The organism is Lelliottia sp. (genome assembly GCF_045627565.1).
Lineage (GTDB): Bacteria > Pseudomonadota > Gammaproteobacteria > Enterobacterales > Enterobacteriaceae > Enterobacter.
Genome location: NZ_JAZQNX010000035.1, coordinates 1 through 55484, shown reverse-complemented (window position 1 = coordinate 55484; position 55484 = coordinate 1). Strand labels below are relative to the sequence as shown.

The window sequence follows — 55484 nt, the reverse complement described above, 5'->3', positions numbered from 1 at the left end:
ACGCCGTAGTGGATCATGTCCGCCGGAATATTGCAGGCCGATTCAGAAGAGATAAACACCACGCGACCCCAGCCTTTTTGAACCATGCCAGGCAGCAACGCCCGCGATAGCCGCACGCCGGACATCACGTTGGTTTGCCAGTAGTTATTCCAGGTGTCGTCGTCGGTAGCGTAAAAATCCTGTGGGCCGTAAATCCCGGCGTTGTTCACCAGAATATCGACATTAGACGCTACTTTTAGCAGCGATTCGACGCCGTCAGGCGAGCTGAGATCGGCAATCGCCGCGCGAACCTGAACGCTAGGCACAACCTGCTGAAGCTGCTGAATGCCTTTATTGACGGACTCTACGCTGCGGCCATTGATTATCACTTCAGCCCCGCTTTCTGCCAGGCCGCGTGCGATGGCAAATCCGATGCCGCCGGTAGAAGCGGTGACGAGTGCGACTTTCCCCGTAAGATCGATTTTCATGGTCTGTTCCTTTTGATGATAAAAGTGCAGACCATAAAGCGTAGCAGAGGGGAACGTCTGCGCAGGAATCAGAGGAACGTGACGGCGTTGTCGTCCAGCGTAAAGGGGGTAGGGGTGCAGACCGCCAGACTCAGCGCGCCAAACTGACAGTGGCTGATGCTCAGGGCGGATTTGAAGGTGCTGTCGATACTGACAATTTGCCAGGCGCTGCCGCCGCGCTGTTTCACTATCGCCTCTTTGCGCGTCCAGATGCGCCAGAACGCCGACAGTTTTTCTTCTGGCATTTCGCGCTCCAGCTCGTCATGTTCCGCCACGCTAAACACGGCATTGGCGAGGGCTTGCCAGTTATCGCGCGGTCGAATCACTTCGATATCGCAGCCCACTTCGCCTTCGTCGCTCATCAGCAGGGCGATGTCATCGCCGCTATGGCTCAGGTTGAACCAGAATGGCTTTGCATCGACAAACGCGGGTTTCCCCTGATCGCCAAAGACGATTTCCGGCAACGAGGCAGGAGACAACGCACGCGCAAGCAGCGTACGACCCGCCAGCCAGCGGGCGCGACGGGCACCCTGTGGTGCCCTGTCTGCAAGCGCTGATACCAAAGGGTCAGCGGTAAGAGTCGAAATTTTTCCCAGTACCAACTGGTACATAGTTACGCCCAACGTTTAATGATGATGGAGGTGTTAATGCCGCCAAAGGCGAAATTATTGCTTTGCAGATATTCACAGTCAATCTGACGTGCTTCCCCCATAATATAATCTAAAGCGCCGCATTGCTCATCAGGTTGTCTTAAATTGAGCGTTGGGGCGAACCAGCCTTCACGCATCATTTGCAGACTCATCCACGCTTCTAGCGCTCCGCAGGCTCCTAACGTATGACCAAAATAACTCTTCAATGATGAGATGGGCACGCTCTCACCGTAGATAGCTGCCGTTGCCTGGCTTTCGGCCAAATCACCGCGATCGGTCGCTGTACCGTGGGCCGATATGTAGCCCATATCCCTTGCGCTTAATCCGGCCATTTTCAGCGATTTTTCCATGCAAATCTGCATGGTTTCACGCTGCGGCTGAGTGATATGTGCAGCGTCACAGTTGGTAGCAAAACCGACAATTTCACCGTAGATCGTGGCTCCGCGCGCTTTGGCATGCTCCAGCTCTTCGAGAATGAGCGTGCCCGCGCCTTCGCCAATCACCAGACCGTCACGCTGCGTATCAAAAGGTGAAGGCGTGGTTTTAGGGGCATCATTACGCTGGCTAGTGGCAAACAGCGTATCGAACACCGCCGCTTCAGACGGACAAAGTTCCTCCGCTCCGCCTGCGACCATCACTGTCTGATAGCCGTGGCGGATGGCTTCCCATGCATAACCGATCGCCTGGCTACCAGATGTACAGGCGCTGGACGTCGGGATCACGCGCCCACGCAGGCCAAAGAACAGACCTGTGTTGACCGCCGTGGTGTGCGGCATCATCTGCACGTAAGTGGTACCAGTAATGTTATTGGTATGCTTTTCGGTGAGCATGGTGGCAAATTCACTCACTGGACCCGTACTCCCGGTCGACGAGCCGTATGCGATACCCGTTTCGCCGTTGGTCAGCACGGCTTCGCCAATAAGTCCTGCCTGCTCCAGTGCCTTTTCGGTCGCACGCGTCGACATCAGCGATACGCGGCCCATCGCACGGATGCGCTTGCGGGTGTAATGCTCCGGCAGGGTGAAATCATCAATCGGCGCACCCAGCAGGGTATGCAAGCCATCGTAGACCTGCCACTCTGGCATTTTGCGGACCGCATTTTCATAGGCCAGAAGTCTCGCGGAAACCGACTGCCAGTCCTCACCAAAGGCGGTCACGCCGCCCATGCCCGTAATGACCACGCGACGTGTCATAGCATTCCTCCATTAATGGAAATGACCTGGCGGGTCACGTAGCCCGCAATGTCTGACATCAAATAGCTTGCCAGGCCGGCCACTTCTTCTGCCTGACCCATACGTTTCATTGGGATAATGGACATTGCCTCTTTCAGCGCTGCCTCTTCCATTTCGATCATCCCGGTATCAATTAACCCCGGCGCAATGCAGTTAACGGTGATTTTGCGTTTTGCGAGTTCAATCGCCAGCGCTTTGGTCGCGCCGATAATCCCGGCTTTTGCCGCGCTGTAGTTCACCTGACCCCGGTTGCCCATCACGCCAGAAACAGACGACAGCGTAATAATGCGCCCGCCTTTGCGCGTGCCAATCATCGGCATAATGCACGGGTGAATCACATTGTAAAAACTGTCCAGATTGGTGTGGATCACGCTGTCCCAGTCGTCTTCGCTGAGCGCAGGAAACGCGCCGTCACGGGTAATGCCCGCATTGCTGACCACGCCATACCACGCCCCGTGCGCTTCAATATCTTGCTCCAGCACATCACGGCACTGCTCGCGGTTTGCCACGTCAAAAGAGAGCAAACGGCCGCTGCCGCCCGCTTGCACAATTGCATCCAGCGTCGCCTGCGCACCTGCTTCGTCGCGGTGATAATGCACGCCCACGATAAACCCATCAGCAGCGAGCTGTCGGGCGATGGCGCGTCCGATACCTTTGCTGGCCCCGGTGACCAGAACGGAACGATTCATGTGGAGGATCCCTGATTAAAAAGTGAAGACAGCTCTTCCGCGCTTGGCTGGAAGGTATTCACGCGGCCTGTCGCCAGCGTGCAATCATTGGCGGTTATCGTGCACTCAAAGCTGCCAAAACGTTCATCCTGCATCAGCAGCTTGACGGTGATGGTTAGCGTAATGCCTGCTGCAAAATGCCCGTCAGCGCACACCAGTTCACGCGCGCCCAACACCATTCCCAATGAAATGCTGCTCTGTCCCTGCTGATGGCGATGCCAACCGGACCAGACGCCCACGGTTTGCGCCATCAGTTCAAGCGCGTACCAGCCGGGCAGTTCACCGTCGCTATTCAGAAACGGCGCGAGAACGCCTTTTGAGCTAACGGCAACGCGGCACACGGCACTTTCATCAGTGACGCTTTCAACGGATTCGAGCAGCAGCATCGGCGCATCGTGGGGCAAGTACTCCACGGGCAGTAAATAACTCATGACACTCTCCCCAGCAGGATGCTGGCATTATTGCCGCCAAACGCGAACGAGTTAGACAAAATCACCGGCTTTTCCAGTAAGGCTGGCTGATGCAGCACGCCGCACAGCGGTAGGGTATCGTCAGGCGTGTAGCGGCTAAAATCCTGTGGCGGTAGTGGCAAATTGCGGGTCAGGATCAGCCAGCTCAGAGCCGCTTCGGTGATTCCCGCTGCACCCAGCGTGTGGCCGGTCAGATGTTTGGTTGAACTGCACGGAACGGTTTCCCCAAACAGGTCATGCACCACCTGCGATTCAATCTGATCGTTAAGCGGCGTCGCGGTACCGTGCAGGTTGATATAGCCCACATCTTCAGGTTTCATTTTTGCTTCGTTCAGCGCCTGGGTAATCGCGCGGATCGCTCCTTCACCCTGCGGATGCGGAGCAGAAATGTGGTATGCATCGCTTGATTCCCCAGTGCCCAGCAGCGCCACGGGCTGCGGTTCGCGGGTCAGCACCATCAGCGCCGCACCCTCCCCAATGGTGATGCCGCGACGGTGACGTCCAAACGGCTCACACAGCGTGGTGGACAGTGATTCCAGACTATCAAAACCGTTGATCGGCATCCGGCTCAGCGTATCAGCACCGCCGACAAGGGCGACATCCACCAGACCGGCGTCGATCAAACGACGCCCGCTGATCATTGCTCTGGCGCTGGAGGAACAGGCGGTGGACAGGGTAAATGCCGGACCTTCAAGGTTCAGCCAGTTCGCCAGGAAACGCGACGGATCGCCCAACTCCTGCTGCGGATACGCCCAGTGGGAATCAGATTCACCCTGAGTCGTCAGGCGCACATGCTCATCGCCTTCATCCAGCCCGGACGTGCTGGTACCCATAATCACCGCCACGCGATCGCGACCAAAACGAGCGATTACATCGTCCACGGTGGGTTGAATTTGCGCCAGTGCAGCCAGCAACAATTGATTGTTACGCGAACGATGGACGGAAAAATGGTCTGGAATCGGCGGAAGTTCGCCCTCGACGCCGCCCAGCACCGTCTCCTGCTGCCCTTGCAGCCAGCCCGCGCGGCTGCGCATACCCGGTGCGACACCGCGCGTCAGGTTGGCGGCAATCTCATCGGCGGAGTTGCCCAGTGCGTTCACCATTCCAACGGCAGAAATGTAGATCATCTTAGTCACCCAGATATTGAATGGTGATGTGATAGTTAAAAACGTGCTGTTCGATGCTGATCGGCTCGCGCTTGCCTTTGCGTTGCAGATAGACGATTTCTGTCACCAGTTTACCGTTGGCATTGCGTAGCTCACGGCGATCGCCGATGTCTTTGAGCGTCCAGCCCTTCGGCAATTGCGGCTGCCAGGCGCTAATTGGCCAATGGCTCAGCATCACGTCGGCCAGCACCTGGCTGGCGGGCGGCAACTGCGGCACGATAATCGACTGCTCAGTACGAATGCCGTTTTCGTCATAGGTGGCGAGGAACAGGCGGATCCCGACGGATGATAATCCGGCTAGCGTGATTTTATGCGCGTCGGCGTTGAGCATCACCAGCAGCGACTGGGTCTGGCCGTTAAAACGCCCCGTCAGCAGTTGCTGAGAATTCACCGCAGGGGTAATTCCAGGCGCAGGCAGCGTGACTTGGGTACCAGGCTGCAGCCAGGCCTGCGGACGCTTACCGTCGGTGTTTTGCGTGGAGTGGCTACAGCCAGCCAGCAGCAGCGCCGCAATCAGCGCGGCGGCACGGCAAAAATGGGTCATCATCGTTTTCTCTCTTTTTTAGCCGGCATCGCCAGCGGTGCCAGCAGGAAGGCGGTGAAAATGCCGCTCACCAGCACAATACCAAAGCTGCTGATCGCCTGGGTGGCACTGAACACCAGCATGCCAAGGGTCAACAGCGTGGTCATCATTGCCAACGTAATCGCCAGCATTGACGTTAGCGGCGTACCGCGTGGATTGCTGAAGAACAGGGTGTAGTTGATGCCAATCCCCAACACCAGCACGAGAGCCAGCAGCGAGAACAAATTAACCGGATGACCACTTGCGGCCAGTGCAGCAAGGCCGCAGCCGAGCGACAGTACGGAAGGCACCAGGCTTACCAGCCCTTTGCGCCAGCCGAGGCGCAGCATGGCACCGCAGGCGATCACCACCAGTGCAACCAGCAGCAGGCCGGTCAGTACCGTGCGATAGAGCGAGAACAGGCTATCAAAACTGGCTTTACGATCGACCCATACCACGCCCGGGTTTTTGGCTGCCAGCTTGCTTAACGCCGCGCTGTTTTTTGCGCCGTCCACCGGAACCAGCACGCCACTTTCACCATTGGGCAGCGTTAGCCACAGCAGACGCCAGCCTTCGCTGGCCGGGCTGGCGAGCCAGTCGTTGACCGTCACCGGCATTGGGTTCAGATCCGGCGATACGCTCGCCACTCCAGCGTTTTTCAGCACGTTTGTCACCGCTGGCGTGGCGTTTTGCAGCAGCGCCAGATCGCTTTTTTGTTGCGACAGTGAGTTAAGCGGTAGGGTGCGGTAAGTTTTGATGTCGCCGCTTTTTTGCAATTGCGCCAGTGCAGGTATAAAGGCTTCGAGCCGTTCCAGCGTCTGCTGCGCCGACGCGCCATGCACCACAAACCATTTCTGATCGACGCTTTGTCCCGTCAGGGCCGTAATGGTTTTTTCCTGCGCCAGAATATCTTTCGGTAACGCCTGCAACTGAGCGATATCGTCATCCACGCGCAGATTTGCTAAGCCGATAACGGACACCAGCGCCAGCAGTACCGGCAGGCCAACAGACACTTTTTTATTGCGCCGCCATGCCGCCAGCCAGCGCAGCATCAGCACCATTGCGGGAACCGGACGCACCGGCAAGCCACGACACAGCCACGGATGCCAGAAAATCACCGTCAGACATGAAGCGCTCAGCCCCACGGCGGCAAACACCGCCATCTGGCGAATGCCCGGGAAGGGTGCCAGCATCATAATCAGATACGCCGCCACGGTGGTTAACAGCGCCAGCAGCAGGGCATTGCGCACTTTTGCCAGACTTTGCCAGGGCGAATCCTGCGCGCCGTGAACCATCCGTTCGGTTAGATAATAGAGCGTGTAATCGGCGGAAATACCGATAATGCTCATGCTCATTACCAGCGTCATCAGGTGCAGCTCACCGAAAATCATCAGCGTGGCGACGGTCCCCGCCAGCGCGCCGATGCCGATGGAAATCAGGCACAACAGCAGGGGGCGCAGAGAGCGAAACACCAGCACGATGAGTAAAATCACGCCCAAAATGGTGGCCACACCGAGCGTGGAAATATCCTGTTTGGCCTGCTGACTGGCGTAATCGCTGTAAAAAACGGTACCGCGCGACAGCAATTGTGCCTGTGGATAGTCCGTTTTCAACCGATCCTGAAGACCGTGAAGCGTTGTCACGAGTCGATGAGTTTGCTGCATATCGAACGACTCGCCGACCAACTCCCCGTGCAGCAGATACCAGTAGTTTCCGGTATCGTCTTTGGTCACGAGCCAGCCATCCATCAGACGTAATTTTTGGCTGTTTTGCGCAAGTGCGAGCTGCGAGCCGCGCATCAGCATCAGCGGATCGTTTTGCAACTCTTTCCCGCTCACGCCAGAAAACGCCGAATAGAGCTGCGACAAAATCCACTGGGCTTGTGCCTCGCCGCCGTTTTGCAGACGTGCACGGGTGGCGGTGTCGATCAGCCCGTTTCGGTGCTGCCAGAAAAATTCGCCCCAGGCTTTTTGCCCGGCGGCGTCCATCGGGCCTTTGACTTCCTTCAGCGAAGCCGATTTTTGCAGCAGCGTCAGCCACTGCTGCGCCACACGCGGATCCGGCTCTTTCCCGGGGCTGACTAGCCAGACCAACTGGCGGTCGAGACGCTGCATAAAGCCGTCGTTGAGCGCCGGAGGGATCGCCCCGAGCGTCTGTTTTGGCAGCATCGCCAGCACGCTGCTGTTAAGGCGCGCGCCAGGCAGCAGCGACAGCAACACGCCCAGCATCACCAGGCACAGCACGCCCCACAGTAGCGCCGGGCGCAACGATTTACGGTGCGGCAAAGCGTTGGCGTTCGTCATGAGTCAGGCTGGCGGGCGTCAGTTGATGTTGGGAAAGTGCGATATCCGTGCGATCGCCCTGCTTGTCGTTGAGCTGGATTGATTCCAGATAGGTCGCACCGCCCAGATTCAGGGTGGCGAAAATTTTGTCCAGTGGCGTGGTCGTCGGTGTTAACACCAGCGACCAGCGTCCAGCGCCGAGATCCTTAAAATCGATGCGGAAATTCTCTTCCAGCACTTTGCGATCCGCCTGGAACAGGGCGCGCAGCAGATGGTTAAACTGGAACATCTGCGGATTATTTTCGGCAGTAATCGTTTGTGGCGGCTGGCCGTTGATCACCTGCACCATCCGTTTGTCATCCAGCAGCAGCGTCATTGGAAAGGGCGCTTTCTGATCCCACAGTAAACCACTGTCGCGGGCGATCAGCATGTCGCCCTGCGAGCGTAGCGGCTGCGGCAGATCTTTAATGGTGCGCGTCTGTTCAAAGTGCGCACGCACCACGGGCTGTTCAGTGAAGCGCTGCTGAAGTTCATCCAGCGTCACGGCGCTAACCAGCGGACTGACCAGCAGGGCAAGCAATGGCAACCATTTCATGGCGTCACTCCCATACGTTCAAACAAAATCGCCGGACTGACAAAGCACAGTTCGCGGCTTGCTTCTTCAACCGCTACCTGAATGGTGTAGCCGGTGGTGGTGCGTTTTCCGCTTTCTGCGTCGAATATCTGGTAAGCGATGCGCAGGCGGTTTTCAAACTCTTCGATATGCGCTCGCACGCGGATACGTTGCTCAAAGGTCACCGCGTCGCGATATTTCACGCGCGTGTCGACCACTGGCCAGACGTAGCCAGACTCTTTCATCTGGCGATAGCCGTAATTAAATTGATTCAGCAGCGCCTCGCGGGCAATCTCAAAGTAGCGAAAATAGTTGCCATGCCACACCACGCCCATCATATCGACGTCATGAAACGGTACGGTGAGTTCTACTTCGGTCGTAAAACGGGGATCGGTCAGCACCCTTTACTCCTTCTCTTTGGCATCCGGCAGATGCCAGAAATCGAAAAAATTAAACCAGTCGAGCGGCGACATCAGCGCGTAATGCTCCAGCCGTTCGGCATAGCGATCGACGGTACGCTGCAGCGCTTGCTGGCGTTCACCGCGCGGTAAAATCAGCGGGTCGGCAAACGGCTCACAGTGAATGTGTAGTTTGTCCTGCTGGCGCAGGGCGAAAATCAGCAGCACCGGGCAGCGCAGAATCGACGCGAGAATAAACGGCCCCTGAGGGAACGGTGCGGGCTGGCCCATAAATTCGCTCCAGATGACGCGCCAGTCGCCGCCGCGCTGCGGTTTGACCGCGATGCGATCGCCGACAATCGCTACCCATTCGCCGCGATCGAGTTTTTCTTTCAGGGCGATTGCTGTGTCCGGACCGATATCCGTGACGGGCATCAGGTTAAGGCCTGCGTCAGGCGCCATCTCTTCCATGATTTGCTTAAAACGCGGGGCGTTTTCGCTAAATACCAGCGCGTTAATCACCTTGCCGCCATCCAACTGCGCCATGGCGCGGCAAGCTTCTACATCGCCAAGATGCGAAGCCAGCAGTAATTTTCCTTGTGGCGCATCAGCGTCCAGCGCTTCACGCGCGCCGGGGGCGAACACCACATCCCGATTGAGTTTCAGCTCACCGCGCCAGCTGGCGACTTTATCCAGCATCGAATAGCCAAAACGCATAAAGTGGAAAAAGCTGTTAAGGCGTGGCGGCGCGGGCAATTGGCGCTGTGCCAGCACCCGCTTCACACGCTCAATCCACTGCTGTGACGCATTGCGTGCCGGACGTGCAGTCAGCCAGTAGACGCCGATAACGGGCCATAGCAGGAGACCAAACGCGCGGCGTCCTGGCAGTTGCCAGACGCGCAGCATTAGCCGCATACCCCACAGACCTTTCACTTCTTGCTGCTGCGCCCAGTGCTGCTGGCGCCGACGCATCAGAAGAGCAGGAATGCGCGGCAACATGCCGAAGAACAAGCGGGTGTGCATCAGGGAGATGCGCACGTTATCTTTCAGCGCGTCGAAATGCGATAGGCCGTCGAGGGGATACGTCACGCGCGTCGGCAGAAAATGGCTGGTATTGCCTTGCCAGTAGAGCCGCACCATCACTTCTGTATCAAAATCCATTCGTTTGCCGAGCGTCACGCGCTCAGCCAGTTGCAGCGTAGGGGCGACGGGATAGACGCGGAACCCGCACATGCTGTCTTTTAACTGGAGCGATAATGTTTCGATCCACACCCAGAAATGGGTGACCCAGCGGCCATACAGGCGCGAACGTGGAATGGAATCGTCATAAATCGGCTGGCCGGAAATGAGCGCCTCCGGATGGCGCTCTGCCAGCGCCAGCAACTTCGGGATATCTTCAATCGCGTGTTGGCCGTCGGCATCCACCTGCACCGCATGGGTAAAGCCCGCGTGAGCCGACTCTTCCAGCCCACGGATTACTGCCGTGCCTTTTCCGGCGTTTTCGGCCAGCCGGATAAGCGTGACCTGCGGTTGTTCGGCGGCAAGACGCTCCAGCTCCAGACGTGTTCCTTCATCGCTGCCGTCATCCACAATCAGGCACGGCAGGCCGAAGGGGGCAAGACGCGATAACACATTTGCCATCATCGCCCCGTGGTTGTAGCAGGGGATCACCACGCAGGGGCGGAACGTTAACGACATAAACGGATTTTCCCGCTGCTGGCGGTGTGGCGTTCCAGACCGTCGTGGCGCTGATAGCTAAACGTCAAAATCTGCCGCTCGGCATTCCAGTTCAGCGTGAGCGTCACAATGTTATCGGGCAACAGCGGCGCCTGAAACTTCACATTCTGAATGCTGTGAAAACGGTAATCTGGTGCCAGCAGCGTGGCGGCGTAATGCATGACCCAATCGAGCTGTGCCACACCTGGCAGCAGCGGCTGCACGGCGAAATGACCCTGGAACCAAAACAGCGCCGGATCGAGATGCAGAACAATTTCCAGATTGTGCGGCTGTGCCTGGTGGCGCTCGATTTCATGGATTTTCATGAAATAACTCCTGTAACTGCGCATAGACACGCTTATTCATACTGTTGACCGGCATTTCATCAATGATGCGCCAGTAACGCGGCACGGCGACCGGTTCGAGCCACGGCAGCAGGGCACGACGCCAGGCAAATTCCTGCGCTTTGTTACCCTGTTCGCGTATCCGCTGACGCGCATCGTCACTCAGCACCAGTAATACGCCGATACCCTGACGGCCGCCGCGCGCAACGGGCAGTGCAGCCGCTTCACGTATGCCATCCAGCTCCAGCAGGCGCTGTTCGATTTCCGTTAGCGAAATGCGTTTTTCTTCGATTTTCACCACGCGGCCACGACGACCGGCAATGCTGAACAGGCCGTTGTCATCGAAGTGCAGAATATCGTCGAGCAACAGACCCTCTGCCTGGTGGATCAGCGGTGACGTCACGCGACAGGTTTCGCCTTCGAGGCGGAAAGCTACGCCGGGAAAGGGCAACCAGGGTATCGACTCTTGCTGATGATGCCGCCAGGCAAGAACCCCCGTTTCGGTGCTGCCGTAAATTTCGTCCGGCCAGACGTTCATCCAGCGATGCGTGGCGGTGACTTCATCCCACGGCAGCATGCCGCCAGCGGAAAGCAGCATGGCCACCGGTGGCGGGGAAAGCTGCGTATCGAGGCGCTTCAGAAACGCCGGACTGCTGATAAAAATGTAGCGATGGTCATGCGGTAATGCGGCCAGTTGTTCGGCGTAATAGAGCATCGCGGCGTGTAATGGCAGACCGAGAGACATCGGTAAAAAGATGCGGAACGTCAAACCATACAAGTGCTGTGGCACAACCGAGGCGACAACGCGACAGCCGTTGAGGCGCTCACCAAAACGGGTTGCCAGCATTACGGCTTCGCGATCGAGGCTCGCAATAGGCTTCACAATGCGCCGTGGCGATCCGGTTGAGCCGGAGGTGAACAGCTCGACAAAGCTGGATGTGGCGATAGGGGGCAACGGTACAAACCCTTCAACGCAGCGGCGGGCGGAATTCACCACAAACAGGCGTCCAGGATAATTCAGCGTCTGATCGCTCAAAACCCCACAAAACAGTGCCTGTTGTTCTTCGAGGAGCGATACGCGGCTGTGGCCGGGGATCACCGGCGTTTTGCCCGCGTGCAGCGACGCCAGAAGCGCGACAATAAAGAGATAGCTATTTTCGAAGCACAGCGCCCAGCGCTCGCCGTCCTGCTGACGCAATGTCTGTGTCAGCGCCGAGACGTCATGCCGGAGCTGTCCGAGCGTCCAGATGTGGTCGTCAAGCCAGGCGACAGGCGTATCGTTCGGGCGCGGGGCGTTTAGCCACTCGCTCAGCGGAAGGGGATTATTCATTGTGCTTCACTTTTTTTCATCACCCGTTGGCGGATCAGCCACTCGGTTGCCATCAGCGTACCCATCAGGATGTAAGCAATCATGCCGTTCCATAGCGTCCAGAGCTGCATGTCGCCTTTCACCACGGTAAATAGCGCGATGGAGCCATTAACAATGAAAAAGATGCACCAAACGCGGGTCACGTTGCGCGTATAGCGAACGCCTTCAGGCGGCAAATTCGGCTCACGCAGACGCGCCAGTCGTTCGACCAGCGGCATTGACGTCCATAGCGAACCGCCAAATACGGCCAGCATGACCAGATTCACGACCACGGGATAAAGCAGCAGCCACTGGTGCGCTTTCAGCAGATAGCTTGCCGTGCACAGCGCGATACCCGCCAACGCTACGCTCTGTACCACAAAGCGCATCGGACCGGCATTGTTCCGCGCCTGGCGCAGGCGGCACACCAGCAACAGCGCCATCAGCGGCAGCAACCAGTGCAGGCTGTTATGCGTCAGCCCAAAGCCGATCAGAAACGGCCAGGCGAGCAGCATCAACCCCGTTAGCAGCGGGATCGCCGGAAAAGATCGTCCGCCACGCATGGCGTCTTACTCTTCGCGCAGAAGCTGTTCTACAGCGTCCACTACGTCCTGAACGGTACGCACTGCTTTGAAGGTTTCAGGTTTGATTTTTTTGCCTGTTTTCTTTTGCAGGTGAACAATCATGTCGACGGCGTCGATACTGTCCAGCTCCAGATCTTCATACAGACGTGCTTCGGGGGAGATATCTTCCGGGGCGATTTCAAAAAGTTTGGTCAGCAGCCCGGAGACTTCCTGATAAATGGTTTCTTGTTCTGTCATAGCGTATTCGTTCTCAGGCGCGTTGGGCATGGATAAATGATGCCAGCGTGGCGACGGAATAAAAATGCTGACGCATCTCTTCGCTTTCCGCAGAAAGCACTACGCCATATTGGTTTTTGACTGCCAGACCCAGTTCCAGCGCATCGATAGAATCGAGGCCCAGACCATCGCCAAACAGCGCCGCATCCGCGTCGATATCGTCTGCGGTCAGTTCGTCCAGATTTAGCGTAGAGATAATAAGATTTTTAATTTCAAGATAAAGCGCTTGCATCATTAATTCCTGACAAAGTTTGAAGACCTGATGTTAAGCGATGCTGAAGATGCCGGTTTAGCTGCCTTGCGGCCAGCGCCGGTTCTTGTTCTGTCGCATCGTAAAAATCGTGAATATCGAGTCGCTCACGAACATCCACGGTGAAAAAGGGTTTGCGCGGCGGTATGTCATACCACTGGCTTTGCTTATCGAGCATTTTCTCGGAGCAGTGGATCAGTACCATCCGCAGATCGCTGCCGCAACGCACAGCGATATTCGCCGCGCCGCGCTGAAGCGTGATGGCTTCTCCAACGCGCGTGCGCGTGCCTTCCGGGAAAATCAAAATCGTATCGCCCTGCGCCAGCCGCTGTTTGCAGGCAGTTAATAGTGGTTCAGCCTCGCTGTTGATCAGGTAATCCGCCGCGCGGATCACGCCGCTGACGAACGGATTACGCAACAGGGCGCTTTTCACCATGCAGTCGGTTTCGGGCATTACAGAAGCGAGAATAACGTAATCAATCAACGTGGGATGGTTGGCCACCACCAGGCATCCGCGTTCGCTACGCAGCGCGTCAAGATTATCGATGCGATAATCCAGCACGCCCGTCATGCGAGTGACGGTTAAGAAGAAGCGGAAGCTGAGTGAAATGCTGCGGCGCGCCAGACGGCGGCGTTTTGCACGATCTCGTTGTACCACCAGCAGCAGGTTGAACCAGACCAGTGACAGCAGCAGACCGCCTGCGCCAAAAAGCGCAAAGCACAATCCGGTCATCACCAGACGCCAGGCACGGTTGATCGCGGAAGTTAAACTTTTCATCCGCGGGACCACTGCCATAGTAAACGTTCGCCGGAAACGACAAACGTTGGCTCATCGCGCAGATAGTGTTGCAGGAACATTAGACTTTGCGGCAGCGGTGGCTCTTCGCCATCACTTCCGGTTTGCGTTTCGCAGCGCAGCATGTCGCCCGCCTCAATCACCAGCGCTAGCGCATACGGCCATGTCGGCATATGAGGCGGTAAATAAGGATGATAAAAATCGGGCAGCGCGCCGTCGAAATCGACAAGTAATACGCGGGAATAGCCTGCGTGCAAAAGGCTTAATACTTCGCATAAACCCTGCTGGAAAGTGTCTAGCCCGGCAGAAAGGGAAGAGGAAACGATCGGCTGGCGTGCCGCGATAGTGAGATTCCCGACAGCAGAGTTGTGCACCGACATGGCGAAATCCGTCGGTGATACCGCCTGGTCTGTCGCCAGCGCATGCAGAATGCGGTAGTTGCGTTCCAGCTCGCCGTGGCGGCTGGTATACACAACCGCGTCGATGGTGTGTTTGCGCAGCATCGACAGACCGCAATCGACGGCCAGTTTACTGCCAGAATTTAGGCGACGCGCGGTCATCATCGGCAACGCAGTGAGTTTTGCCTGCGGCGCAGCGGGATCGATGGCCAGCGACTCGCGCGACCATGCCTGCCACTGTGTGGCATCGCTGAGGCCTGGCGCTCGTGCTTGCCAGTCGATAATGTTTAATGCAAATTTCATCTACGCGTGTCCGCGATATATCGTCAGGGTCATTCAGCGATTTAGTGTTCGTTTTTCTGACAAATCAGTAAGGTATGACCTAACCCAAGATTGTCGTGTCGTTGCTCTACCTGGAAACCTGCTGTCTCCAGGTAGTGATAAAATTTTTCTACGCTATAGAAGCGGCTGTTGCCATTCGCCATACAGGTGAAATAGAGCGATGTGGCGTTCAGGCTAAAGGATGCCGCTTCGAATTTCTGTGCATCCCAGAACAGTTCCATAATGCACAGGCGAGCGCCAGGCTTCATTTCCTGAGCAACTTTACGCAGCATGGTAACAATCTGATCGGGTGAGAAACAGTCCAGGAACTGGCTCATCCACCACACATCGGCATCGCCTGGCAGCGCCGCGTGGCTAAGCATATCTACAGCATGGAACCCAATGCGATGAGATAAACCTGCATTTGCGATATTTTCTTGTGCCAGCGCTATTTGCTGCGGGAGGTCAAGGATTGTAATTGCGACATTTTCATCATATCGACAACACTGTAAAGCCCATTTTCCTGTATTTCCGCCGACATCGTACAATTTTGTCGGCGAGCTTGCGAATATATATGGCAGAGCTGCATCAAATGCGGCGTCAGAATAGTAATGATCAAAAGCAAACCAGCTCTCTTTTGCCTGAGCGGGTAATTGCGATAATGCCGGATAAATGGTCGGCCATTCTCCAAATACGGTTAACCCAGTGGGCTTTTCCTCTTTAAGAGAATCAGCAAGGTGGAATAATCCCTGGTAACAAACGTCCTGGGTGAAATCCATATTTACGCGGGTCATGGTGTCGTGCAGGAGAAAATGACCCACTTTGGCCAGGTAATACTGTCCCTCTTTATGGGTAACGATACGTCCGCTTAATCCCATATCCAACAGCACGCTAACGCCGTACTCATTCAGAGTGCTATTTTCGACGATTTCCTCAAGGCTGGCGCCTTGTTTTCCCTTTTTATCCAGCCAGGCGAGAACGCCTGAGTTACGCAGACAAAGCGCGGTTTGAAACAACATTGGAGCAAAAGCGATACGTTGCGCTTCGGTAATGGCATCCAGCGCGCTAAGTGAGTCCGTTTCGTACATTATTGCGTAACCTTTGACTGGTCAGATGAATAGATTATCGGGCCAATGATGGCCCGACTTTAGAGGAATTTACTGCGGGGCGGAAAGGTTGAGCTGGATATCTTTATCGAGGTTATGCACCCAACGATTATAATTTTTGTGGATTTTGCCATCGCTTGCTTTCAGGTTCAGGCTGCTTTCGTAGTTGATTGAGTAGCTGGTCGCAGAGTAAGGAATACGGATGTCCGCTGAGTGATCGCGTGCCTGCAAACGGCCTTTAATGACGCCTGGACCTGCTTCAGACATAATCCACTGACGCTGGTGACCTGCTTTCAAAATCGCTGATTTCACCTGTTCAGCCGTATGACCCGTGCTCACGGTAGAGTGAATCTGGTCGACAGGGGCAGTACGAGCACAGCCAGCCAGTGCGCCCATAATGGCAAAGGCAGTACACCATTTAACAATCTTTTTCATCAACAACTCCGTATCAATAATAATGATTTTTGCCAGGGACATTCACACAATATAATTCTTAAGGTAAATTTAAATTATTATGGTGACGATCGGTGGGTTTAATTTATTTTTGCTATTGTTAATTTGAGTTTAATTAACGTGATGGCAATGTAAACAACTCTCGATATATAGTAATTGCCTGAAGGGTTGTTACGTAGAACCAACAATAGCTTATATCTTTTAAAAGCGGCACATATTCTATAGAGCTGAGAAATAACGTAAACCTACCCCGGTTGGTAGGTTTACGAATGAGTAATTAGCCCGGAAGCCGGCTTTTGGGTCGTCCTGGTCCAAGAAGAATCGCCAGTTTTCCACCGCCTTTGGTGGTTTCCATCCATATTTTACAGACGCTGGTGAGCGGTACGGAAAGCAGCATCCCGACCGGGCCGAGTAGCCATCCCCAGATTAATAATGACAGGAAGACGACCATCGTTGACATGCCCAGGCGGTGGCCCATCATGCGTGGTTCTAAAATATTGCCCAATATCATATGCACCACCAGGAACAGCGCGCCGACCAGCATACATTCGTAAATACCATTGAACAGAAACGCCTGGATCATTGGCGGCACGGCGGAAAGCACCGCGCCGATATTGGGCACGTAGTTCAGCAGAAACGCCAGCACGCCCCACATCAGCGCGAACTGTACGCCCATCAGCGTCAACCCCAGCCACACAATCACGCCGGTCCACAGGCTCAGTAGCGTTTTCAGCGCCAGATATTTGGATACGCCTTTCAGCGCACGGTGCAGGCCCGCAATATGTATTTGCGGATTGTTCAGCGCAAAGCGTAGCTTGTACGGGACATGGCGCACCTCAAACAGCATAAAGACCACCGTCATCACCAGCAGCAAAATGCTGGCCATCGCGCCAGAAAGCCCGGTCATGAGCGTGGTGGCGAAGGTCATGATTTTTTCTGAATCCATACGTTGCAACATACGCTCAGGTGACATGTGAAGATTGAGGAACGGCAACATCTCCTGTAATTCCAGCGCCTTGCGGGTCAGCTCTTTGTTGTATTTGGGGAGCATCGTAGAAAATTCACTGAGCGATGCCGCCAGCACGCCGACCAGCGCAGTCAGCACGATCAGCATGACCAGGACAACGATGGTGATCGCCACCGGCCGTTTGATGCCTCGACGGATAAACCAGGTGACTAAAGGATTGAGAACAATAGCGAAAAAGAGCGCCAGTAAAAGTTGAACAATAATGTCGGCTGCGGCGTGGATCCCTGCGAGGATCACCACCAGACAGGCGAGTTTTAACAGAATATGGAGACCCGTTTTATCGGGCTGAGCGGATGTCATGCTGATTCCTTATGTTGTGTGCCCGTTAAGTGTAGTGCCTGCGATGCGCTTCGCTTGAGGCTGTTAATCTGAAATTCGCGGCTGATTTTCACTGCGTGACGTGGTAATAGTGAAACACTGTTGCAAAAATCCAGGTAGAAAGTCATGCCCGTACCTGCCGCCGAACCGGCACTGAGCGGATTGCGCCTCAATCTGCGCATTGTTTCTGTTGTCATGTTTAATTTCGCCAGCTATCTCACTATCGGTCTGCCGCTGGCGGTTTTGCCCGGCTACGTTCACGACGTGATGGGATACAGCGCCTTCTGGGCGGGGCTGGTGATCAGCCTGCAATATTTCGCCACGCTGTTGAGCCGTCCACAGTCGGGGCGATATGCTGACCTGTTTGGGCCAAAAAGTATTGTCGTTGTCGGGCTATGCGGCTGTTTCCTAAGCGGCCTGAGCTATTTGCTGGCGGCCACCACCAGCGGCTGGCCGATAATGAGTCTGGCACTGCTGTGCCTTGGCCGCGTGATTCTGGGGATAGGTCAAAGCCTGGCGGGAACCGGCTCAACGCTGTGGGGCGTGGGCGTCGTCGGTAACGCGCACATTGGCCGCGTGATTTCGTGGAACGGGATCGTGACTTACGGCGCGATGGCGCTCGGCGCACCGCTTGGCGTGCTGTGCTATGCGTGGGGCGGGCTGCACGGCCTGGCTCTGACCATTATGGCCGTCGCGTTTATTGCTATTTTGCTGGCGATTCCACGACCGAAAGTCAAAGCCACGAAAGGTAAGCCGCTGCCGTTTCGCGCCGTACTCGGGCGCGTCTGGCCGTATGGCATGGCGCTGGCGCTGGCCTCCGCCGGTTTCGGCGTGATCGCCACCTTTATCACGCTGTTCTACGACGCCAAAGGCTGGGACGGTGCGGCGTTCGCGCTGACACTGTTTAGCTGCGCGTTTGTCGGGGCGCGTCTGCTGTTCCCGAACGGCATCAACCGTCTGGGCGGCCTGAACGTGGCGATGATTTGCTTCGCCGTTGAGATTATCGGCCTGCTGCTGACCGGGATCGCCGACGAGCCGTGGGTAGCGAAGATTGGCGTGTTCCTCGCGGGGGCAGGGTTTTCATTGGTCTTTCCGGCGCTGGGCGTGGTGGCGGTTAAAGCGGTGCCGCAGCAAAATCAGGGATCGGCGCTGGCGACCTATACGGTGTTTATGGATATGTCGTTGGGTGTGACCGGGCCGCTGGCAGGGTTGCTCATGGCGTGGGCGGGCGTCCCGGTGATTTATCTGGCGGCGGCGGGGCTGGTGGGTGCGGCATTACTGCTGACGTGGCGCTTAAAAAAACGGCCCCCGACGCAAACGCCGGAGGCCGTTGAATCCTCATCAAACGTTACTTGATGACGATGGTATTGATGATGTTTTCAGCCGTGGTTTGTGCTTTCTGCTGATCGTCTGCTGGCAGCGTGATCTGCAGGGTCAGCAGTTTGCCGTCAACTTTACCGAGCACCACAGAAGAGTAAGCGGTCTGGCCCTTCGCGGAGATGATGCTGTCCAGCTGTTGCAGAGTGTGGCCTTTCAGTTCGATAGACTTGTTGGTCACGACCTGGAGCTGCGGGTCACGGCTACGCTGCTGATCTTCCAGACGCTTCGCCAGCACGGCCAGATCTTCGTTGGAGTCGTCGCCCACAATCACAATCACGGCTTTCTGTCCGGTAGCATCGGAATAGACGTGCATATTGTTCGCCTGCGTTCCCAGCTTACCGCTCTGATCGGTCATATCTGCTGGCAGGGCGAAACTGAGTTTGCCCTCCATCAGCTCGACCGCCTGGCCGGTCGCATTACTTTCTGCGGCCGCGCCCTGAACAGGTGTTTTGGTGTCGCTGTTATCACAGGCCGCAAGACCCACAACCAGCAGGCCAATCCCGACATATTTAACCAGATTGCGCATTAACTTCTTCCTTTCGATAAACGGCCATAACGGCTCATTCATCCATCTTATCACAACTGATAAAGCGAACGTTTAACCAGCCTGCAATGCGGTGATTTCAGATTTATCTGCGAATCTTTTCAGCAGCATATTCAACAGAACGCCGTACATCGGCAGGAAGAATACGATGCTGATAAGCACTTTGAAGCCGTAATCTACCAGCGCGATTTCCATCCAGTGCTGAGCCATAAACGCATCGGGGCTGCGCCAGAAAGCAATAAAGAAGAAGGCCAGCGTGTCGCTCACATTACCGAACAGCGTGGAGGCAGTTGGCGCCATCCACCAGCGATGGTTTTGACGCAGACGGTTAAACACATGGACGTCAAGAATCTGTCCCAGCGCGTAGGCCATAAAGCTCGCGGCGGCGATACGGGCGACGAACAGGTTGAAGTGCAACAGCGCCTCGAAACCTTGCCAGCTTCCCATATAAAAAAGTGATGAAATCCCATACGACACGAACAGCGCAGGCAGCATCACCGCAAAAATAATGCGTCGGGCCAGCGGCGCGCCAAAAATACGCACGGTTAAATCAGTCGCGAGGAAAATAAACGGAAAACTGAACGCGCCCCAGGTGGTATGAAAACCAAAAATGGAGATCGGGAGCTGCACCAGATAGTTGCTGGAGGTAATCACCAGCAGATGAAAAAGCGATAGCCAGAACAACGCTTTTACGCGCTGCGATTGAGAGAACTGCGTCATATTGTGACCTTTTTGATTAATGTTTGGGGTGAGGGAACCCAATTTGAATCTGACACCTTAGGCTTCAACAGCCACGCCTGATGGTCCAGATTCTGAACCGGCCGCATAATACTGCTTTGACAACACATTGCAATGGCTAATTTTCACGCAATCGTTAACCTGGTTTGCTTTGCCAAAAACGCGGCGTAAACTACAGCCGTTTTTAGATGATTGAGGCGATGATGACCGACCTGTTTTCCACTCCAGACCACACCCTTGATGCCCAGGGCCTTCGCTGCCCGGAGCCTGTTATGATGGTGCGTAAAACCGTGCGCACGATGCAAACCGGCGAAACGCTTTTAATCATTGCCGACGATCCGGCGACCACGCGCGATATCCCCGGTTTCTGTACTTTTATGGAACATGAGCTGATCGCACAAGAGACCGAAGCGCTGCCGTATCGCTATCTTTTACGCAAAGGCGCGTGATCGAATCTACGATTTCAAACCATCGTTTCAAAACTTATCGCTTTTGTGAGTTGCTTCACCTCCGCTTTCCAGGACGTAGTCTAATTTTTAAGCGTAAAACTAAAACAACGTTTTAACGCTTATCTCACTACCCTGGAGTTGACCCGATGAAAACGACCCTCAAGCCGTTACTGGCCTCTTTGTGCCTGTCCACCGCGTCACTGCTGTTCGCCACCACGGCGGCAGCGCAAACGATTAAAGCTGCTGATGTTCACCCTGAAGGCTACCCAAACGTGGTGGCCGTGCAAAATATGGGTGAAAAACTCAACCAACAAACCGATGGCAAGCTGGAGATCAAAGTCTTCCCTGGCGGTGTCCTGGGCGATGAAAAGCAAATGATTGAGCAGGCGCAGATGGGCGCTATCGATATCATTCGCGTCTCAATGGCACCTGTTGCGGCGATTTTGCCGGATATCGAAGTGTTCACACTGCCCTACGTGTTCCGCGATGAAGACCATATGCACAAGGTGATCGACGGTGATATCGGCAAAGAGATTGGCGAAAAACTCACGGCTAACCCGAAGTCGCGCCTGGTGTTTCTGGGCTGGATGGACTCCGGCACGCGTAATCTGATCACCAAAGAACCGATCGTCAAACCAGAAGACCTGAAGGGCAAGAAAATCCGCGTGCAGGGCAGCCCGGTCGCACTGGCAACCTTGAAAGCGATGGGGGCCAACTCGGTGGCGATGGGCGTCAGCGAAGTCTATAGCGGGATGCAAACCGGGGTGATCGACGGCGCGGAAAACAATCCGCCAACCTTTGTGGCGCATAACTACATGCCGGTTGCCAAAAACTACACCCTCAGCGGTCACTTCATCACGCCGGAAATGCTCCTGTACTCCAAAGTGAAATGGGACAAACTCAGCGCTGACGAGCAGCAGAAAATCAAAACCCTGGCCCGTGAAGCGCAATTTGAACAGCGCAAACTCTGGGACGCTTACAACCAGCAGGCGCTGGATAAAATGAAAGCGGGCGGCGTGCAATTCCACGATATCGACAAAGCGGTGTTTATCAAAGCGACAGAACCGGTGCGCGCGCAGTACGGCGACAAGCACAAGGAACTGATGCAGGCCATCGCGGACGTCAAGTAAACCCAAACGTGTTCGTGGAGGACGTATGTCCGAACTCTACCTGAAGTGGATGGACCGCCTGTACCTGTTCGCCATGGCCGTCGCGGGCGTGTCGCTGCTGGTCATGACGATTGTTATCCCTATCGGCATTTTCTCGCGCTATGTGCTCAATCGCGGGGAATCCTGGCCGGAACCGATCGCGATTATTTGCATGGTGACTTTCACCTTTATCGGTGCGGCGGTGGGGTACCGCGCCGGGTCGCATATCGCCGTGAATATGCTCACCGATCGCTTGCCCGACATGCTCAAAAACCTGTGCGCCAGGGTAGTGGATCTGCTGATGCTGCTGATTTCCGCACTGATCTTCTGGTACAGCCTGCTGCTGTGTATCGAACTGTGGGAGCAGCCCGTCGCAGAGTTCCCCATCCTCACGTCGGGTGAAAGCTATCTGCCGTTGCCGGTAGGTTCGGCCATTCTGATTCTGTTTGTCATCGAGCGTTTGCTGTTTGGCTCGCAGGAAAACCGTCCGGTCGTGTTGATCGGTAACCACAGTTAAGGGGTGAACAATGGATGCGTTTATTTTGTTATTCACCCTCGCCATTTTGTTGGCGCTGGGGATGCCGGTGGCCTTCGCCGTCGGGCTAAGTGCGGTTGCGGGTGCGCTATGGATTGACCTGCCGCTGGAAGCGTTGATGATCCAGATTACCAGCGGGGTGAATAAATTCACGCTGCTGGCGATCCCATTCTTTATCCTGGCGGGCGCGATCATGGCGGAAGGGGGCATTGCGCGACGGCTGGTGAATTTCGCGTACATTTTCGTCGGCTTCATTCGCGGCGGACTGTCGCTGGTCAATATCGTCGCATCGACGTTTTTCGGCGCGATTTCCGGTTCATCGGTGGCGGATACCGCGTCAATCGGCAGCGTGATGATCCCCGAAATGGAGAAAAAGGGGTATCCGCGCGAGTACGCCGCCGCGGTGACGGCCAGCGGATCGGTGCAGGCGATTTTGATTCCGCCCAGCCATAACTCGGTGATTTACTCGCTGGCGGCGGGCGGTACGGTGTCGATCGCCACGCTGTTTATCGCAGGCGTACTACCAGGGTTATTGCTCGGGTTTAGCCTGATGATTTTGTGTCTGGGTTTTGCGCACAAACGCGGCTACCCGAAAGGTGAAAAAATCCCGTTTAAGCAGGCGGTGAAGATTTTCTTCGATGCGCTGTGGGGGTTGTTGACGGTGGTGATCATTCTGGGCGGAATTTTGTCCGGCATATTCACCGCGACAGAATCGGCGGCAGTCGCTTGTCTGTGGGCGTTTTTCGTCACCATGTTTATCTATCGCGATTACAAGTGGAAAGAGCTGCCGAAACTGATGTGTCGCACGGTGAAAACGGTCACGATCGTGATGATCCTGATTGGCTTTGCGGCAGCGTTTGGCGCGGTGATGACCTACATGCAACTGCCGATGCGGATCACCGAGTTCTTTACATCGCTGTCGGATAACAAGTACGTGATCCTGATGTACCTCAACATCATGCTGCTGCTGATTGGCACGCTGATGGACATGGCGCCGCTGATCCTGATTTTGACGCCAGTACTCTTGCCGGTGACCAACTCGCTGGGTATCGATCCGGTGCACTTCGGGATGATCATGATGGTCAATCTGGGGATCGGACTGATTACGCCGCCGGTTGGCTCGGTGCTGTTTGTCGCCAGCGCAGTGAGTAAACAGCGCATCGAAACCGTAATACGCGCGATGTTGCCGTTTTACGCCATGCTGCTGGTGGTGCTGGGGATGGTGACGTATATCCCGGCGATATCATTGTGGCTACCGGGGGTTCTGGGGATGCAGTGACAAGGTAAAAAAAACAGCAACTTCGGTTGCTGTGTGAGTCTTTTCCCCCTCTCCCCGTGGGAGAGGGCCTCAGACTGCACAAGATAAAGAAAACGGCAACTTCGGTTGCCGTTTGAGTGTTTCTCCCTCTCCCCGTGGGGGAGGGCCGGGGTGTGGGCATCAGGCCGCTCTATTTCTTTCGCAACAGCCTCAGCGCATTTGCCGTCACCAGCACCGTCGCACCGGTATCTGCCAGCACGGCCAGCCACAGTCCGGTGATGCCCAGCAGCGTGGTGACAAGGAAAATCCCTTTCAGCCCCAGCGCAATGCCAATGTTCTGGCGGATATTGGCACGCGTCGCGCGCGCCAGGCCGATCATCTGCGCCAGCCCGGTCAGACGGTTATGAGTCAGCGCGGCATCGGCGGTTTCCAGCGCCACGTCGGTGCCGCTACCCATCGCGATCCCGATGGTCGAGGCTTTCATCGCCGGAGCGTCGTTAATGCCATCGCCCACCATCGCCAGCGGTGCCCGACCGTTGAGCTCGGTGACGGCCTGCACTTTATCGGCAGGCAATAATCCGGCTTTGAATTCAAGGCCCAGCTCATTGGCAATAGCGGCAGCGGCGCGTGGATTATCCCCCGTCAGGATCACACCCTGAATACCCAGTTGATGTAGCGCAGCAACGGCCTCTTTGGCATCGTCACGCAGCGTATCGCGCAGCGCCAGAATGCCTTTTTCGACGCCGTCTACGGCCACAATGATGACGGTCTGCCCGGCCTGTTCCAGCTCACTAATTTGCTGGCTCAGCGCCTGCGACGGGAATTTATCAGCGGCGGTGATCAGTACTTTTTTGCCGTCTACATTGGCTTCGATTCCTGAACCGACCAGCGCACGCTGCTCGCTGGCTGCCGGAAGGGTTAAGCCGCGCGACTGCGCCTCACGCACAATGGCCTGCGCCAGCGGGTGAGTGGAGCCTTGTTCGACGGCGGCGGCCAGCGTCAGCAGGGTGTCCTCGGTCGATTCAAGCGGATAAACGCCGGTGACCTGCGGTTTGCCCACGGTGAGCGTGCCGGTCTTATCGAAAGCGACGAGCTGAATCTGGCTAAGCTGTTCCAGCGCTGCGCCGCCTTTAATCAATGCCCCGCGGCGTGCCGCAGCGGCCAGACCGGAAGTGATCGCCGCAGGCGTCGAAATCACCAGTGCGCACGGACAACCGATCAGCAGCAGCGTCAGCCCTTTGTAAATCCACTCCTGCCAGGAGGCAGCGAAAAGCAGCGGCGGGATAATCGTTACCAGCAGGGCGATGAGCATAATCACGGGGGTGTAAATTCGGCTGAAACGGTCAATAAAACGCTCGACGGGTGCGCGGCGCTCTTCGGCTTCTTCAATGAGTTTCAGAATGCGGTCGATGGCGCTTTCGCCAGGTTCGGAGAGCACGCTGAGCTGCACCAGACGGTCAACGCTGGTGGCACCCGCAGGCACTTTTTCGCCCGTCGCGCGCTCGACGGGAATGGATTCGCCGGTCAGCGCGCTTTCATCAAAACTCGCCGTGGCGGTGATTAAGGCGCCATCAGCAGGCAGACGCCCTCCGGCAGCCACTTCAATCACATCGCCCGGACGCAGCGTGTTGATGGCCACGGTCTGGCGCTCGCCGTTGAATACCCGCGTGGCGGTTTCGGGTTTTAATGCCATTAAAGCGCTGACGCCTTTACGCGCGCGGCTCGCGGCCCAGCCTTCAAGGCGTTCACCCACCAGAAACAACAGCAGGACCATTGCGGCTTCTGCCGTCGCGCCGATAAACAGCGCGCCGATGGCCGCGATGCTCATCAGCGTTTCAATTGCAAACCAGCTTCCGCTTTTCATCAGGCGCAGCGCCTGACGGGCTATCGGAAACAGCCCCACCAGCGTGGCGGCGATAAACGCCAGATTGCCTAACGGATGATTGAAATGCTCCAGCCCCCAGCTTAACGCCATCATGACTATCAGGGTGATGAGCGGCAGATTATCACGCAGCGGAGAGACTTTTTCGGCGGGCGCATCTTCGGCTCTGAGGGAATACCCGGCTTGGGTGACTGCCGCTTCGACGGCGGCGCTCACGTCATTTTCTGCACTGATCAGCAGCTTTTCCGTGGCGAACAGGACCTGGACGTGGTTGACGCCCGCGACCTGTTTTACCGCGTTTTCCACTTTGCGGGCGCAGGCGGCGCAGTCCATTCCGTTGACGACCCAAGTGTAACGTTCACCGCTGGCGGGCAGTACTGGAGCGCTTTGTGTGTCACACGTACCTGCGCTGCAGCAATCTTCTTTCGCGGGGACGGGGCTAAGTTTGAGCGCCGAAAATTGCGGCACTTTTTTAGATGTGTCTGGAGTCGACATGGCACTCTCCGGTAATGATAATTTTCTCATTAACCGCAGCATACACTTTGGAGTCGACTCCAGAGTCAAGCGTTATTAGATATACAGCGAACGCACGATCAGGAAGTGGCCGCCGAAGTAGCAAGCCGCTGCAATGGCGTTATCCGCGCGGAAACGACGACGATAATGGCTGCCCAGCCAGACGATATTCCCCAGCAATAGCAGCGTGGCGCCAAAGAAAGCCGACATCGCAGGTGCGGTTGGGCGGAAGAACCACAGTTCACCGGCAAGCCAGACCATCACCAGCGTCATGGCGATAAACGTACACACCGGCCAGCGCATCTCTTCGAGGCGCGTCCAGACAACCGCAACCAGCAGCGCACCAATTACCAGCAAAATCAGCGGCAGCGGCCAGAAGAAGGACAGCGTCATCTGGCTGGCGAAATAGATGGTGTAAAGCAGATGTGAGAGGAAAAACGCCCCGACGGCGTATAACACGCGCTGACGCGGGAGTAGCGTTAACGCATCGCCAATGAGCGAGGCGCACAGGCCAGCCAGCACCAGATAACTCACCGCGTTAAACATTGGCGCCTGCCAGGCGAGCAAAAGTAGCAGCAGTAGCGTGACGGGCTTAAACAACCAGCGCTGCCACACGGGACCGCGATACGACGCATCGACGTAGAGCCATGCGGAAAAACAGACAGCGATAAATGACCAAAGCATATTAACTCCCTGTATCTGTTATTTTTGAATAAACATTCTCTGATTCAGTGTAGTGACGCGGGCGGGCGTTTGGCAATGCCGGATCCGGCGAGGTATCCTGATTTCCGCATAATCTGATGGGATTCAACAATGAGCAAAATGCCGATTTTTTTGATTATCGTGGTGGTGGTCATTGTGATTGCCGCCTCGTTTCGTTTTGTGCAGCAGCGCCGCGAAAGGGCCGATAACGACGCTGCACCGCTTCTGCAAAAACGCGCGGTGGTGAGCAACAAACGCGAGAAAGCGCTCGATAACCGACGCTCTCGCCAGCAGCAGGTGACGCCTGCTGGCACAGCGATGCGTTATGAAGTGAGTTTTAAGCCGCAAAGCGGCGGGCTGGAGATGACCTTTCGCGTCGATGAAAAGCACTATCATCAGCTCACGGTGGGTGAGAAAGGGACGCTGAGTTACAAGGGATCGCGGTTTGAGGGGTTTACGGCGGAGCCGTAGTTTCCCCTTACCCTGACCTTCTAAGGGACGAGGATTATGGCGCGGTTTCTGGCAATGCGGATGCGTTCTTATTTTCCCTCTCCCCGTGGGAGAGAGTTAGGGCGCGGTTTCTGGCAATGCGGATGCGTTCTTATTTTCCCTCTCCCCGTGGGAGAGGGTTAGGGTGCGGTTTCTGGCAATGCGGATGTGTTCTTATTTTCCCTCTCCCTGTGGGAGAGGGTGAGGGCATCAGGCCGCTTATTTCTTAACCTGCGCCTTAAACATTTTCATCCACACCAGCAGCTCGAACACGCCAAAAATAAACACGCGCAGCTGCTGCCAACCCGTCATCGGCGGGCTGTCTTTCGGTAAGCCGTTTTTCAGCATCACCATCTGCAGGGCATGCATAAACGCGGTGAATATGAGCGCCACGTTGACGAAAATGTTCAGCGGGCGCGGGAACGGATGGACCAGATTCAGGATCAGAAACGCCCAAACGCCCACCATCAGCAAACGCCCAACGTTAATCAGGATCGGCATGAGACTCTCCTTGTACTTCACGGTGATATAGACGATAGGCAACCTGCCCGGCAACCTGTTCACGATGTAAGTTCCAGTCCACGGGCACCGGCGGTAATCCATTTTCGACTTCGCTTTCGACGTAAATCAGCGCGTCATCCGCCAGCCAGCCGTTATTTTCCAGCAGCGTGAGTGTCTCTTCCAGTAGCCCTTTACGGAACGGCGGATCGATAAACACCACGTCGTGCGGCGTGCCCGGCTGCGCGAGGAACGCAAGCGTGTTGGTCGTGACCACCTTGGCATTCGTTGCTTTGAGCGTAGCGAGGTTTTGCTGTAATTGCTGCGCAACGCCACGTTCCATCTCCAGCAGCGTGGCGCTGGCGGCATAACGCGACAGGGCTTCGAGGCCCAGCGCACCGCTTCCGGCGAAGCAATCCAGGCATTTCGCGTCTACCATCGATGGGGCCAGCCAGTTAAACAGCGTTTCTCTGACGCGATCGGTCGTGGGGCGCAGACCTGGGCTATCGGGCACAGGCAGTTTACGGCCACGCCACTGGCCGCCGATAATGCGAATTTGTCCGGCCGGGCGGTTTGTTTTCTTCATTTCTGGAAAGCTCTGCTAACAATTGGCCTGCGATTCCAGGCGGTGATGTCAATTAAGTAAAGTGTTAGACTATTTCATCATTTTTATAGCTTCCATGTATATAGCGCCAGAAATTAACCGCAAGGGGTGTAGTCGCAGATGGCAAAACAAAAAAAACGTGGCTTCTTTTCCTGGTTGGGCTTTGGTGAAAAAGAGCAAGAAACAGAACAGAAAACCGAAGAGCAACAGGCGGTTGAAGAACAATTACAGCCAGAAACGCCCGTTGAAACGGCGGCGATAGTCGAAGCGGAAGAACAGACTCACAGCAAAGAAGAGACTGAAGCTTTCGCCGAAGAGGTTGTTGAGGTCACTGAGCAGGTTCAGGAAAGTGAAAAACCGCAGCCTGTTGAAGCCGAACCGGCTGTTGCAGAGCCTGTAGTCGAGGCGCTCGTTGAGCCGGTGGTTGAAGAAACCCCGCGCGCTGTGGTTGAACACGAAGAGTTGCCGCTGCCGGAAGAGGTGAAAGCCGAAGAAATTTTACCGGAAGAGTGGCAGGCAGAAGCCGAAACCGTTGAGGCTGTCGAAACGGTTGAAGACGCGTTCGTCGAACAAAAGGCGGCTGAAGAGGCCGACAACGAACCTGAAATTACTGACGAAGAGCTCGAAGCGCAGGCGCTGGCAGCGGTTGCCGCAGAAGAAGCGGAAATCGTTGTTCCGGTCGCGGAAGCGGACGAGCCTGTCGAAGAGATCGTTCAGGAGCAGGAAAAACCCACCAAAGAAGGTTTCTTCGCCCGCCTGAAACGCAGCTTGCTGAAGACGAAAGAAAATCTCGGTTCCGGATTTATCAGTCTGTTCCGCGGTAAAAAGATCGACGATGATCTGTTCGAAGAGCTGGAAGAGCAACTGCTGATCGCGGATGTCGGCGTAGAGACGACCCGTAAAATCATCGCCAGTCTGACCGAAGGCGCGAGCCGTAAACAGCTTCGCGATGCCGAGGCACTGTACGGTCTGCTGAAAGACGAGATGGGCGAAATTCTCGCAAAAGTTGACGAACCGCTTAATATTGAAGGCAAAACACCGTTTGTTATTCTGATGGTCGGCGTCAATGGCGTGGGTAAAACCACCACGATCGGTAAGATGGCGCGTCAGTTTGAGCAGCAGGGCAAATCGGTCATGCTGGCGGCGGGCGATACCTTCCGTGCGGCGGCCGTTGAGCAGCTCCAGGTCTGGGGCCAGCGTAACGACATCCCGGTGATTGCGCAGCATACGGGCGCAGATTCCGCGTCGGTTATCTTCGATGCCATTCAGGCGGCGAAGGCGCGTAACGTGGACGTGTTGATTGCCGATACCGCAGGGCGTTTGCAGAATAAATCGCACCTGATGGAAGAACTGAAAAAAATCGTCCGTGTGATGAAGAAGCTGGACGAAGACGCGCCGCATGAAATTATGCTGACGCTGGACGCCAGCACCGGGCAGAACGCTATCAGCCAGGCGAAGCTGTTCCATGAGGCGGTAGGGCTGACCGGCATTACGCTGACTAAACTGGACGGCACCGCGAAAGGGGGAGTGATCTTCTCCGTGGCGGATCAGTTCGGTATTCCAATCCGCTACATTGGTGTCGGCGAACGTATCGAGGATTTGCGTCCGTTTAAATCGGACGACTTTATTGAGGCACTTTTTGCCCGAGAGGATTAACAATGATTCGCTTTGAACATGTCAGCAAGGCCTATCTCGGTGGGAGACAAGCGTTGCAGGGAGTGACATTTCACCTGCAGCCAGGCGAGATGGCATTCCTGACCGGCCATTCCGGCGCGGGAAAAAGTACCCTGCTCAAGCTTATCTGTGGGATCGAGCGGCCAAGCGCCGGGAAAATCTTATTTGGAGGCCATGATATTAGCCGCCTTAAAAACCGTGAGGTGCCGTTTTTACGTCGCCAGATCGGGATGATTTTCCAGGATCACCACCTGCTGATGGATCGCACTGTTTTCGATAACGTTGCCATTCCGTTGATTATCGCGGGTGCCAGTTTTGATGATATCCGCCGTCGCGTTTCAGCGGCGCTGGACAAAGTGGGGCTGTTAGACAAAGCGAAAAATTTCCCGATCCAGCTCTCTGGCGGTGAACAACAGCGCGTGGGTATTGCCCGTGCAGTTGTGAACAAACCCGCTGTTTTGCTGGCGGACGAACCGACCGGTAACCTGGACGATGCGCTCTCGGAAGGGATTTTGCGTCTGTTTGAGGAGTTTAACCGCGTTGGCGTGACGGTATTGATGGCAACGCACGACATCGGCCTTATCTCGCGTCGTTCGTACCGCATGCTGTCGCTGAGCGACGGTCATTTGCATGGAGGCCTGAGTGAATAAGCGCGATGCAATAAACCAGATTCGTCAGTTTGGTAATCGATTTGACCGTTTCCGTCCTTCGCAGGGCGGTGGTGACGGCAACCGAAACTCGCCGAAACGTGCCAAATCGTCACCGAAACCGCAGTCGCGGAAAACCAACGTGTTTAACGAGCAGGTGCGTTACGCCTTCCAGGGCGCGTTGCAGGATCTGAAAAGCAAACCGCTGGCCACGTTCCTGACGGTGATGGTGATTGCCATCTCCCTGACGCTGCCGAGCGTTTGCTACATGGTCTACAAAAACGTTAATCAGGCCGCGTCGCAATATTATCCTTCGCCGCAAATTACGGTGTATCTGGATAAAGCTCTCGACGATAACGCCGCGGCGCAGGTGGTGGGACAACTCCAGTCTGAACAGGGTGTGGAGAAGGTTAACTATCTCTCGCGTGACGAAGCGCTGGGTGAGTTCCGCAACTGGTCTGGCTTTGGTGGCGCGCTGGATATGCTTGAAGAAAACCCGTTGCCTGCTGTGGCGGTGGTCATTCCCAAGCTAGATTTCCAGGGTACTGAATCGCTGAACACCTTGCGCGATCGCATCAGCCAGGTGAGGGGTATTGATGAAGTACGCATGGACGACAGCTGGTTTGCGCGTCTGGCATCACTTACCGGCCTGGTTGGCCGCGTGGCGGCAATGATTGGCGTGTTGATGGTGGCGGCGGTGTTCCTCGTCATCGGTAACAGCGTGCGCCTGAGTATCTTTGCCCGTCGCGATACGATTAACGTGCAAAAACTGATTGGTGCGACGGACGGATTTATCCTGCGTCCGTTCCTGTACGGCGGCGCATTGCTCGGTTTTTCCGGTGCATTTCTTTCACTGATATTGTCAGAAATTTTGGTGATGCGGCTCTCTTCCGCGGTGACGGAAGTGGCACAAGTTTTTGGAACTAAGTTTGATATCAGTGGGTTAGGCTTTGATGAGTGCCTGTTGTTACTGCTGGTCTGTTCGATGATCGGCTGGATCGCAGCATGGCTCGCGACCGTCCAACATTTACGCCACTTTACCCCCCAATAAAAAATTTCTGATATAATCTTTCCCTGCAATGAGTACTTCACTCGGCAGGGAAAGAGTATCTGTTCACTCTCCTCCCGCGAACCGCAATCCATGTCACATTTTGTGCGTAATCTATTCACCGCAGTACATGGAACTTGTGGATAAAATCACGGTCTGATAAAAGAGTGAATGTTAGTCTCGCTGCTCAAATGCTTTGGCATGCTTGTTGCCTGATGGGGACAAACCACCGCCAGAAGACACTAAATTGAGAGGAATGAATGACCAAAGAAATGCAAACTTTAGCTTTAGCCCCTGTTGGTAACCTGGAATCTTACATCCGGGCCGCTAACACTTGGCCGATGTTGACGGCCGAGGAAGAAAAGGAGCTTGCTGAAAAGCTGCATTACCAGGGCGATCTGGAAGCAGCTAAGACGCTGATCCTGTCTCACCTGCGCTTTGTTGTTCACGTTGCTCGTAATTATTCGGGCTACGGCCTACCGCAGGCGGACTTGATTCAGGAAGGCAACATCGGCCTCATGAAGGCTGTGCGTCGCTTCAACCCAGAAGTGGGTGTGCGACTGGTGTCTTTCGCCGTGCACTGGATTAAAGCTGAAATTCACGAATACGTTCTGCGTAACTGGCGTATCGTAAAAGTGGCGACCACCAAAGCGCAGCGCAAGCTGTTCTTCAACCTGCGTAAAGCCAAGCAGCGTCTGGGCTGGTTCAACCAGGAAGAAGTCGAAATGGTGGCGCGCGAGCTGGGTGTTTCCAGTAAAGACGTGCGCGAGATGGAATCCCGTATGGCCGCGCAGGATATGACGTTTGATATGTCTTCCGACGACGATGCGCAGGATAGCCAGCCGATGGCGCCGGTTCTGTATCTCCAGGATAAAACCTCTAACTTTGCCGACGGCATTGAAGAGGACAACTGGGAAGATCAGGCCGCGAACAAACTGACCCACGCGATGGAAGGTCTCGACGAGCGTAGCCAGGCGATTATCCGCGCCCGTTGGCTGGACGAAGACAACAAGTCAACGCTGCAGGAACTGGCAGACCGCTACGGCGTCTCCGCTGAACGTGTACGTCAGCTTGAAAAGAACGCCATGAAAAAACTTCGCGCCGCTATCGAAGCGTAATCCCAGCGAAGTCCCCGATAACCCCTGGATGTAAATCTGGGGGTTTTGCTTTTCTGCTCCCCGCTTATTTTTCTGCGCCGCTCTGGCGAATTTCTCCCCCGTGGCAAACACTTACAGATGCGCTGTAGGTATCGCTTGCTGACAACTTTAGGGGGATGGGGTGAAAAATAACGAATTGAATGAACGGCGTTTACAGGCCACGCCACGTGGAGTCGGCGTCATGTGTGGGTTCTACGCCGACAAAGCCGAAAATGCGACCCTGTGGGATGTAGAAGGCAACGAAGTGATCGACTTCGCGGCGGGCATCGCGGTGCTCAATACCGGTCATCGCCATCCCAAAGTGATCGCCGCCATTGAAAACCAGCTGCAATCCTTCACCCATACGGCCTATCAGATCGTGCCTTACGAGAGTTACATCGCCTTAGCGGAACGTATCAACGCCCGCGTGCCGATCGACGGGCCAGCAAAAACGGCGTTCTTCTCGACGGGCGCTGAAGCGGTGGAAAACGCTGTCAAAATCGCGCGAGCTTACACCAAACGCCCCGGACTCATCACCTTTGGCGGTGCGTTCCATGGCCGTACCTTTATGACCATGGCGCTCACGGGCAAAGTGGCCCCGTACAAAATTGGCTTTGGCCCGTTCCCCGGCTCGGTTTACCACGCGCAATACCCCAACATGCTGCACGGCGTTAGCTCGCAAGAGGCGTTGAGAAGCGTTGAGCGTATCTTCAAAGCGGATATCGCACCCGATCAGGTGGCCGCTATCATTCTTGAGCCGGTTCAGGGTGAAGGTGGGTTTAACGTTGCGCCGGCCGATTTCATGCAGGGGCTGCGTGCGCTGTGCGATACCCACGGCATTTTGCTGATCGCAGATGAGGTGCAAACCGGCTTTGCCCGTACCGGCAAACTGTTCTCGATGGAACACCACTGCGTGAAGCCTGATTTAATCACCATGGCGAAAAGTCTGGCGGGCGGAATGCCGCTCTCAGCAGTGTCGGGTCGCGCTGACGTGATGGATACCCCGGCGCCTGGTGGATTGGGCGGGACTTATGCGGGTAACCCGCTGGCGATCGCCGCCGCGCTGGCGGTGCTGGACGTCATCGACGAAGACGATCTCTGCACCCGCGCGGCACATCTGGGCCATCATCTGGTGGAAGTGCTGAACAAAGCCAAATCTGATTGCCCGTTTATCGCCGATATTCGCGCCCAAGGGTCGATGGTGGCGGTGGAATTCAATGACCCGGAAACCGGACAGCCGTCCCCAGAATTTACCCGCGAGGTGCAGAACCGCGCGTTGCAGGAAGGTCTGCTGCTGCTGAGCTGCGGCGTGTACGGCAACGTAATTCGCTTCCTCTATCCGCTCACCATTCCTGAAGCACAGTTCCGCAAAGCGCTGGATATTATCTCTGCCTCGCTGACACGTTAAAGCGCTCCGCCCGGCAGCCAACGCTGTCGGGCTTATCATATATTCATTTCAAATTAGCTATTCCAAAATCATAAAAATGGGGTATGTTTTAGCAGAGTGTGCTGAATAAGCGCGAACGGTACACCTATAATTGAAATAAAGCGCTACACAACAACATCACAACAATCGTTATAACCATAATAATGGGGAATCTCAGGATGAATATGAAGGGTAAAGCGTTACTGGCAGGATGTATCGCGTTGGCATTTAGCACAATGGCTCAGGCAGATATTAAAGTGGCCGTTGTCGGTGCGATGTCCGGTCCGGTAGCGCAGTATGGCGATCAGGAATTTACAGGTGCAGAACAAGCGGTTGCAGACATTAATGCCAAAGGCGGAATCAAAGGCGAAAAACTGCAGATCGTAAAATATGATGATGCCTGTGACCCGAAACAAGCGGTTGCAGTCGCGAACAAAGTGGTGAACGACGGAATCAAATACGTTATCGGTCACCTGTGCTCTTCTTCCACTCAGCCCGCGTCTGATATCTACGAAGACGAAGGCATTCTGATGATCACCCCGGCCGCCACTGCGCCAGAGCTGACGGCTCGCGGTTATAAAATGGTGATGCGTACCACCGGTCTGGACTCCGATCAAGGCCCAACGGCGGCAAAATACATTGTGGAGAAAGTGAAGCCTAAGCGCATCGCGATCATTCATGATAAACAGCAGTACGGCGAAGGCCTGGCGCGTTCCGTGCAGGACAACCTGAAGAAAGCCAATGCTAACGTGGTGTTCTTTGACGGTATCACCGCCGGTGAGAAAGACTTCTCCACGCTGGTGGCGCGTCTGAAGAAAGAAAATATCGATTTCGTTTACTACGGTGGCTATCACCCGGAAATGGGTCAGATTCTGCGTCAGGCGCGTGCCGCTGGCCTGAAAACCCACTTCATGGGCCCAGAAGGTGTGGCGAACGTTTCGCTGTCTAACATTGCCGGCGAATCTGCAGAAGGCATGTTAGTGACCAAACCGAAGAACTACGATCAGGTTCCGGCAAACAAACCAATCGTCGAAGCGATCAAAGCGAAGAAACAAGATCCGAGCGGCGCGTTCGTGTGGACCACCTACGCTGCACTGCAGTCTCTGCAGGCGGGCCTGAACCAGTCAGCCGATCCGGCTGAAATCGCGAAATACCTGAAAGCAAATACCGTTGAAACCGTCATGGGGCCGTTGTCCTGGGACGAGAAAGGCGATCTGAAAGGCTTTGAGTTCGGTGTCTTTACCTGGCATGCAGATGGGTCGGCGACTGACGCCAAATAATTTTCCCGTCGCCTTTCGTGCCGCAGGTGCGTTGGCTGCGTGATTCAACCCCGGTCACTTACTGATGTAAGCTCCCGGTTATTTGATCACTGGCCGCCTGCCTGCAACACGAAATTCTCGTGAAACGGCAACGTAAGTTGCCTTTTTTAATGTTTTCTCCCTCTCCCCGTGGGAGAGGGAAATTGCTCGGTGCAATCTTTTCTCTCTCCCCGTGAGAGGGTCGGGGTGAGGGCATCAGCCCGCAAAAAACTTAGCGCTTTTCCCAGCCCATCTCCACATCCACAAACCCCAATGCCTGCATAAACGCCGCCATTGCGCTGCGGTCTTCAACGCCGACATCGGCCATCCACCAGGACGTCACGTCGGGATGATGGCGAATCACTTCTTCGACCAAATATTGCCCCACGCCGCGACGTCGCGTGACATCACGCACGCGCAGCGAATCCAGCGCGCCTCGCGTACCGCTCAGCGTGACGCGCACTGCGCCCAGCAAGCGTTCATTAAAACGGGCGGCGTAGATACGGTGATGTTCATCAACGGCGAGCGAAGAAGAGGAATATTCCGGCCAGATTTTGCCCAGGTCGATAAGATCCTGGTCGCTAAAGGACACCAGACGAAGGATAGTCAGTTTCATTAGCTGCTTGTCCAAATCAAAAAGAGTAAGGCAGTGTACTCAATTTATCTCGCCAGCGGCTTCCACTTTTTAAATCCATTCTCCAGGTGATTACTTTTTTGGCAGCAACAAGAGTAGCTATAAAACGCAGGGATCGAAAAATAAGCAGAATTTTAACCTGAAAGGTAGTGAATTATTCGGCGCTTTGTACCGTTATTTTATGCTGCAAACTGCGCTTTTATTTGTTTATCTCTGTCTGATTTCAGAATATTATCTTTGCTTAATCGCCTGAAAAATAGAGATTTTAGTCTGGTTTTTGGCAAAAAACTGCGCTAAACCATTAAAGGCACTGGTAAAAATAGCGTTGTTCATTAAAAGTACAGAATGCTTTTTAACCATAATAAAACAAAATATATACACGACATCACGAATGGGGATTCAGAGATGAAAAGGAACGCGAAAGCATTTATCGCGGGAATGGTTGCACTGGCGATTTCGCAGGCAGCTATGGCGGAAGAGATTAAAATTGCCGTGGTGGGTGCGATGTCCGGTCCGGTTGCCCAGTGGGGTGATATGGAATTTAACGGCGCGCGTCAGGCAATCAAAGACATCAACGCCAACGGTGGCATCAAAGGCGACAAGCTGGTCGGCGTGGAATATGACGACGCCTGTGACCCTAAACAAGCCGTCGCCGTTGCCAACAAAATCGTTAACGATGGCATTCAGTATGTGATCGGCCACCTCTGCTCATCCTCCACACAGCCCGCTTCCGACATCTACGAAGACGAAGGCATTCTGATGATCACGCCCGGTGCGACCAACCCGGAGCTGACTCAGCGTGGCTATCAGCACATCATGCGTACCGCCGGTCTGGACTCTTCACAGGGACCCACTGCGGCGAAGTACATCCTGGAAAAAGTGAAACCGCAACGCATCGCGATCATTCACGATAAACAGCAATATGGCGAAGGCCTGGCGCGTTCCGTACAAGAGAACCTGAAAAAAGGCAGCGCTAACGTGGTCTTCTTCGACGGTATCACTGCGGGTGAGAAAGATTTCTCAGCGCTGCTGGCCCGTCTGCAAAAAGAGAATATCGACTTCGTTTATTACGGCGGTTATTACCCTGAAATGGGCCAGATGCTGCGCCAGGCGCGGGCAACCGGTCTGAAAACGCAGTTCATGGGGCCGGAAGGCGTGGGTAACGCCTCGCTGTCTAATATTGCGGGCAATGCAGGCGAAGGCATGCTGGTGACGATGCCAAAACGCTATGACCAGGAGCCGTCGAATAAAGCTATCGTAGACGCGCTCAATGCGCAGAAAAAAGATCCGAGCGGGCCGTATGTGTGGATCACCTATGCCGCCGTGCAGTCTCTGGCTACCGCCCTGGAACGCACCGGCAGCAAAGCGCCGCTGGATTTAATCAAAGATTTAAAAGCTCACGGTGCGAATACCGTGATTGGGCCGCTGAACTGGGATGAGAAAGGCGATCTGAAGGGATTTGAATTTGGTGTCTTCCAGTGGCATGCCGACGGTTCGTCAACCGTCGCGAAATAACGCCTGAAGACAAGTTATCCCGCCGCCCGCATTTAGTGGGCGGATTTAAAAAGGTTTCCTTATGTCAGAGCAGTTTCTCTATTTCTTGCAGCAGATGTTTAACGGCGTCACGCTGGGAAGCACCTACGCGCTGATTGCCATCGGCTATACGATGGTGTACGGCATTATCGGCATGATCAACTTCGCCCACGGCGAGGTCTACATGATCGGCAGTTATGTCTCCTTTATGATCATTGCCGCACTCATGATGATGGGCATCGACAGCAGTTGGCTGCTGGTCGGCGCCGGATTTGTGGGGGCGATTGTGATTGCCAGCGCCTACGGCTGGAGTATCGAACGCGTGGCCTATCGGCCTGTGCGTAGCTCCAAACGCCTGATCGCACTGATCTCCGCCATCGGGATGTCAATATTCCTGCAAAACTACGTCAGCCTGACCGAAGGCTCCCGCGACGTGGCGCTGCCAAGCCTGTTTAACGGCCAGTGGATTGTCGGCGCAAGTGAAAACTTCTCTGCCTCTATCACCACCATGCAGCTGGTTATCTGGATTGTGACCTTCCTGGCGATGCTGGCGCTGACCATTTTTATCCGTTATTCCCGCATGGGCCGCGCCTGTCGTGCCTGTGCAGAAGACCTGAAAATGGCGAGCCTGCTCGGTATCAACACTGACCGCGTGATTGCGCTGACCTTTGTGATTGGCGCGGCGATGGCGGCGGTGGCGGGCGTTCTGCTCGGCCAGTTCTACGGCGTGATCAACCCGTACATCGGCTTTATGGCCGGGATGAAAGCCTTCACCGCCGCTGTGCTGGGCGGGATCGGCAGCATTCCTGGCGCAATGATTGGCGGCCTGATTCTGGGCGTGGCCGAAGCGCTCTCCTCGGCGTATCTGAGTACGGAATATAAAGATGTGGTGTCGTTTGCGCTGCTGATTGGCGTGCTGCTGGTGATGCCTACCGGGATTCTGGGCCGTCCGGAGGTCGAAAAAGTATGAAACCAATGCATTTTGCGATGGCGTTGCTCTCCGCCGCCATGTTCTTTGTTCTCGCGGGCGTCTTCATGGGCGTGCAGTTAGAACTTAACGGCACCAAACTGGTGGTGGATGTCGCGTCTGATATCCGCTGGCAGTGGGTGTTTGTTGGCACCGCGGTGGTCTTTTTGTTCCAGATGCTGCGCCCGGTATTCCAGAAAACGCTGAAAAACGTCTCCGGACCAAAATTTGTTTTACCGGCTATCGATGGCTCATCCGTTAAGCAGAAACTGTTCCTGGTCGCGCTGCTGGTCGCGGCGGTGGCCTGGCCGTTTATGGTGTCGCGCGGCACAGTGGATATCGCCACGCTGACCATGATTTATGTGATTTTGGGTCTTGGCCTGAACGTGGTGGTGGGGCTGTCTGGCCTGCTGGTGCTCGGCTACGGCGGTTTCTACGCTATCGGTGCGTACACCTTTGCGCTGCTGAACCACTATTACGGTCTCGGTTTCTGGACCTGTCTGCCGCTGGCGGGGCTGGTTTCCGCTGCCGCCGGTTTCCTGCTGGGCTTCCCGGTGCTGCGTTTGCGCGGTGACTATCTGGCGATTGTGACCTTAGGCTTCGGCGAAATCGTCCGTATCCTGCTGCTCAACAATACCGAAGTGACCGGCGGCCCGAACGGCATCAGCCAGATCCCGAAACCGACGTTCTTTGGCCTGGAGTTCAGCCGTACCGCGCGCGAAGGCGGCTGGGATACGTTCAGCAACTTCTTTGGCATTAAATACGATCCGTCCGACCGCGTGATTTGGCTCTATCTGGTGGCGCTGCTGCTGGTAGTGGTGACGCTGTTCGTGATTAACCGCCTGCTGCGGATGCCGCTGGGCCGGGCGTGGGAAGCATTGCGTGAAGACGAAATAGCCTGCCGCTCGCTGGGTCTGAACCCGACCCGCATCAAGCTGACGGCGTTTACCATCAGCGCCGCGTTTGCCGGTTTTGCCGGAACGCTGTTTGCTGCGCGCCAGGGCTTTGTCAGCCCGGAATCGTTCACCTTTGCCGAGTCGGCTTTTGTGCTGGCCATTGTCGTGCTGGGCGGAATGGGCTCGCAGTTTGCGGTTATCCTCGCGGCGATTTTGCTGGTCGTCTCCCGCGAACTGATGCGCGACTTTAATGAATACAGCATGTTAATGCTGGGTGGTTTGATGGTGCTGATGATGATCTGGCGTCCGCAAGGCTTGCTGCCGATGACCCGTCCACAGCTGAAGCTGAAAAACGCTCAGGCGAAAGGAGAGCAGGCATGAGTCAGCCATTATTAACCGTGAACGGCCTGATGATGCGTTTTGGCGGCCTGCTGGCGGTCAACAACGTGTCGCTGGATTTGCATCCAAAAGAGATTGTCTCCCTGATTGGCCCGAACGGCGCAGGGAAAACCACCGTCTTTAACTGCCTGACCGGTTTTTATAAGCCGACGGGCGGGACCATCATGCTGGGCGATAAGCATCTCGAAGGCTTACCCGGCCAGCAAATTGCGCGGATGGGCGTGGTGCGTACCTTCCAGCACGTGCGTCTGTTCCGTGAGATGACGGTGATTGAAAACCTGCTGGTAGCCCAGCATCAGCAGCTTAAAACCGGTGTTTTCTCGGGCTTACTGAAAACCCCGGCCTTCCGTCGTGCGCAGGCCGAAGCCCTGGATCGTGCGGCGACCTGGCTCGACCGTATCGGGTTGCTTCAGCACGCTAACCGTCAGGCGAGCAACCTCGCTTATGGCGATCAGCGCCGTCTGGAGATTATCCGCTGCATGGTGACGCAGCCAGAAATTCTGATGCTGGATGAACCGGCCGCAGGCTTAAACCCGAAAGAGACCAAAGAGCTGGACGAGCTGATCGTTGAGCTGCGTAACCATCACGACACCACTATCCTGCTGATTGAGCACGATATGAAGCTGGTGATGGGGATCTCCGATCGTATTTACGTGGTTAACCAGGGTACGCCGCTGGCAAACGGCACGCCGGATGAAATTCGACACAACCCGGACGTGATCCGCGCCTATTTGGGTGAGGCATAAGATGGAAAAAGCGATGTTATCTTTTGACAAAGTCAGCGCCCACTACGGCAAAATTCAGGCGCTGCACGACGTGAGCTTGCACATCAATCAGGGCGAAATCGTCACTCTGATTGGTGCAAACGGCGCGGGTAAAACTACGCTGCTCGGCACCTTGTGCGGCGATCCGCGCGCCACCAGCGGGCGTATCGTCTTTGATGGAAAAGACATTACCGACTGGCAGACCGCGAAAATCATGCGCGAAGCGGTAGCGATTGTGCCGGAAGGGCGTCGTGTTTTCTCGCGAATGACGGTGGAAGAGAACCTGGCAATGGGCGGCTTCTTTGTTGAACGCGACCAATACCAGTCCCGCATGAAGTGGGTGTATGAACTCTTTCCGCGCCTGTATGAACGTCGTATTCAGCGTGCGGGTACTATGTCCGGCGGTGAACAGCAGATGCTGGCGATCGGTCGTGCGCTGATGAGCCAGCCGCGTTTGCTGCTGCTCGATGAGCCGTCGCTCGGACTTGCGCCGATCATTATTCAGCAGATTTTCGACACCATCGAACAGCTGCGTAAAGAGGGCATGACCATCTTCCTCGTCGAACAAAACGCCAACCAGGCGCTGAAACTCGCCGATCGCGGCTACGTGCTGGAAAACGGCCACGTGGTGCTGGAAGACACCGGCGATGCGCTGCTCGCCAACGAAGCGGTGCGCAGTGCTTATCTGGGTGGCTAGGTAAAAGCAAAAGGCAACGCACGTTGCCTTTTTGGTGTTTTCTCCCTCTCCCGGTGGAAGAGGGCTGAGGTGAGGGCATCAGACCGCACGAGGTAAAAGCAAAAGGCAACGCACGTTGCCTTTTTAGTGTTTTCTCCCTCTCCCTGTGGGAGAGGGCTGGGGTGAGGGCATCAACCCGCACGAAGTTATTTTTCCCGCCACATTACCTTCACCGTTCCATCATCCCTCTGCCTCCTGGTTGTCACTTATTTGTAATTAAACAGTTATTTTTCTGTCATTCGAGCATGTCATGTTACCTCGCGAGCATAAAACGCGTGATATCGCGCATCCGGCACAATAAGAGAGATGACAATGACATCGTTACGACACACAGCTTTGGGTCTGGCAATCGGTCTGGCTTTTGCGACGAACGCAATGGCTGTCACATCCATTCCATTCTGGCACTCCATGGAAGGGGAACTGGGTAAAGAAGTTGACTCCCTGGCGCAGCGTTTCAACGACACCCACCCGGATTACAAAATTGTGCCGGTGTACAAAGGCAACTACGAGCAGAGCCTGAGCGCAGGTATCGCGGCGTTCCGTACCGGTAACGCACCGGCGTTGCTCCAGGTTTACGAAGTCGGCACCGCGACCATGATGGCGTCCAAAGCCATCAAACCGGTGTACGAAGTGTTCAAGGAGGGGGGCATTAACTTCGATGAGTCCCAGTTTGTGCCGACCGTTTCCGGTTACTACACCGATTCCAAAACCGGGCACCTGCTGTCTCAGCCGTTCAACAGCTCGACGCCGGTGTTGTACTACAACAAAGACGCCTTTAAGAAAGCCGGTTTAGACCCGGAACAACCGCCAAAAACCTGGCAGGACCTGGCCGAGTACACCGCGAAACTGAAAGCCGCAGGCATGAAGTGTGGCTACGCGAGCGGCTGGCAGGGCTGGATCCAGATTGAGAACTTCAGCGCCTGGCATGGCTTGCCAGTGGCAACCAAAAATAACGGTTTCGACGGCACTGACGCGGTTCTTGAGTTCAACAAGCCAGAGCAGGTCAAACATATCGCGCTGCTGGAAGCGCTGAACAAGAAGGGCGATTTCAGCTATTTCGGGCGTAAAGACGAATCGACCGAGAAGTTCTACAACGGCGATTGCGCAATCACGACCGCCTCTTCCGGCTCGCTGGCAGACATCCGTCACTACGCCAAATTTAACTACGGCGTGGGCATGATGCCGTACGACGCCGACGTGAAAGGCGCGCCGCAGAACGCCATCATCGGCGGGGCGAGCCTGTGGGTGATGCAGGGCAAAGATAAGGGCACTTATAAAGGCGTCGCGGAGTTCCTCGACTTCCTGGCGAAACCGGAAAATGCGGCTGAATGGCACCAGAAAACCGGTTATCTGCCGATCACCAAAGCCGCGTACGATCTGACTCGCGAGCAGGGTTTCTATGAGAAAAACCCAGGCGCTGATATTGCCACACGTCAGATGATGAACAAGCCGCCGTTGCCGTTCACCAAAGGCCTGCGTCTGGGCAATATGCCGCAGATTCGTACTATCGTGGATGAAGAGCTGGAAAGCGTGTGGACCGGTAAGAAAACCCCTCAGCAGGCGCTGGATTCTGCCGTAGAGCGTGGAAATCTGCTGCTGCGTCGCTTTGAGCAGTCAACGAAGTCTTAATCTTTTTACCCTCACCCTAACCCTCTCCCAGGGGGAGAGGGAACTGTTCTCCCACTCCCAAGGATGGGGGGCTGATTCTTCCAATCCCAAAGATTGGGGAACTGTTCTCCCACTCCCAAGGATGGGGGGCTGATTCTTCCAATCCCAAAGATTGGGGAACTGATTCTCCCACTCCCAAAGATTGAGGGAACGGATTCTTCCAATCCCAAAGAGGGGGAACGGAATCCCCCTCTCCCCGTGGGAGAGGGCCGGGGTGAGGGCTACTTAACGCAGAGCTAATCTATGTCATCTTCCCGTCCGGTGTTCCGTTCGCGCTGGCTGCCGTATCTGCTGGTCGCACCGCAGCTGATTATCACCGTCATCTTCTTTATCTGGCCTGCGGGCGAGGCGCTGTGGTACTCGGTACAAAGCGTCGATCCCTTCGGTTTGTCCAGCCAGTTCGTGGGTCTGGATAACTTCGCCGCGCTGTGGCGCGACAGCTACTACATCGACTCCTTCTGGACGACGATAAAATTCAGCACCATGGTAACTGTCAGCGGTCTGCTAGCCTCGCTGTTCTTCGCCGCACTGGTGGATTATGTGGTGCGCGGCAGTCGTCTCTATCAAACGCTCATGCTGCTGCCGTACGCCGTGGCGCCTGCCGTTGCCGCTGTGCTGTGGATTTTCCTGTTTAACCCAGGACGCGGATTGATAACCCATTTCCTCGGCGAGATGGGATACGACTGGAACCATGCGCAAAACAGTGGCCAGGCAATGTTTCTGGTGGTTTTCGCGTCGGTCTGGAAGCAGATCAGCTACAACTTCTTATTCTTCTTTGCCGCGCTGCAATCCATTCCGCGATCGCTGGTTGAAGCCGCCGCGATTGACGGCGCAGGCCCGATTCGGCGCTTCTTTAAGCTGGCACTGCCGCTGATCGCCCCGGTGAGTTTTTTCCTGCTGGTGGTCAACCTGGTTTACGCCTTCTTCGATACCTTTCCGGTGATCGACGCCGCCACCGCCGGTGGACCGGTGCAGGCCACGACGACGCTGATTTATAAAATTTACCGCGAAGGGTTTGCTGGTCTGGATCTCTCGGCGTCTGCTGCCCAGTCGGTGGTGCTGATGCTGCTGGTGATTGTGCTGACGGTGGTTCAGTTCCGCTATGTCGAAAGTAAGGTGCGCTACCAATGATTGAGAACCGTCCGGGGCTGACGATTTTCAGCCACACCATGCTGATTCTGGGGATTATCGTCATCCTCTTCCCGCTGTACATCGCTTTTGTGGCCGCTACGTTGGACACCAAAGCCGTGTTCGAAACGCCGATGACGCTGATCCCCGGAGGTCATCTGTTTGAAAACATGGCGATCATCTGGACGCAGGGCGTGGGCGCGAACAGCGCACCGTTTTGGCTGATGATGCTGAACAGTTTCATCATGGCGTTTGGCATCACGATCGGCAAAATCACGGTGTCGATGCTCTCCGCGTTCGCCATCGTCTGGTTCCGTTTTCCGCTGCGCAACCTGTTCTTCTGGATGATTTTTATCACCCTGATGCTGCCGGTTGAAGTGCGAATTTTCCCGACCGTTGAAGTGATCGCCAACCTGAAAATGCTCGACAGCTACGCAGGGTTGACGCTGCCGCTGATGGCGTCGGCAACGGCGACGTTTTTGTTCCGCCAGTTCTTTATGACGCTGCCGGACGAGCTGATTGAAGCGGCGCGCATCGACGGCGCGTCACCGATGCGTTTTTTCCGTGACATCGTGCTGCCGCTATCCAAAACCAACCTCGCGGCGCTGTTCGTGATCACCTTTATCTACGGCTGGAACCAGTATTTGTGGCCGCTGCTGATTGTGCAGGACGTCAATCTCGGCACCGCCGTGGCGGGTATCAAAGGCATGATCGCCACGGGCGAAGGCACCACTCTCTGGAATCAGGTGATGGCGGCGATGCTGCTCACCCTCATCCCTCCGGTCGTTATCGTTTTAGCCATGCAGCGCGCGTTCGTGCGTGGTTTAGTGGACAGTGAGAAATAAAATGGCGGGTTTAAAACTACAGGCAGTCACCAAAAGCTGGGATGGTAAAACCCAGGTTATTCAGCCGCTGACGCTCGACGTGGCGGACGGCGAATTTATCGTGATGGTCGGTCCGTCCGGCTGCGGAAAATCAACGCTGCTGCGTATGGTGGCCGGGCTGGAACGCGTGACCAGCGGCGACATCTGGATTGATCGTCAGCGTGTTACCGAGATGGAGCCAAAAGATCGCGGTATCGCGATGGTGTTCCAGAACTACGCGCTGTATCCACACATGAGCGTGGAAGAGAACATGGCCTGGGGGCTGAAAATTCGTGGGATGGGCAAGGGGCACATCGAAGAGCGCGTCAAAGAGGCGGCGCGCATTCTGGAACTCGACGGCTTGCTGAAACGCCGTCCGCGCGAATTGTCCGGCGGGCAGCGTCAACGCGTGGCAATGGGGCGCGCCATTGTGCGCGATCCGGCGGTTTTCCTGTTCGATGAACCGCTTTCCAATCTCGACGCCAAACTGCGCGTGCAGATGCGCCTTGAGCTACAGCATTTGCATCGTCGCCTGAAAACCACCTCGTTGTACGTCACCCACGATCAGGTCGAAGCCATGACGCTGGCGCAGCGCGTGATGGTGATGAATAAAGGGATTGCCGAGCAAATCGGCACACCGGTTGAGGTGTATGAGAAACCGGCCAGCCGCTTTGTGGCGAGCTTTATTGGCAGTCCGGCGATGAATTTGCTGGAAGGGCGGATAAGCCACGCGGGCACCCATTTCGAGCTGGAGAGCGGCATGGCGCTGCCCATCAACTGGTTTTATCGCGGTTATGCCGGGCGTAAAATGACGCTGGGTATCCGCCCGGAACATATTGCGCTAAGCTCGCAGGCGGACGGCGGCGTGCCGTTAGTGATGGACACGCTGGAGATGCTGGGGGCCGATAACCTGGCGCACGGGCGCTGGGGCGATCAAAAAATGGTGGTGCGTCTTGCCCATCAGGAACGCCCCAAAGCGGGCAGCACGCTGTGGCTGCATCTGCCCGAAAATCATCTGCACTTATTTGATGGCGAAACAGGACAACGCGTATGAGTCACTGGCCTTATCCTCACATCGTCGCCCATCGCGGCGGCGGTAAACTGGCACCGGAAAACACGCTGGCCGCGATCGACGTTGGTGCGCATTACGGGCATTTGATGATTGAGTTCGACGCCAAGCTGTCGCAAGACGGTGAAATCTTTCTGCTGCATGACGACAATCTGGAACGCACCAGTAATGGCTGGGGCGTGGCGGGAGAATTGCCGTGGCGCGATCTGCTGAAAGTGGACGCCGGGAGCTGGTACAGCGGCAAATTCAAAGGCGAACCGCTGCCGCTGCTGGCGGAAGTGGCGGATCGCTGTCGTCAGCATGGCATGATGGCCAATATCGAAATCAAGCCGACGACCGGCAGCGGGCCGCTGACGGGCAAAGTGATTGCGCTGGCGGCGCGCGAAATGTGGGAAGGCATGACCGCGCCACTGCTGTCATCGTTTGAAATCGACGCGCTGGAAGCGGCGCAAGCGGCTGCACCTGAACTGCCGCGCGGTTTGCTGCTGGATGAATGGCGTGACGACTGGCAGGCATTGACCACGCGTTTAGGCTGCGTGTCGATTCATCTGAATCACAAACTCCTGGATGAGGCGCGCGTAAAAATGCTGAAAGACGCCGGATTACACATTCTGGTTTATACCGTCAATAAACCCCAGCGTGCGGCAGAACTGCTGCGCTGGGGCGTTGACTGTATCTGTACCGATGCCATCGACGTGATTGGCCCAGACTTTAATTCAGCGGTGGAGTGAGTAAGTCCCCGTTCTGACGCTGCGGCAGCATATGCTGTTGCTGCGGCGCAACCCCTCCGCTGTCACCCCCCAGAAGCGTGCCAGAACTCTGACGCGGCGTACTGTTGAGCATCCCGCCGTTAGTGTTCGGCAACGGTTGCTCACGCATCTGCCCCTGCTGGATACTCTGGGTATTGGTGTTCATCTGCGTTTGCAGATGCTGCTGCTGAAGCTGCGTTTGGGTTCTCAACTGCTGATTGAGCATCCCTTTTTGCTGCTGCTGTTGGTTCATCATCTCCGTCTGCATCCGTTGCTGACTCGGAATGACATAACCCGGCTGATTGGGGTTATTCATCGTATTCAGTGGCTGTGGCTGTGCCAACGCAGCAAACGGGAGCAGCGCCGTAATAAGTAATAGTCGTTTCATTATCATTTCCTCCCTCTGAGGCTTCTCTTAAGTTTATCTCGATTCTGTCACCACGATGATTTTTTAGGAGTTGTGAACCAGGCTTAAACGGGAATATGGATCCCATCACCTGGAGAACAACAATGATAAAACCAACGTTTATGCGCTGGGTAGCGATCGCTGCGCTAATGGCTGGCGGGACGTTTACCGTGGCGGCCAACCCTCCTGCCGCGCCGCCTGTCTCCTATGGCGTCGAAGAAGATGTTTTTCATCCCGTTCGCGCGAAGCAGGGCATGGTGGCGTCGGTTGACGCGATGGCAACCCACGTGGGCGTGGACATTCTCAAGCAGGGCGGTAATGCGGTGGATGCCGCGGTTGCCGTGGGTTATGCGCTGGCGGTGACCCATCCGCAGGCGGGGAATTTGGGCGGCGGCGGGTTTATGATGCTGCGCACCAAAGACGGGAAAACGACGGCGATCGACTTCCGTGAAATGGCGCCGAATCAGGCTTCCCGCGATATGTTCCTCGACGATCAGGGCAACCCGGACAGTAAAAAATCCCTCACCTCACATCTGGCAACCGGCACGCCGGGCACGGTAGCTGGCTTCTCGCTCGCGCTGGACAAATACGGCACGATGCCGCTAAACAAAGTGGTGCAGCCTGCGATCAAGCTGGCGCGCGACGGTTTTGTAGTGAACGACGCGCTGGCGGACGATCTCAAAACTTACGGCAGTGAAGTCATCCCCAATCATGAAAACAGCAAAGCGATTTTCTGGAAAGACGGCGAGCCGCTGAAAAAGGGCGACAAGCTGGTGCAGAAAAATCTGGCGAAAAGCCTGGAGCTGATTGCTGAAAACGGCCCGGATGCGTTCTATAAAGGGGCGATTGCCGACCAAATCGCGCAAGAGATGCAAAAGAACGGCGGACTGATCACCAAAGCCGATCTGGCGGAATATAAAGCGATCGAGCGCGAGCCGATCAGCGGCGATTATCGCGGGTATCAGGTGTACTCAATGCCACCGCCGTCTTCCGGTGGGATCCATATCGTGCAGATCCTTAATATTCTTGAAAACTTCGATATGCACAAATTCGGTTTTGGTAGTGCCGATACGATGCAGGTGATGGCCGAAGCGGAGAAGTTTGCTTACGCGGATCGCTCGGAATATCTCGGCGATCCGGATTTCGTTAAAGTACCGTGGCAGGCGCTGACCAACAAAGCGTATGCCAAATCGCTGGCGGATCAGATTGATATCAACAAGGCGAAGCCGTCGAGCCAGATTCGCCCCGGCAAACTGGCGCCATATGAAAGTAACCAGACCACCCATTACTCGGTGGTGGATAAAGACGGTAACGCGGTGGCGGTGACTTATACACTCAATACCACCTTCGGAACCGGGATTGTAGCGGGTAATAGCGGCATTTTACTGAACAACGAAATGGATGATTTCTCGGCTAAACCGGGTGTGCCCAACGTTTACGGGCTGGTGGGCGGCGACGCCAATGCGGTCGGGCCGAAGAAGCGTCCGCTGTCGTCGATGTCCCCGACGATTGTGGTGAAGGATGGCAAAACCTGGCTGGTAACCGGCAGCCCTGGCGGTAGCCGTATTATCACGACTGTGCTGCAAATGGTGGTGAACAGCATTGATTTTGGTATGAACGTGGCAGAAGCGACTAATGCACCGCGTTTCCATCATCAGTGGTTGCCGGACGAACTGCGCGTGGAGAAAGGCTTTAGCCCGGATACCTTAAAACTGCTGGAACAGCGCGGGCAGAAAATTGCGGTGAAAGAGGCGATGGGCAGCACTCAGAGCATTATGGTTGGGCCGGACGGCACGCTGTTTGGTGCATCCGATCCGCGCACCGTCGATGATTTAACGGCAGGGTACTAATGATTCCCCTCACCCCGCCCCTCTTCCCATCGGGGTGAGGGAAAAGCCGCACGGAGCAGTTCTCTAACTCGATAATAGCGATAGGAAAAACGGCACCGAATGGTTCCCTCTCCCCGTGGGAGAGGGGTAGGGGGAGGGCATCAGACTACTTCAGTCGCGCCATATAATACGCATCGACATATTCGCCGTTGCGCAGCGCAAACCTTTTGCCGGTGCCTTCAACGTCAAAGCCATATTTGCGGTACAGCGCCAGCGCGGCAGGGTTATCTGAAAACACCGTCAATTCAATACGTTCGATGCGCAGCCAATTGTCGCAAAGAGTGATCATCTCACGCATTAACGCACTGCCCACGCCGCGACCTTGCGCATCCGCCGCCACGCTGATACCAAAGGTTGCCACATGGCTGCGCCTTGGGTTGGCTTCAACCTGTAGCGCCAGATCGCCGACGATTTTCTCATCAATGCAGGCGACTAGACGTCTTTGCCCAGGCTTAACCATCAGGCGCTCTTGCCACATTTCGAGAGAAGGATGAGGTAGTTGTAGCGTGTCATGATACACCCCCGGATGCATATAATTCTGGCGTAAGGCCGCGGCATCATTCGGTTCAGCGTGGCGTATCACAATCTCACTCATTCCTTTGTCCTCTGTTAGTTAGGTGTCTCAATTAACATCAGTGACTTTGAAATTTGAGTCAACTCACTTTTTTGCAAAAAGTATTGGACAAGTGCGAATGAGAATGATTATTATTGTCTCGCATTCAGGAAGACCTCTACGGAAACCTGAAAGCACGACATTGCTCACATTGCTTCCAGTATTACTTTAGCCAGCTTCTAGCTGGCTTTTTTTTATCCTGCTTCAGCCTGGCTTACTTGCCATTTTGCCCCCGGGAAGTGCTCGCAATCCTCACGTACATTAAGTACGCTCCGGTTGCTGCGCGCTTGCCGTGAGCAAACTGCCTGCGACGCCGACGGCCGATGCGCGAGCATGAACGCTGAACGCTGGGGTGAACATCAAAATTGCGCTATGGTGGGGAACAGCAACCTTAAAAAGGACTGAGCCATGACGTTACATTGCGCATTTATTGGATTTGGTAAAAGCACCACCCGCTATCACCTTCCGTATGTTCTCAACCGTAAAAACAGCTGGCATGTGGCGCATATTTACCGCCGCAGCGCAAAGCCGGAAGAGCAGGCTCCGCAGTATTCCCATATTCATTTCACCAGCGACCTGGATGAAGTACTGGGCGATCCGCAGGTCAAACTGGTGATCGTCTGCACGCACGCTGACAGCCACTTTGATTACGCGAAACGCGCGCTGGAAGCGGGCAAAAACGTGCTGGTGGAAAAACCCTTTACCCCAACAATGGCTCAAGCTAACGCGCTGTTTGCTCTGGCAAAAAGCAAAGGGCTGACCGTGACGCCGTACCAGAACCGCCGCTTTGATTCTTGCTTCCTGACGGCGAAAAAAGCGATTGAGAGCGGAAAGTTGGGGGAGATTGTTGAAGTCGAAAGTCATTTTGATTACTTCCGCCCGATTGCTGAAACCAAGCCTGGCCTGCCGCAGGATGGGTCATTTTATGGCCTTGGCGTACATACGATGGACCAGATTATCTCCCTGTTTGGCCGGCCGGATCACGTGGCGTACGACATCCGCAGCCTGCGTAATAAAGCCAACCCCGACGACACCTTCGAGGCGCAGCTGTTCTATGGCGATTTAAAAGCGATCGTCAAAACCAGTCATCTGGTGAAAATCGACTACCCAAAATTCATCGTTCACGGCACCCAGGGCTCGTTTATCAAATACGGCATTGACCAGCAGGAAACCAGCCTGAAAGCCAATATCATGCCCGGCGAAACCGGTTTTGCAGCGGATGATTCCATCGGTATTCTGGAGTACGTCAATGCCGACGGCGTGACGGTCAAAGAAGAGATCGCACCGGAAATCGGCGACTATGGCCGCGTCTATGATGCGCTGTTTGAAACCCTCACCCACGGCACGCCAAATTACGTCAAGCAAACTGAAGTTCTGACCAATCTGGAAATCCTTGAACGTGCCTTTGAGCAGGCTTCTCCTGCTACGGTAACCCTCGCGAAATAAGCAAAAATGGCTCCTCTGGACTTGTTCACAATTTTTGAACAGAGGAGTCAATTTTCACCCACTATCATCCCGGAGCGAATGCGTCCACACTGACTCCATCGAAACGAACTGGGGTGAAAAACAATGATCTTCTTACGTAAAGCTAACGAACGTGGTCACGCAAATCATGGCTGGCTGGACTCATGGCATACCTTCTCGTTTGCTGACTATTACGACCCGAATTTTATGGGCTTCTCGGCGCTGCGCGTGATTAACGATGACGTGATTGACGCAGGCCAGGGCTTCGGCACTCACCCGCACAAAGACATGGAAATTTTGACCTATGTGCTCGAAGGTGCCGTGGCGCACAAAGACAGCATGGGTAACGAAGAGCAGGTTCCGGCGGGTGAATTCCAGATCATGAGCGCAGGGACCGGTGTACGTCACTCGGAATACAACCCGAGCAAAACGGAAAAACTGCATCTGTATCAAATCTGGATCATTCCAGAAGAAACCGGCATCACACCGAGCTACGAGCAGCGTCGCTTTGATGCAGAGCAGGGCAAACAGCTGGTGCTCTCTCCAGATGCCCGTGATGGCTCGCTGAAAGTACATCAGGATATGGAACTGTATCGCTGGGCGCTGGCGAAAAACGAACAATCTGTGCACCAGATTGCTGCGGAACGCCGCGTGTGGATCCAGGTCGTGAAAGGCGAGGTGAGCATTAACGGCACCAAAGCCACCACTGCCGATGGTCTGGCGATTTGGGATGAGCAGGCGCTATCCATTCATGCCGACAGTGAAAGTGAAATATTGCTCTTCGATCTGCCACCGGTCTGAAGACACGTCATCCGTTAAGCCGCATCGTCGTTGGCTTTACTCGTAACCCCGGTCGCGTAGATATGTACGCGACCGGGGTTTCACTGCGTCGCTGCCTCGATGCAACTTGAATGATAAAATGTATTTTTTTGATAAAAGGCTAACCCTCACCATTTGACAGGGGAAGGTTGGGCTTTGTCCGTGATAAACTGAGAAAATCTCTCACTCAAGATTTCTCAGGACGATGAAAAAGAAAAGACCCGTACTTCAGGATGTAGCCGATCGCGTCGGTGTGACCAAAATGACGGTCAGCCGCTTTTTACGTAACCCGGAACAGGTTTCCCTGGCGTTGCGTGGCAAGATTGCCGCTGCTCTCGATGAACTGGGTTATATCCCCAACCGCGCCCCCGATATTCTCTCCAATTCCACCAGCCGCGCGGTCGGTGTCCTGCTTCCTTCCCTGACCAACCAGGTTTTCGCCGAAGTGCTGCGCGGTATCGAAAGCGTCACCGATGCTTATGGGTATCAGACCATGCTCGCGCACTATGGGTACAAACCGGAACTGGAAGAAGAACGTCTTGAATCCATGCTTTCCTGGAACATCGACGGTCTGATTTTAACGGAACGTACTCACACTCCTCGCACGCTCAAAATGATTGAAGTCGCCGGTATTCCGGTCGTCGAGCTGATGGACAGCCAGTCTCCGTGTCTGGATATTGCCGTCGGATTCGATAACTTCGAGGCCGCCCGCCAGATGACCGCCGCCATTCTTGCGCGTGGGCATCGCCACGTCGCCTATCTTGGCGCACGTCTGGATGAACGTACTATCATCAAACAGAAGGGCTACGAGCAGGCCATGCTCGACGCGCATTTAACGCCGTACAGCGTGATGGTGGAGCAATCGTCTTCCTATTCGTCCGGTATTGAGCTGATGCGTCAGGCGCGTCGTGAGTATCCGCAGCTCGATGGCATCTTCTGTACCAACGATGACCTGGCGGTTGGCGCTGCGTTTGAATGCCAGCGTCTGGGGCTGAAAATCCCTGACGACATCGCGATTGCCGGTTTCCATGGCCACGATATCGGCCAGGTGATGGAGCCGAGACTGGCGAGCGTCCTGACGCCGCGTGAACGCATGGGCCGCATTGGTGCGGAACGCCTGCTGGCGCGCATTCGGGGTGAAGTGGTGACGCCGAAAATGTTAGATTTAGGTTTCACCTTGTCACCAGGTGGATCAATTTAATCTGACAAGTTTGACCTGGCTCACACTTATTCACTTCATGCACGTTTGGATATTGCTTCTCTTTTGCCCCAGCAGGACAATGTTACCGATAACTGTTACCCGTAACAATTGACTGAGGGACTCCCTTTGAGCACGACGAATCTCGATCACCACGTTTACGTCCTGATGGGCGTTTCCGGTAGCGGTAAATCTGCCGTTGCCAGCGAAGTGGCGCATCAACTTCAGGCCGCATTTCTTGATGGCGACTTCCTTCATCCGCGCAGCAACATCACCAAAATGGCCGCTGGCGAACCGCTGAACGATGATGACCGCAAGCCATGGTTGCAGGCGCTGAATGACGCCGCGTTTGCCATGCAGCGCACCAATAAAGTGTCGCTGATCGTCTGTTCCGCGCTGAAAAAGACCTACCGCGACCTGCTGCGCGACGGCAATCCGAATCTCTCTTTCATCTATCTGAAAGGCGATTTCGAGGTGATTGAAAGCCGTCTGAAAGCGCGTAAAGGCCACTTCTTCAAAACCCAGATGCTGGTCACTCAGTTTGACGCGTTGCAGGAACCGGGCGCGGACGAAGCGGATGTACTGATTGTGGATATCGATCAGCCGCTGGACGGTGTTGTTGCCAGCACCATCGAGGTCATTACTAAAAGGCAGTAAGTTTTGAGTACATTAACGTTGGTTTTGACAGCAGTCGGCTCCGTTTTGCTGCTGCTGTTTTTAGTGATGAAAGCGCGTATGCACGCCTTTGTTGCTTTGATGGTGGTTTCTATTGGTGCAGGTCTCTTTTCCGGTATGCCGCTCGACAAGATCGCAGCGACCATGGAAAAAGGGATGGGCGGTACGCTGGGCTTCCTGGCGATTGTGGTCGCGCTCGGCGCGATGTTTGGCAAGATTTTGCATGAAACGGGCGCGGTCGATCAGATTGCGGTCAAGATGCTCAAATCCTTCGGTCACAGCCGCGCGCATTATGCGATTGGTCTGGCCGGTCTGATTTGCGCGCTGCCGCTGTTCTTTGAAGTGGCCGTGGTGCTGCTGATTAGCGTGGCGTTCTCGATGGCGCGTCATACCGGAACCAATCTCGTGAAGCTGGTGATCCCGCTGTTTGCGGGCGTTGCGGCCGCGGCGGCGTTCCTGCTGCCTGGGCCTGCGCCGATGCTGCTGGCATCCCAGATGCACGCTGATTTTGGCTGGATGATCCTGATTGGTCTGTGCGCCGCAATTCCGGGGATGATTATCGCCGGGCCGCTGTGGGGCAATTTCATCAGTCGCTACGTTGAGCTGCACATCCCTGACGACATCACCGAGCCGCACCTTGGCGAAGGCAAAATGCCTTCCTTCGGGTTTAGCCTGGCGCTGATTTTGCTGCCGCTGGTGTTGGTCGGTCTGAAAACTATCGCCGCACGCTTTGTGCCGGTCGGTTCCAGCACCTACGAATGGTTCGAGTTTATTGGCCATCCGTTCACCGCGATCCTGGTGGCGTGTCTGGTGGCGATTTACGGCCTGGCGATACGTCAGGGCATGCCGAAAGACCGCGTCATGGAGATCTGCGGTGCTGCGCTACAGCCAGCGGGTATCATTCTGTTGGTGATCGGTGCGGGCGGCGTGTTCAAGCAGGTGCTGGTGGATTCCGGCGTGGGTCCCGCTCTGGGCGAAGCGTTGACCGGAATGGGCCTGCCGATTGCCGTGACCTGCTTCGTGCTCGCAGCGGCGGTGCGTATCATCCAGGGTTCTGCGACCGTGGCGTGCTTAACCGCAGTTGGTCTGGTGATGCCGGTCATTGAACAGCTGAACTATTCTGGCGCGCAGATGGCGGCACTGTCTATCTGTATCGCGGGCGGTTCGATTGTGGTCTCCCACGTCAACGACGCGGGCTTCTGGCTGTTCGGTAAATTTACCGGTGCAACCGAAGCGCAGACCCTGAAAACCTGGACGCTGATGGAAACCATCCTCGGCACAACAGGTGCGATTGTCGGGATGATTGCGTTTACGCTGCTGAGCTAACTCCTGTTTTCTCCCTCTCCCCGTGGGAGAGGGTTGGGGTGAGCAGCTGTGTTCAAAGTCAACGGCTGACTGCTATTCTGCCACCCATTTTTTATTGTCCCGCACCATCGCATTCAGGATTGTCACCAGCTTCCTGACACAGGCCGTCATCGCCACCTTAAACGCCTTTCCCCTG

The 55484-nt window shown here is 55.4% G+C and carries 58 protein-coding genes and 1 pseudogene (1 of these 59 running past the window's edge); 28 read left to right on the top strand and 31 right to left on the bottom strand.

Annotated features, from left to right (window positions below; genetic code table 11):
• From ACKI5T_RS17455 to ACKI5T_RS17355, 21 genes are all read right to left on the bottom strand, one after another.
• A protein-coding gene (locus ACKI5T_RS17455) for an SDR family NAD(P)-dependent oxidoreductase (RefSeq protein ID WP_407439076.1) crosses the window boundary here: on the bottom strand, positions 1–467 show its 5' portion. It extends 328 nt beyond the left edge of the window; the window shows 467 of its 795 coding nt (coding positions 1–467); its start codon is at positions 465–467; its stop codon lies beyond the left edge, outside the window.
• 68 nt (positions 468–535) lie between these two features.
• Positions 536–1117 (bottom strand): 4'-phosphopantetheinyl transferase AcpT, encoded by a 582-nt coding sequence (acpT, locus tag ACKI5T_RS17450; protein ID WP_407439074.1) that lies wholly within the window; start codon positions 1115–1117, stop codon positions 536–538.
• Positions 1118–1119: 2 nt separating this feature from the next.
• Positions 1120–2349: a beta-ketoacyl-ACP synthase gene (locus ACKI5T_RS17445; protein WP_015960859.1), complete on the bottom strand. Its 1230-nt coding sequence runs from the start codon at positions 2347–2349 to the stop codon at positions 1120–1122.
• The gene (locus ACKI5T_RS17440) at positions 2346–3077 is read right to left on the bottom strand and encodes a 3-ketoacyl-ACP reductase FabG2 (protein WP_407439073.1); all 732 of its coding nucleotides are present in this window, start codon (positions 3075–3077) and stop codon (positions 2346–2348) included. The genes ACKI5T_RS17445 and ACKI5T_RS17440 overlap by 4 nt, the downstream gene beginning before the upstream one ends.
• Entirely contained in the window at positions 3074–3547 is a 474-nt protein-coding gene (locus ACKI5T_RS17435; protein ID WP_407439072.1) for a 3-hydroxy-fatty acyl-ACP dehydratase, read from the bottom strand. The genes ACKI5T_RS17440 and ACKI5T_RS17435 overlap by 4 nt, the downstream gene beginning before the upstream one ends.
• On the bottom strand, positions 3544–4713 hold the full coding sequence (locus ACKI5T_RS17430; RefSeq protein WP_407439071.1) for a beta-ketoacyl-[acyl-carrier-protein] synthase family protein: 1170 nt from the start codon (positions 4711–4713) through the stop codon (positions 3544–3546). Before ACKI5T_RS17430 ends, ACKI5T_RS17435 begins: the two co-directional genes overlap by 4 nt.
• Position 4714: 1 nt before the next feature.
• Entirely contained in the window at positions 4715–5296 is a 582-nt protein-coding gene (locus ACKI5T_RS17425; protein ID WP_407439139.1) for a DUF3261 domain-containing protein, read from the bottom strand.
• A complete protein-coding gene (locus ACKI5T_RS17420) occupies positions 5296–7617 on the bottom strand; it encodes an MMPL family transporter (RefSeq protein ID WP_407439069.1) in 2322 nt (773 codons plus the stop codon). The genes ACKI5T_RS17425 and ACKI5T_RS17420 overlap by 1 nt, the downstream gene beginning before the upstream one ends.
• On the bottom strand, positions 7586–8191 hold the full coding sequence (locus ACKI5T_RS17415; RefSeq protein ID WP_407439067.1) for a LolA family protein: 606 nt from the start codon (positions 8189–8191) through the stop codon (positions 7586–7588). Before ACKI5T_RS17415 ends, ACKI5T_RS17420 begins: the two co-directional genes overlap by 32 nt.
• Positions 8188–8610, bottom strand: coding sequence for an acyl-CoA thioesterase (locus tag ACKI5T_RS17410; protein WP_407439065.1), 423 nt, complete (start codon positions 8608–8610; stop codon positions 8188–8190). The genes ACKI5T_RS17415 and ACKI5T_RS17410 overlap by 4 nt, the downstream gene beginning before the upstream one ends.
• A gap of 3 nt (positions 8611–8613) precedes the next feature.
• On the bottom strand, positions 8614–10305 hold the full coding sequence (locus ACKI5T_RS17405) for a glycosyltransferase (protein WP_407439064.1): 1692 nt from the start codon (positions 10303–10305) through the stop codon (positions 8614–8616).
• Complete coding sequence (locus tag ACKI5T_RS17400) at positions 10296–10649, bottom strand: hydroxymyristoyl-ACP dehydratase (RefSeq protein WP_407439063.1); 354 nt, start codon at positions 10647–10649, stop codon at positions 10296–10298. Before ACKI5T_RS17400 ends, ACKI5T_RS17405 begins: the two co-directional genes overlap by 10 nt.
• Positions 10636–11997 carry an AMP-dependent synthetase gene (locus ACKI5T_RS17395; protein ID WP_407439061.1) on the bottom strand — a complete coding sequence of 454 codons (1362 nt, stop codon included), beginning with the start codon at positions 11995–11997 and terminating at the stop codon, positions 10636–10638. Before ACKI5T_RS17395 ends, ACKI5T_RS17400 begins: the two co-directional genes overlap by 14 nt.
• Positions 11994–12578, bottom strand: a complete 585-nt coding sequence (locus tag ACKI5T_RS17390) for a hypothetical protein (RefSeq protein ID WP_407439059.1) — start codon at positions 12576–12578, stop codon at positions 11994–11996. The genes ACKI5T_RS17395 and ACKI5T_RS17390 overlap by 4 nt, the downstream gene beginning before the upstream one ends.
• Before the next feature lie 6 nt (positions 12579–12584).
• The gene (locus ACKI5T_RS17385; protein WP_041689730.1) at positions 12585–12836 is read right to left on the bottom strand and encodes an acyl carrier protein; all 252 of its coding nucleotides are present in this window, start codon (positions 12834–12836) and stop codon (positions 12585–12587) included.
• 13 nt (positions 12837–12849) lie between these two features.
• Complete coding sequence (locus tag ACKI5T_RS17380; RefSeq protein ID WP_041689551.1) at positions 12850–13107, bottom strand: phosphopantetheine-binding protein; 258 nt, start codon at positions 13105–13107, stop codon at positions 12850–12852.
• Positions 13088–13903: a lysophospholipid acyltransferase family protein gene (locus ACKI5T_RS17375; protein ID WP_407439057.1), complete on the bottom strand. Its 816-nt coding sequence runs from the start codon at positions 13901–13903 to the stop codon at positions 13088–13090. The genes ACKI5T_RS17380 and ACKI5T_RS17375 overlap by 20 nt, the downstream gene beginning before the upstream one ends.
• Positions 13900–14622 carry a beta-ketoacyl synthase chain length factor gene (locus ACKI5T_RS17370; RefSeq protein WP_407439055.1) on the bottom strand — a complete coding sequence of 241 codons (723 nt, stop codon included), beginning with the start codon at positions 14620–14622 and terminating at the stop codon, positions 13900–13902. Before ACKI5T_RS17370 ends, ACKI5T_RS17375 begins: the two co-directional genes overlap by 4 nt.
• A gap of 41 nt (positions 14623–14663) precedes the next feature.
• A complete protein-coding gene (locus ACKI5T_RS17365; RefSeq protein WP_407439053.1) occupies positions 14664–15728 on the bottom strand; it encodes a methyltransferase in 1065 nt (354 codons plus the stop codon).
• A 69-nt stretch (positions 15729–15797) separates the two neighbouring features.
• On the bottom strand, positions 15798–16181 hold the full coding sequence (locus ACKI5T_RS17360) for a hypothetical protein (RefSeq protein WP_015960842.1): 384 nt from the start codon (positions 16179–16181) through the stop codon (positions 15798–15800).
• Between the two features lie 295 nt (positions 16182–16476).
• On the bottom strand, positions 16477–17526 hold the full coding sequence (locus tag ACKI5T_RS17355) for an AI-2E family transporter (RefSeq protein WP_015960841.1): 1050 nt from the start codon (positions 17524–17526) through the stop codon (positions 16477–16479).
• 144 nt (positions 17527–17670) lie between these two features.
• On the opposite strand from ACKI5T_RS17355, the gene ACKI5T_RS17350 reads away from it, so the two are divergent.
• Complete coding sequence (locus ACKI5T_RS17350) at positions 17671–18900, top strand: MFS transporter (RefSeq protein ID WP_407439051.1); 1230 nt, start codon at positions 17671–17673, stop codon at positions 18898–18900.
• Here the strand turns inward: ACKI5T_RS17350 and ACKI5T_RS17345 are convergent.
• Complete coding sequence (locus ACKI5T_RS17345; protein ID WP_407439049.1) at positions 18893–19450, bottom strand: DcrB family lipoprotein; 558 nt, start codon at positions 19448–19450, stop codon at positions 18893–18895. The two genes, ACKI5T_RS17350 and ACKI5T_RS17345, sit on opposite strands and share 8 nt — an antisense overlap.
• Positions 19451–19522: 72 nt before the next feature.
• Complete coding sequence (locus ACKI5T_RS17340) at positions 19523–20188, bottom strand: 7-cyano-7-deazaguanine/7-aminomethyl-7-deazaguanine transporter (protein ID WP_407439047.1); 666 nt, start codon at positions 20186–20188, stop codon at positions 19523–19525.
• Positions 20189–20409: 221 nt separating this feature from the next.
• Here ACKI5T_RS17340 and tusA point away from each other — a divergent pair, with 221 nt between their 5' ends.
• From tusA to ACKI5T_RS17320, 4 genes are all read left to right on the top strand, one after another.
• Positions 20410–20655: a sulfurtransferase TusA gene (gene tusA / locus ACKI5T_RS17335; RefSeq protein WP_015960837.1), complete on the top strand. Its 246-nt coding sequence runs from the start codon at positions 20410–20412 to the stop codon at positions 20653–20655.
• Positions 20656–20801: 146 nt separating this feature from the next.
• Positions 20802–21785, top strand: a complete 984-nt coding sequence (locus ACKI5T_RS17330; protein WP_186753669.1) for a TRAP transporter substrate-binding protein — start codon at positions 20802–20804, stop codon at positions 21783–21785.
• 25 nt (positions 21786–21810) lie between these two features.
• Entirely contained in the window at positions 21811–22320 is a 510-nt protein-coding gene (locus ACKI5T_RS17325) for a TRAP transporter small permease (protein WP_186753671.1), read from the top strand.
• A gap of 10 nt (positions 22321–22330) precedes the next feature.
• A complete protein-coding gene (locus ACKI5T_RS17320; protein ID WP_407439044.1) occupies positions 22331–23617 on the top strand; it encodes a TRAP transporter large permease in 1287 nt (428 codons plus the stop codon).
• 169 nt (positions 23618–23786) lie between these two features.
• On the opposite strand, the gene zntA is transcribed toward ACKI5T_RS17320, so the two are convergent.
• On the bottom strand, positions 23787–25973 hold the full coding sequence (gene zntA, locus ACKI5T_RS17315) for a Zn(II)/Cd(II)/Pb(II) translocating P-type ATPase ZntA (RefSeq protein WP_407439042.1): 2187 nt from the start codon (positions 25971–25973) through the stop codon (positions 23787–23789).
• A 75-nt stretch (positions 25974–26048) separates the two neighbouring features.
• The gene (locus ACKI5T_RS17310; protein WP_235134237.1) at positions 26049–26675 is read right to left on the bottom strand and encodes a lysoplasmalogenase; all 627 of its coding nucleotides are present in this window, start codon (positions 26673–26675) and stop codon (positions 26049–26051) included.
• 129 nt (positions 26676–26804) lie between these two features.
• On the opposite strand from ACKI5T_RS17310, the gene ACKI5T_RS17305 reads away from it, so the two are divergent.
• Entirely contained in the window at positions 26805–27164 is a 360-nt protein-coding gene (locus tag ACKI5T_RS17305; RefSeq protein WP_407439040.1) for a DUF2500 domain-containing protein, read from the top strand.
• A gap of 237 nt (positions 27165–27401) precedes the next feature.
• On the opposite strand, the gene ACKI5T_RS17300 is transcribed toward ACKI5T_RS17305, so the two are convergent.
• Both ACKI5T_RS17300 and rsmD read right to left on the bottom strand, forming a co-directional pair.
• The gene (locus ACKI5T_RS17300; RefSeq protein WP_407439038.1) at positions 27402–27683 is read right to left on the bottom strand and encodes a DUF1145 family protein; all 282 of its coding nucleotides are present in this window, start codon (positions 27681–27683) and stop codon (positions 27402–27404) included.
• Positions 27667–28266 (bottom strand): 16S rRNA (guanine(966)-N(2))-methyltransferase, encoded by a 600-nt coding sequence (rsmD, locus tag ACKI5T_RS17295; protein WP_407439036.1) that lies wholly within the window; start codon positions 28264–28266, stop codon positions 27667–27669. Before rsmD ends, ACKI5T_RS17300 begins: the two co-directional genes overlap by 17 nt.
• A gap of 138 nt (positions 28267–28404) precedes the next feature.
• On the opposite strand from rsmD, the gene ftsY reads away from it, so the two are divergent.
• The 6 genes from ftsY (at position 28405) to ACKI5T_RS17265 (ending at position 35495) form a co-directional block, all read left to right on the top strand.
• The gene (gene ftsY / locus ACKI5T_RS17290; protein ID WP_407439034.1) at positions 28405–29940 is read left to right on the top strand and encodes a signal recognition particle-docking protein FtsY; all 1536 of its coding nucleotides are present in this window, start codon (positions 28405–28407) and stop codon (positions 29938–29940) included.
• Positions 29941–29942: 2 nt separating this feature from the next.
• Complete coding sequence (ftsE, locus tag ACKI5T_RS17285) at positions 29943–30608, top strand: cell division ATP-binding protein FtsE (RefSeq protein ID WP_015960827.1); 666 nt, start codon at positions 29943–29945, stop codon at positions 30606–30608.
• The gene (gene ftsX, locus ACKI5T_RS17280; RefSeq protein ID WP_407439032.1) at positions 30601–31656 is read left to right on the top strand and encodes a permease-like cell division protein FtsX; all 1056 of its coding nucleotides are present in this window, start codon (positions 30601–30603) and stop codon (positions 31654–31656) included. The genes ftsE and ftsX overlap by 8 nt, the downstream gene beginning before the upstream one ends.
• Before the next feature lie 257 nt (positions 31657–31913).
• Complete coding sequence (gene rpoH, locus ACKI5T_RS17275; RefSeq protein ID WP_015960825.1) at positions 31914–32771, top strand: RNA polymerase sigma factor RpoH; 858 nt, start codon at positions 31914–31916, stop codon at positions 32769–32771.
• Positions 32772–32931: 160 nt separating this feature from the next.
• Complete coding sequence (locus tag ACKI5T_RS17270; RefSeq protein ID WP_407439030.1) at positions 32932–34197, top strand: 4-aminobutyrate--2-oxoglutarate transaminase; 1266 nt, start codon at positions 32932–32934, stop codon at positions 34195–34197.
• Between the two features lie 197 nt (positions 34198–34394).
• Complete coding sequence (locus ACKI5T_RS17265; protein WP_015960823.1) at positions 34395–35495, top strand: branched-chain amino acid ABC transporter substrate-binding protein; 1101 nt, start codon at positions 34395–34397, stop codon at positions 35493–35495.
• A 250-nt stretch (positions 35496–35745) separates the two neighbouring features.
• On the opposite strand, the gene panM is transcribed toward ACKI5T_RS17265, so the two are convergent.
• Positions 35746–36129, bottom strand: coding sequence for an aspartate 1-decarboxylase autocleavage activator PanM (panM, locus tag ACKI5T_RS17260; protein WP_407439028.1), 384 nt, complete (start codon positions 36127–36129; stop codon positions 35746–35748).
• 423 nt (positions 36130–36552) lie between these two features.
• Here panM and livK point away from each other — a divergent pair, with 423 nt between their 5' ends.
• The 10 genes from livK to ugpQ all read left to right on the top strand — a co-directional run bounded on the left by livK (position 36553) and on the right by ugpQ (position 46901).
• Complete coding sequence (livK, locus tag ACKI5T_RS17255; protein WP_407439026.1) at positions 36553–37662, top strand: high-affinity branched-chain amino acid ABC transporter substrate-binding protein LivK; 1110 nt, start codon at positions 36553–36555, stop codon at positions 37660–37662.
• Between the two features lie 61 nt (positions 37663–37723).
• Positions 37724–38650: a high-affinity branched-chain amino acid ABC transporter permease LivH gene (gene livH, locus ACKI5T_RS17250; RefSeq protein ID WP_015960820.1), complete on the top strand. Its 927-nt coding sequence runs from the start codon at positions 37724–37726 to the stop codon at positions 38648–38650.
• Positions 38647–39924, top strand: a complete 1278-nt coding sequence (locus tag ACKI5T_RS17245) for a high-affinity branched-chain amino acid ABC transporter permease LivM (RefSeq protein ID WP_407439025.1) — start codon at positions 38647–38649, stop codon at positions 39922–39924. The genes livH and ACKI5T_RS17245 overlap by 4 nt, the downstream gene beginning before the upstream one ends.
• Entirely contained in the window at positions 39921–40688 is a 768-nt protein-coding gene (gene livG / locus ACKI5T_RS17240) for a high-affinity branched-chain amino acid ABC transporter ATP-binding protein LivG (protein WP_133632482.1), read from the top strand. The genes ACKI5T_RS17245 and livG overlap by 4 nt, the downstream gene beginning before the upstream one ends.
• A 1-nt stretch (position 40689) precedes the next feature.
• Positions 40690–41403 (top strand): high-affinity branched-chain amino acid ABC transporter ATP-binding protein LivF, encoded by a 714-nt coding sequence (gene livF, locus ACKI5T_RS17235; protein ID WP_133632481.1) that lies wholly within the window; start codon positions 40690–40692, stop codon positions 41401–41403.
• Positions 41404–41754: 351 nt separating this feature from the next.
• Positions 41755–43071 (top strand): sn-glycerol-3-phosphate ABC transporter substrate-binding protein UgpB, encoded by a 1317-nt coding sequence (gene ugpB / locus ACKI5T_RS17230; protein ID WP_407439023.1) that lies wholly within the window; start codon positions 41755–41757, stop codon positions 43069–43071.
• 282 nt (positions 43072–43353) lie between these two features.
• Positions 43354–44241 carry a sn-glycerol-3-phosphate ABC transporter permease UgpA gene (ugpA, locus tag ACKI5T_RS17225; RefSeq protein ID WP_015960815.1) on the top strand — a complete coding sequence of 296 codons (888 nt, stop codon included), beginning with the start codon at positions 43354–43356 and terminating at the stop codon, positions 44239–44241.
• Positions 44238–45083 carry a sn-glycerol-3-phosphate ABC transporter permease UgpE gene (gene ugpE, locus ACKI5T_RS17220; protein ID WP_407439021.1) on the top strand — a complete coding sequence of 282 codons (846 nt, stop codon included), beginning with the start codon at positions 44238–44240 and terminating at the stop codon, positions 45081–45083. The genes ugpA and ugpE overlap by 4 nt, the downstream gene beginning before the upstream one ends.
• 1 nt (position 45084) lies before the next feature.
• On the top strand, positions 45085–46155 hold the full coding sequence (locus ACKI5T_RS17215) for a sn-glycerol-3-phosphate import ATP-binding protein UgpC (RefSeq protein WP_204771831.1): 1071 nt from the start codon (positions 45085–45087) through the stop codon (positions 46153–46155).
• Complete coding sequence (gene ugpQ / locus ACKI5T_RS17210; RefSeq protein ID WP_407439019.1) at positions 46152–46901, top strand: glycerophosphodiester phosphodiesterase; 750 nt, start codon at positions 46152–46154, stop codon at positions 46899–46901. The genes ACKI5T_RS17215 and ugpQ overlap by 4 nt, the downstream gene beginning before the upstream one ends.
• Here the strand turns inward: ugpQ and ACKI5T_RS17205 are convergent.
• Positions 46882–47307 (bottom strand): DUF2756 family protein, encoded by a 426-nt coding sequence (locus tag ACKI5T_RS17205; protein ID WP_407439018.1) that lies wholly within the window; start codon positions 47305–47307, stop codon positions 46882–46884. The genes ugpQ and ACKI5T_RS17205 overlap by 20 nt on opposite strands.
• A 122-nt stretch (positions 47308–47429) precedes the next feature.
• Between ACKI5T_RS17205 and ggt the strand changes: the two genes are divergently transcribed.
• The gene (gene ggt, locus ACKI5T_RS17200) at positions 47430–49175 is read left to right on the top strand and encodes a gamma-glutamyltransferase (protein ID WP_407439016.1); all 1746 of its coding nucleotides are present in this window, start codon (positions 47430–47432) and stop codon (positions 49173–49175) included.
• A 145-nt stretch (positions 49176–49320) separates the two neighbouring features.
• Here ggt and yhhY read toward each other — a convergent pair whose 3' ends face one another.
• Positions 49321–49809, bottom strand: coding sequence for an N-acetyltransferase (yhhY, locus tag ACKI5T_RS17195; protein ID WP_407439015.1), 489 nt, complete (start codon positions 49807–49809; stop codon positions 49321–49323).
• 426 nt (positions 49810–50235) lie between these two features.
• On the opposite strand from yhhY, the gene ACKI5T_RS17190 reads away from it, so the two are divergent.
• The 5 genes from ACKI5T_RS17190 (at position 50236) to gntU (ending at position 55309) form a co-directional block, all read left to right on the top strand.
• Complete coding sequence (locus ACKI5T_RS17190; RefSeq protein WP_407439013.1) at positions 50236–51273, top strand: oxidoreductase; 1038 nt, start codon at positions 50236–50238, stop codon at positions 51271–51273.
• Positions 51274–51396: 123 nt separating this feature from the next.
• Entirely contained in the window at positions 51397–52092 is a 696-nt protein-coding gene (locus ACKI5T_RS17185; protein WP_407439012.1) for a pirin family protein, read from the top strand.
• Positions 52093–52315: 223 nt separating this feature from the next.
• A complete protein-coding gene (gene gntR / locus ACKI5T_RS17180; RefSeq protein WP_059180315.1) occupies positions 52316–53311 on the top strand; it encodes a gluconate operon transcriptional repressor GntR in 996 nt (331 codons plus the stop codon).
• A 126-nt stretch (positions 53312–53437) separates the two neighbouring features.
• Entirely contained in the window at positions 53438–53965 is a 528-nt protein-coding gene (gntK, locus tag ACKI5T_RS17175; protein ID WP_015960805.1) for a gluconokinase, read from the top strand.
• Between the two features lie 3 nt (positions 53966–53968).
• Positions 53969–55309: a gluconate transporter gene (gene gntU, locus ACKI5T_RS17170; protein ID WP_015960804.1), complete on the top strand. Its 1341-nt coding sequence runs from the start codon at positions 53969–53971 to the stop codon at positions 55307–55309.
• 72 nt (positions 55310–55381) lie between these two features.
• On the opposite strand, the pseudogene ACKI5T_RS17165 reads toward gntU, so the two are convergent.
• Positions 55382–55484, bottom strand: a pseudogene (locus ACKI5T_RS17165) (IS110 family transposase); the annotation flags it as partial.

What these genes read in the sequence shown, in the direction of transcription:
- acpT (WP_407439074.1), bottom strand. Translation starts at nt 1,117, where the DNA reads ATGTACCAGTTGGTACTGGGAAAAATTTCGACTCTTACCGCTGACCCT.
- ACKI5T_RS17445 (WP_015960859.1), bottom strand. Translation starts at nt 2,349, where the DNA reads ATGACACGTCGCGTGGTCATTACGGGCATGGGCGGCGTGACCGCCTTT.
- ACKI5T_RS17440 (WP_407439073.1), bottom strand. Translation starts at nt 3,077, where the DNA reads ATGAATCGTTCCGTTCTGGTCACCGGGGCCAGCAAAGGTATCGGACGC.
- ACKI5T_RS17435 (WP_407439072.1), bottom strand. Translation starts at nt 3,547, where the DNA reads ATGAGTTATTTACTGCCCGTGGAGTACTTGCCCCACGATGCGCCGATG.
- ACKI5T_RS17430 (WP_407439071.1), bottom strand. Translation starts at nt 4,713, where the DNA reads ATGATCTACATTTCTGCCGTTGGAATGGTGAACGCACTGGGCAACTCC.
- ACKI5T_RS17425 (WP_407439139.1), bottom strand. Translation starts at nt 5,296, where the DNA reads ATGACCCATTTTTGCCGTGCCGCCGCGCTGATTGCGGCGCTGCTGCTG.
- ACKI5T_RS17420 (WP_407439069.1), bottom strand. Translation starts at nt 7,617, where the DNA reads ATGACGAACGCCAACGCTTTGCCGCACCGTAAATCGTTGCGCCCGGCG.
- ACKI5T_RS17415 (WP_407439067.1), bottom strand. Translation starts at nt 8,191, where the DNA reads ATGAAATGGTTGCCATTGCTTGCCCTGCTGGTCAGTCCGCTGGTTAGC.
- ACKI5T_RS17405 (WP_407439064.1), bottom strand. Translation starts at nt 10,305, where the DNA reads ATGTCGTTAACGTTCCGCCCCTGCGTGGTGATCCCCTGCTACAACCAC.
- ACKI5T_RS17400 (WP_407439063.1), bottom strand. Translation starts at nt 10,649, where the DNA reads ATGAAAATCCATGAAATCGAGCGCCACCAGGCACAGCCGCACAATCTG.
- ACKI5T_RS17395 (WP_407439061.1), bottom strand. Translation starts at nt 11,997, where the DNA reads ATGAATAATCCCCTTCCGCTGAGCGAGTGGCTAAACGCCCCGCGCCCG.
- ACKI5T_RS17390 (WP_407439059.1), bottom strand. Translation starts at nt 12,578, where the DNA reads ATGCGTGGCGGACGATCTTTTCCGGCGATCCCGCTGCTAACGGGGTTG.
- ACKI5T_RS17385 (WP_041689730.1), bottom strand. Translation starts at nt 12,836, where the DNA reads ATGACAGAACAAGAAACCATTTATCAGGAAGTCTCCGGGCTGCTGACC.
- ACKI5T_RS17380 (WP_041689551.1), bottom strand. Translation starts at nt 13,107, where the DNA reads ATGCAAGCGCTTTATCTTGAAATTAAAAATCTTATTATCTCTACGCTA.
- ACKI5T_RS17375 (WP_407439057.1), bottom strand. Translation starts at nt 13,903, where the DNA reads ATGAAAAGTTTAACTTCCGCGATCAACCGTGCCTGGCGTCTGGTGATG.
- ACKI5T_RS17370 (WP_407439055.1), bottom strand. Translation starts at nt 14,622, where the DNA reads ATGAAATTTGCATTAAACATTATCGACTGGCAAGCACGAGCGCCAGGC.
- ACKI5T_RS17365 (WP_407439053.1), bottom strand. Translation starts at nt 15,728, where the DNA reads ATGTACGAAACGGACTCACTTAGCGCGCTGGATGCCATTACCGAAGCG.
- ACKI5T_RS17360 (WP_015960842.1), bottom strand. Translation starts at nt 16,181, where the DNA reads ATGAAAAAGATTGTTAAATGGTGTACTGCCTTTGCCATTATGGGCGCA.
- ACKI5T_RS17355 (WP_015960841.1), bottom strand. Translation starts at nt 17,526, where the DNA reads ATGACATCCGCTCAGCCCGATAAAACGGGTCTCCATATTCTGTTAAAA.
- ACKI5T_RS17350 (WP_407439051.1), top strand. Translation starts at nt 17,671, where the DNA reads ATGCCCGTACCTGCCGCCGAACCGGCACTGAGCGGATTGCGCCTCAAT.
- ACKI5T_RS17345 (WP_407439049.1), bottom strand. Translation starts at nt 19,450, where the DNA reads ATGCGCAATCTGGTTAAATATGTCGGGATTGGCCTGCTGGTTGTGGGT.
- ACKI5T_RS17340 (WP_407439047.1), bottom strand. Translation starts at nt 20,188, where the DNA reads ATGACGCAGTTCTCTCAATCGCAGCGCGTAAAAGCGTTGTTCTGGCTA.
- tusA (WP_015960837.1), top strand. Translation starts at nt 20,410, where the DNA reads ATGACCGACCTGTTTTCCACTCCAGACCACACCCTTGATGCCCAGGGC.
- ACKI5T_RS17330 (WP_186753669.1), top strand. Translation starts at nt 20,802, where the DNA reads ATGAAAACGACCCTCAAGCCGTTACTGGCCTCTTTGTGCCTGTCCACC.
- ACKI5T_RS17325 (WP_186753671.1), top strand. Translation starts at nt 21,811, where the DNA reads ATGTCCGAACTCTACCTGAAGTGGATGGACCGCCTGTACCTGTTCGCC.
- ACKI5T_RS17320 (WP_407439044.1), top strand. Translation starts at nt 22,331, where the DNA reads ATGGATGCGTTTATTTTGTTATTCACCCTCGCCATTTTGTTGGCGCTG.
- zntA (WP_407439042.1), bottom strand. Translation starts at nt 25,973, where the DNA reads ATGTCGACTCCAGACACATCTAAAAAAGTGCCGCAATTTTCGGCGCTC.
- ACKI5T_RS17310 (WP_235134237.1), bottom strand. Translation starts at nt 26,675, where the DNA reads ATGCTTTGGTCATTTATCGCTGTCTGTTTTTCCGCATGGCTCTACGTC.
- ACKI5T_RS17305 (WP_407439040.1), top strand. Translation starts at nt 26,805, where the DNA reads ATGAGCAAAATGCCGATTTTTTTGATTATCGTGGTGGTGGTCATTGTG.
- ACKI5T_RS17300 (WP_407439038.1), bottom strand. Translation starts at nt 27,683, where the DNA reads ATGCCGATCCTGATTAACGTTGGGCGTTTGCTGATGGTGGGCGTTTGG.
- rsmD (WP_407439036.1), bottom strand. Translation starts at nt 28,266, where the DNA reads ATGAAGAAAACAAACCGCCCGGCCGGACAAATTCGCATTATCGGCGGC.
- ftsY (WP_407439034.1), top strand. Translation starts at nt 28,405, where the DNA reads ATGGCAAAACAAAAAAAACGTGGCTTCTTTTCCTGGTTGGGCTTTGGT.
- ftsE (WP_015960827.1), top strand. Translation starts at nt 29,943, where the DNA reads ATGATTCGCTTTGAACATGTCAGCAAGGCCTATCTCGGTGGGAGACAA.
- rpoH (WP_015960825.1), top strand. Translation starts at nt 31,914, where the DNA reads ATGACCAAAGAAATGCAAACTTTAGCTTTAGCCCCTGTTGGTAACCTG.
- ACKI5T_RS17265 (WP_015960823.1), top strand. Translation starts at nt 34,395, where the DNA reads ATGAATATGAAGGGTAAAGCGTTACTGGCAGGATGTATCGCGTTGGCA.
- panM (WP_407439028.1), bottom strand. Translation starts at nt 36,129, where the DNA reads ATGAAACTGACTATCCTTCGTCTGGTGTCCTTTAGCGACCAGGATCTT.
- livK (WP_407439026.1), top strand. Translation starts at nt 36,553, where the DNA reads ATGAAAAGGAACGCGAAAGCATTTATCGCGGGAATGGTTGCACTGGCG.
- livH (WP_015960820.1), top strand. Translation starts at nt 37,724, where the DNA reads ATGTCAGAGCAGTTTCTCTATTTCTTGCAGCAGATGTTTAACGGCGTC.
- ACKI5T_RS17245 (WP_407439025.1), top strand. Translation starts at nt 38,647, where the DNA reads ATGAAACCAATGCATTTTGCGATGGCGTTGCTCTCCGCCGCCATGTTC.
- livG (WP_133632482.1), top strand. Translation starts at nt 39,921, where the DNA reads ATGAGTCAGCCATTATTAACCGTGAACGGCCTGATGATGCGTTTTGGC.
- livF (WP_133632481.1), top strand. Translation starts at nt 40,690, where the DNA reads ATGGAAAAAGCGATGTTATCTTTTGACAAAGTCAGCGCCCACTACGGC.
- ugpB (WP_407439023.1), top strand. Translation starts at nt 41,755, where the DNA reads ATGACATCGTTACGACACACAGCTTTGGGTCTGGCAATCGGTCTGGCT.
- ugpA (WP_015960815.1), top strand. Translation starts at nt 43,354, where the DNA reads ATGTCATCTTCCCGTCCGGTGTTCCGTTCGCGCTGGCTGCCGTATCTG.
- ugpE (WP_407439021.1), top strand. Translation starts at nt 44,238, where the DNA reads ATGATTGAGAACCGTCCGGGGCTGACGATTTTCAGCCACACCATGCTG.
- ACKI5T_RS17215 (WP_204771831.1), top strand. Translation starts at nt 45,085, where the DNA reads ATGGCGGGTTTAAAACTACAGGCAGTCACCAAAAGCTGGGATGGTAAA.
- ugpQ (WP_407439019.1), top strand. Translation starts at nt 46,152, where the DNA reads ATGAGTCACTGGCCTTATCCTCACATCGTCGCCCATCGCGGCGGCGGT.
- ACKI5T_RS17205 (WP_407439018.1), bottom strand. Translation starts at nt 47,307, where the DNA reads ATGAAACGACTATTACTTATTACGGCGCTGCTCCCGTTTGCTGCGTTG.
- ggt (WP_407439016.1), top strand. Translation starts at nt 47,430, where the DNA reads ATGATAAAACCAACGTTTATGCGCTGGGTAGCGATCGCTGCGCTAATG.
- yhhY (WP_407439015.1), bottom strand. Translation starts at nt 49,809, where the DNA reads ATGAGTGAGATTGTGATACGCCACGCTGAACCGAATGATGCCGCGGCC.
- ACKI5T_RS17190 (WP_407439013.1), top strand. Translation starts at nt 50,236, where the DNA reads ATGACGTTACATTGCGCATTTATTGGATTTGGTAAAAGCACCACCCGC.
- ACKI5T_RS17185 (WP_407439012.1), top strand. Translation starts at nt 51,397, where the DNA reads ATGATCTTCTTACGTAAAGCTAACGAACGTGGTCACGCAAATCATGGC.
- gntR (WP_059180315.1), top strand. Translation starts at nt 52,316, where the DNA reads ATGAAAAAGAAAAGACCCGTACTTCAGGATGTAGCCGATCGCGTCGGT.